Origin of the sequence: Streptomyces sp. NPDC007901, from assembly GCF_042959465.1 — a bacterium.
Taxonomy (GTDB): Bacteria; Actinomycetota; Actinomycetes; order Streptomycetales; family Streptomycetaceae; genus Streptomyces.
Map to the genome: position 1 here is coordinate 56734 of NZ_JBIBKW010000027.1, position 42692 is coordinate 99425.

The following is a 42692-nucleotide window of genomic DNA, read 5'->3' on the forward strand; positions in this document are numbered from 1 at the left end:
CTACCTCTTCAACTACGTGGGCGAGCCGAGCCTGACGCAGAAGTGGGTGCGGGCCATCTACACCGGCCCGACCTGGAACCGCTACATCGCGACCGGCTCCACGAACGAAGCCCCCAGCTCCGGCGGCGAGTTCACCCCGCCGGTCCGCACCCGGGTCTACCGGCTCTCCCCGCACGGCTTCCTGCCGACCATGGACAACGACGCCGGCACCATGTCGACCATGTTCGTCGCCGCCGCCCTGGGGCTGTTCCCGGTCACCGCCGGCTCCAGCCAGTTCCAGATCGGCAGCCCGTTCTTCGACTCCACGACGATCACCTACGCCAACGGCAGCACGTTCACGGTGAAGGCCGACGGGGTGTCGCCGAGCGACTACTACGTGCAGAGCGCGACCCTCAACGGCTCGCGTTTCACGAACACTTGGCTGGACTACTCGCAGATCGTCGCCGGCGGGACCCTGGACTTCACGATGGGCTCCAAGCCCTCCGCCTGGGGCGCCCACACCGAGCCCGCGTACTCGCTGAACACCGACTCGGGCGACACGGGCACCGGCGGCCCGGGCAGCGGCACGACCGTTGTCTCCGCCCGTCCGGGCACCGTCGCCACCGCCACGGACGGCACCGTCGACGGGAGCGTGCGGCTCACCCTGTCGTCCGGACCGGCGGCGTTCGCCGCGAAGAAGGGGACCAGCCTGACCGCGACCGGGGCGGCGACCGTGACCGGCCTGCCGGACGGTGTCACGGCGGACCTCCGCGTCACCGGCGCGCGCACGGCGGCACTGTGGCTCACCGGTACCACGGACGTCGACGCGCGCTTCGGCATCACGTTCCGCGACGCGGCCTTCGCCCGTGGAGTACCGGCCGCGACGGTGCACGGCACCGGGATCTCCCCGACCGACCCGCTCCGCGTCTCCGCCGCCGCGGTGCAGCGCAAGGCCCTCGCCGCCCTCGTCGACCAGGCGTCCCTGGTACGCGACGGCCACTACTCCGACGGCTCCCTCAGCGTGTTCCGGTCGGCACTCGAACGCGCGCGGACCGTCCTCGCGGACCCCGCCTCCGCGACGGCCACGCTGATGGCCGCGCGGGACGCGCTCCGGTCCGCCGCCGACGCGCTCACCATCGACGAGGGCGGCTACGCCGTCCTGCAGGCCGAGGACCCCGACCAGAAGGAGGGCCCCAGCCTCAAGAGCGAGGCGTACTACTCGGACGGCGACCTCGGCGGTGTGACCGAGCGTTCGTGGGAGCGGTTCGCCAAGCTCGACTTCGGCGGGGTCGCCCCGCGCAGCATCTCGGTGCGCTACGCCAACGCGCAGGCGACGACGGCGGCACCGAGCAGCGTCGACATCCACGCGGGCGCCGCCGACGGCCCCGTCGTCGCCACCGTCCCGCTCCCCGGAACCGGCGGCTGGCAGTACTACACCACCGTGCAGGCGGCCGTCACCGACCCGGACGCCCTGCTGGCGGCCGCCGGCGCGACCTTCGTGTTCCACGCCCCGTCCGGGCAGCAGTGGGTGTCGAACTTCGACTGGTACCGGTTCTCGCCGTACGAGGTCCCCTCGTCCTCCTCGACCACGCTCGCCACCCTGACCGCCGCGAACACCACCACGACCGGCGGCGGTTCCCTCCCGCTCAACCTCGCGAACGGCATCTTCGAGAACACCACGAACGGCTCCTGGGCCGAGTGGCGGGGCACCGGCCTCGGTGCCGGCGCGGACACCGTCACGGTCAGCTACGACAAGCCGCAGTCACGCGCGGCCTCCGACTCGCACATCGAACTGCACCTCGGTTCGAAGGACGGCGCGAAGAGCGTCGACATCCCGCTCGCCTACACCGGTTCGGGCTGGGGCACCCTCGCCACCACGACCGTGCGGCTCGACCCCGGCGTCTTCACCGGCGTCCAGGACGTGTACGCCGACTTCGTCTCCGGCACCCAGTCCACCTCCCAGCCCTACGTGGCCAACGTCTACTCGCTGACCCTGACGCGGGACGCCGACGCCCCGGTGGCCTTCGACGCAACGGCGTTCACCTCGAACAGCGGCGGCGGCCTCAAGAGCGAGACGGCCGGCTGGAGCGGCGCGGGCTCCGCCACCGACCTGGGTGGCACCTACGACGGAGCCTGGCTGGACTACGGGGACATCGACTTCGGCAGCTCGCCCAAGAACACCGTCACCCTCACCTACGTCAACAACTCCGCGCGCTGCGGCACCGGTTCGGCCGTCCAGCTCTACCTGGACTCCTTCGACGCGGCGAACCCGGGCACACCGTACGCGGCCGTCCCGCTGCCGGTCACCGGATCCGCGTGGTCCTCGGGCGGGACGACCAGCCTGACCCTGCCGAAGGCGATCACCGGCACCCACGCCGTCCACCTGCGGCTGACGACGACCGCCGACTCCTCGCATCCGTACGTCGCGAACCTGGGCCGCATCACCTTCAGCCACGCCGACACGCCCGCCGGCACCGACACGACCGCCCTCCGGAAGGCGATCGACCGGTACGCGCCACTCTCCGACGACGCGGACCGGTACGACACCATCGACTTCGCGGTCTACCTGCGCGAACTCGCCGCCGCTCGCGCCCTGGTCGGCGCGGACACCGCGACCCAGCCAGAAGTCGACGCCCGGACCCGCAGCCTCACCCTCGCCGCCGGCCAGCTGACCCCGCTCCCGAGGCTGAAGCTGGAGGACCTGGTCACAACCGCCTCGTCGCTCACCAGGGCGCGCTACACCGACGCGTCGTGGCTGGCGTTCACGGACGCGCTCGCCGAGGCGAGGACCGCGCTCGCGGACGACTCGGCGACGGACGAGACCCTCACCACCCGCTACGACGCCCTCGACCACGCCCGCTCCGCGCTCGCCACGAAGCCGAAGACGGTACCGGCCGCGCCCGACGCCGTGTCGGCGACCCCGTCCGGCACCGGCGTGACGGTCGCCTGGTCCGCGCCCGAGGACGACGGCGGCTCGCCGGTCACCGGCTACGAGATCACCCTCGGCCACGGCCACCAGGTCGAGGTCCACGATCCGGAGAGCCGCAGCACGGTCTTCACCCGGCTGCCGTCCGGCAGGTCGTACTCGGCCCGCGTCCGCGCGGTGAACGCGGTCGGCACCTCGGCCCCGAGCGCCGCCACCGCCCCCGTGGTCACCGGGGGCAGCACTCCGCAGGCGCCGACCGTGACGGGGGTGACCACCGACGGCAGGCGGGTCCGGGTGACCTGGCAGGCGGCCGTCGACGGCGGATTCCCGCTCATCGGCTACACCGTGACCCTCGACGACGGCACCACCGCGCACCTCCCCGCCACCGCGGACACCGCGCTCGTCGTCACCAGGAGCAAGGCGAAGGCGCACACGGCCACGGTCACCGCGCTCACCCTGGCCGGATCCTCGGCCACCCCCACCACCACCTCGTCCGCGGCCTCTCCCACCGACCCGGCGACGTACGACCCGTCCCCCTTCCCGGACGGCACACTCGACGCGGACTACACGTCGGACAGGTGGCCGGCGACCGGCGACGGAACCGACTACTTCAATGATCTCCTCAGCGGGATCGACGACCTCGGCTCCGGCGTCCTCGGCACCAACACCCGGATCGCCGACGGCACTTCGCCGACCGCCGAGAACGACGAGATCGCCGTGTCCATCAACAACGCGGCGACGCAGAAGGAGGTCGACCGGGCCGAGGTGGACGCCACGAACAGCGCCACGCTCACGATGGCCGACGGCCTCGGTTCCCGGCTCGGCCAGATCTACCTCGACGCCCTCCACGCCAACCGACTCCCCAAGACCAGCGCGCTGTTCTCCCGTGTCACGCAGGGCCTCGACTCCCACGACGCGGCGAAGGACCACTACGGCTATCTGCGCCCGTACGTGCGGCTCGGATTCGTCGGCGACGGCGGTGACATCTACGAGTCGCAGGACGGCTCGTACACCGGCCTCGCCACCAGCGGCTCGTACCCGAGCGGCCACACCTACGGCGGCTACGAGGCCGGGACGATCCTCGCCACGCTGCTGCCGGAGCTGGCGCCGTCGATCCTCGCGCGCACCTCGGAGTACGGGAACAACCGCATCGTGCTCGGCTTCCACTACCCGCTCGACGTGATGGGCGGCCGCATCACCGGTCAGGCCACCGTGGCGCACCGGTGGGCGGACCCCGACTTCGCGGCCTTGCTGACGCAGGCCCACACCGAGATCGAGAACGTGCTGCTCGCGCAGTGCGAGAAGGAGGGGTACGGCGACACGCTCACGGCCTGCGAAGGCACCCCCTACGACGGCCTGAGCACGGCACAGGACGTCGACCTCTACACCCGGCGCCTCACCTACGGGTTCTCCCAGGTCGGCAAGGCCGGGCAGACCCTGCGGACACCGTCCGACGCGGCGGCGCTCCTGATCACGGCCTTCCCCGACCTCACCGCCGAGCAGCGCACGGAGATCCTGGAGCAGACCGCGACGGACTCCGGGTACCCGCTCGACCTCACCGCGGACGGCGCGGCGAGCTGGCAGCGGATCAACCTGGCCGCGGCGATGGCGGCGGACGTGGTCGTGGGCGCCGACGGTTCCGTCACGGTGACCAACTTCCCGGACGCCACGCAGGCCGGCGTCGCCGACGCCCGGGCGATCACCGTGGGAGGCATCGCGATCGACGGCTTCGATCCGGACGTCACCACCTACGTCGTCGACTGGCCGAAGAACGCCCGGATCCCGGCCGTCACCGCCGTACCGGCCCGCCCCGGCGCGCGGGTGAAGGTCACCGACGGCAGTTCCGTCCTCTCCTCGACCGGCTCCCGCCTCACGACCCGCACCATCAGGGTGACCTCACCCAACGGTTCGACCACCCGGACCTACACGGTGGGCTTCCAGCACGCGGGCCGCTGACGTCACCGCCGTGGCCTGTCCGGGGTGGAGTACGACGGACAGGCCACGAGAGCCCTCCGCCACCTGGGCGGCGCGCCGGCCGATTCCGGCGGCGTGGCCCCGAACGAGCCGCAACGCGGACCACAGCCCCACCGCGGTCGCCCGCCTCGACCCGCGAGGCTTCGCTCTCCTACGCCACCGTGTGCGGCACCCAGACGGCGGCGTGGAACGGGCCGTTGGCGGAGACCGGGTCGGCGGGCGGAAGTGCCGCGCTGCCTGCGACGACGCCGTGGCGGTCGACCTGCGTCGCGGCGGAGTTGAGGCCGCCCAGGGAAGCCAGGTAGGTGAAGTCGCCGTTGTCGGCGCGGGCGACGAAGGCGAAGGAGTTGGGGGCGAAGTTGTCGCCGACCATGACGTTCCCTGCGATCTGCTTGACCTCGGTGACGCCGCGCCCGGAGCCGACCACGGCACTCGTGTGCGTGACGAGGTCGTACGTCGAGGAGAGCAGGCTGTCGCCGCCGACGACCGTGTTCCCGCTGACCAACTGCGCGATCAGGAAGTGGGACCCCAGGTCCGTGCGGATGCCGGTGCGGAGGTCGTAGGCGTATCCGGTGAGGCCGTTGCCGGCGGTTCGGGACTGACCGACCACGATGGGACCGCTGATGTCGTTGGCGGTGCCGGCGCTTCCGCCGAGGGTGCCGAGGTCGGTCATCGTCCGGGTGCGCAGGTCGTAGGCGAACCCGTGCGTGGTGCCGGCCGGCGTGTCCGGCAGAGCGGAACTGCCCACGACGACCGCGCCGCTGACGGCCGCCGCGGTGCTGTCGCCCGACGGGCCGGCGAGGCTGCCGAGATCGGTCATGGTCCGGGTACGCAGGCTGTACGCGAACGCGTGCGTGACCGCGTCACCGGAGAGCGACGACGTCCCCACCACGGTGTCCCCGTCCAGGCCGGTGACGTGGGTGCTGCGGCCGCCGAGCGTGCCGATGTCGACGAGCCGCCGGGTCCGGAGGTCGTAGGCGAATCCATGGACCGGACCGTCGGCGGCGAGGTCCGACTCTCCGACAACGTACTTCCCCGCCACACCGGTCGCCCGGCTGGAGTCCCCCAACGTGCCCAGATCGGTCATCACGTGCCTGCGCAGGTCGTACGCGAAGGCGTGTTCGGCGGCGTCACCGCTCGTCTGTGAACTCCAGACGACCGTGCTGCCGTCGATGGCGGTCGCCTCGCTACGGGCACCGCCCAGAGTGCCGAGGTCCTGCACGGTGTACTCCACGGACCCCACCGCAGACCCGGCCGACGAGGCGTCAGCTCCGTACGCCGGACCGGCGCCCACGGCGAGCAGGCCCGCGCCGACCAGAATCCAGGCACGTAAATGCAGTCATCTAAGCACAATCCCCCCTGAAACCATCTATCGAAGCCATCGGCCTTCACTTGTACATCAGTTCCGATCGACCACACAGGGAGCGTTCAGCCACAAACCGAGCAGACGGCGCACGCGGTTGATCGGCTGTGTTCGGCCGGATCTCTCGCGGGGTTCCGCGAGTTCGCGGGTGACTCGGACGGTGATCGGGTTGCAGCTGTCCCGCGCCCGTTCGTACGCCTCGGTCGCCTCGGGGAAACGGCGACCCTCGCGGCAGGTGTCCGCCAACTTCACCAACGCGTGTCGTACTGCTTCTTGAAGTTCGGCGACCGCAGCATTCCGATGCCCGGCCTGACTCAGTATCACGGCGCGTTCGCGCCGGTAGTCCCAGGTGGTCGGATGGTTCGCGCCCAGATCGGCGCTCGACTCGATGACCGTCTGCTCCATCAGGGCCAGTGCCTCGACGGCTCGTCCGTTCGCCGCACCAGCCTGTGCCAGCGGAGACCGAGCCCAAGTTGTCGGCCGGCCCGGCCCCAGGACAAGGTCAGGGGGAGCACGGCCGACAGCCTGCTCACTGTCTCGGTCGCGCGGTGAATCTTGCTGGTCAGACCGCCCCGAAAGCGTTCCGGCTCGGCGGCCTTCAGCCGAACGTGACGCTGCTTGTGCGGTTGCCCTGTGGTGGCCGGCAGCCCGGACCGGGGCGCCTCGACGCCCGGGCCGATGCGGGAGAGGGCTCAGGGGCGTGGCGCGAAGTGGACCAGGATCCGGCCCGTGTTCGCCGTGTCGATTTCCACGCGGTCGTACAGCTTTCTGATGTGCTTCTGACCGAGGAACGCGAGGACGCGCCCCTTGAGCTGCCCAGTGCCCTTTCCGTGAATGATCTGCACGACGGGCTCGCCCGTGCTTTTCGCCTGGAAGACGATCTGCCGCAGCGAGAGCTCGATGTCGCGGTTGTTCCGGAAGACCGGGTGCAAATCCAATGTCAGCAAGGTGCTACCTCCCGCTGCCGCCACCTGTGACGACCCCGTCCGAGTGTGTCATGCGCCCGAGTCCCAGGCTCCGAGAACGGGATGGGGTGGACGGAGTCGGTGCCGCGCGAACACGGGATTCGCGCGGCACCGGATTCTCAGAAGCGGCCCGCGTTGAGTGCCCTCTGAAGCCCTTGCGTGGTCTTACTCCCCCAGTCCCCGTCCTGGGTGACACCGACATGCGCCTGCAGAGCCTTGATCGTCTGCGGACCGATCTGCCCGTCGACGGGCACATGGAGGTGGCTCTGGAGAGCCTTCTTGGTAATCGGCCCGAACCCGCCGTCGGGGGTCACGCCCAGCACCCACTGGAGCGCCTTGACGGTCAGCGGTCCGAACCCGCCGTCCACGGCGAGCGGGCAGTACGGGTTGTGGTTCGAGGACGGCGGGGTCGGCGTGCCGGTGCCGCCGCCGGGCAGCCGGAGATAGGTGAGGGGCTTGTCGTGCGAGTTCGCCTCGTCCTGCACCGTGGTCCGCAGCGGCCCCTTCTCCTGGCCGTGGGACACGCACAGCGCCCCCAGCCCCTTGGCCGCGCTCTCGATGAGGATCACCACGTGCTCACCCCCGCCGGGGCCGAAGACCACGAAGTCACCGGGCTGGGTCTCGGCCGCGGTGATGTGCTCGCAGTGGTCGAGCATCGTGCCGGTGTAGCCCTGCCCATCGAACCCCGAGCCGTTCGGGTCCCCGGCCCCACTCCACTTCGCCATGAGCGTGGCGAAGCCGGAGCAGTCGGTCGTGAAGGGGAGGTGGTGCACGGCTATGTCGATGGGCATGGGCCGGGTCTCCAAGTAGTGGATGTCGGCCTCGTGCTGGACCCCCCAGAGACAGTTGCTCACCATCGCCTGACGGACCTGTGCCGTGGTTGCCTGAGCGGTTGTACTCATCCTGCACTCCTGTTCGTGAACCTGTTGGACACGGTGTCAGTGCGCAGGGGGTGACGTCGTTGGCGCAGGGTCACCTGTTCATTGACGCTGCGTCCACTGCCGTGCCGAGGGACTGGCGGCGGTAGTCGCCCGGGGGCATGCCGTGCGCGGCGCGGAAGGCGCGGTTGAAGTCGGCGGCGTGGGGGAAGCCCCAGCGCGCGCCGAGGGCGTGCACCGGGTGGTGGCGCAGCCGCGGGTCGGCGAGGTCGGCCCGGGCGCGCTCGATGCGCAGATGCCGTATCCAGGCGGCGACGGTCCGTTCGCGGGGCTGGAAGAGCCGGTGCAGATAGCCGAGGGATATGTGGTGGTGGGCGGCGATCGTCGCGGGGGTCAACTCCGGGTCGGCGAGGTTGAGTTCGACGAACGTCTCGATCCGCGCGAGCAGCGCCTGCCGACGGGTCTCCGGGGTCAGCCGGTCCTCGGCCTCGATGTACGAGGCCAGGGTCGCGGCGGCCAGGTCGAGGGCCACCTCGCCCAGCCGCGCGGCCTCGCGGTCGCCGACCTCGCCGCGCCCGACGGCCCCGGCGACGCCGACGATGTAGCGGGCGAAAACAGCACTCATCCCGGCGCCGCCGGAGATCCCTTGCGCGAGCAACGGGTTCAGCCGCTCCGGGCGCAACGGCAGTGTGGACTTGGGCAGTTGCAGCATCACCATCTCGCCGCGGCCCGTCCCGGGCAGGGCGCGGGTGTCCATGGGCTGGGAGGTGTCGTGGAGCAGCAGGTTCCCCGGGCGCAGCCGGGACTCGTTGTCCCGCTGGGCGATGTACAGGTCGTTCGCCAGTAGGAGGCTGAGCCCGTACCGCTCGGGGTCCGAGCGGCGCACCAGGACCGAGGAGCGCACGGATCTCAGCTCGGGGTAGTCGATTGTCGTCAACAGGACGGGGCCCAGCTCCGCCACCGTCACCACGGACCGGAAGTCGTCGGCGTGCGGGCTGCTGACCATCGACGGCACGATGTCCTGGGCCATCTGCTCGCACCACCACGGAAACCGGTCGGCGGCCGGCAGGTCTTCACTGCGCATCGTCACGATCACGTGCTGTCCTCCCCCGGAAAGTCAACGAAATCAGGACAGCACAGCAGATTCAACGCACCGTCATGGAAGCCCCAAACGGCTCCTTCGCCCTCGCAACCACCGGGTCAACTTGCCGTCGTCTTACGTCCCGGAGGTGACCCGGATCGCACACCTGCGCGGGATGACGCGGGCGCCGGAGCAGACCCTGGGATGCCCGCAGTGATCCTCTGGGTGATCCCGAGTAACTCCACGCGGCCGGCCAGGACGGACGCGACGACTGCCATGGCGGTGATTGCTGTGCCCTCGCGCGTAGCCCTTGTCGACGTCGGCCGTATGGGGACGCCTCTGTGCGGACGCCTCGTCTCGGCGGGCCACACGGTGACCGCCTTCGATGTACGTCCCGAACGGGAAGAACCGGCGCGCTCGTTGGGCGCCGACCGGGCGCCGTCCGCCGCGACGGCCGCGGCCGGGGCGGACGTGCTGGCCACCCCCGGGGCGGTTTGGATAGACATGACGAGCAACGCCCCAGCGGTTGCGGAGGTGTTGCGGGCGCGCGCGGCCGCCCATGGCGTCGATGTCCTCGAAGCGCCGCTCGGCGGAAGCCCGGACGATGCCGAACACGGGCACCTCAGGCTGTTCGTGGGCGGTTCTCCCGAAGTCCTCGACCGGTGCAGGCCACTGCTGGAGGCCGTGACTGCCTCGGACCGGATCAGTCACATGGGCGGCCCGGGAACCGGCTACACGACGAAACTCCTCATCAACCTCCTCTGGTTCGGGCAGGCAACGGCGACCGCCGAGGCCCTTCCGCTGGGACGCCGAGCGGGCATCGACCTCGCGGCCCCGCGACACGCTGGCCGACAGCGCGGCCGGGAGCGACTTCATCCGCAGGGACCTGTCGGCCCTGTTCGCCGGGGACTACCTGCCTTCTTACGGACTCGACCGCATCCACGACCAGCTCGAGGTCATCACGGGTGAGGCCCGCGACCTCGGCACCCCGCACGAACTGGCCGACGCAGTGCTGCACCTCCACCGGCGGGCCCTGGAGCGCTTCGGACCTGTGAACGGCGAACTCCTCGCCGTGGCCCTCCTGGAGGAAATCGCCGGCACCCTGCCGCGCCCTGGAACGATCGCGAGAACAGTCGCAGCGGCCCGGTGGCGAAGGCCCCGTGCCCGAGCTCCTCACCGCCGGAGACGGACGAAACCGCCGAGGGGTGTGTCGGTTTCAGCTTCCCGCCGGGGGACGGCGGCGGTCGGTAGGAACGGCGCTGTCGTGCGCGGCCGGGGTGGGTCCGGATGTGCCGCCGGGTCCGGCCGCATCGCTCGGCCGAGGGCCGGTGCCCCGCCTGCGCGTGCGTTCGGCGGCGCGGACGATGTTGCGGGCCATGCCGCCGAAGACGACCGCGTGAAACGGCGACACACTCCACCAGTAGAGCTGGCCGAGCAGTCCGTGCGGGTGGAACAGGGCCCGCTGCCGGTAGCGGGCACCGCCGGCCCTCTCCTCGTCGACACGCATCTCCAGCCAGGCCAGGCCGGGCAGCCGCATCTCGGCGCGCAGCCGCAGCAGCCGCCCCCGTTCGATCTCCTCCACCCGCCAGAAGTCCAGCGAGTCACCGACCCGCAGCCGCCGCGCGTCACGTCGGCCCCGGTGCAGGCCCACGCCGCCGACGAGGCGGTCGAGCCAGCCGCGCACCGCCCAGGCCAGTGGGAAGGAATACCAGCCGTTCTCGCCGCCGATGCTCTCGACCACATCCCACAGCGCGTCGGGAGCCACATCGGCGTGGCGTTCGCGCACGTCGGTGTAGAGGCTGCCACCGGCCCACTCCGGGTCGGTGGGCAGCGGGCCGCTGGGAGCGCCCGGCACGGAGGCGGAGGACCAGCGGGTGTCGACCTGGGCGTCCCGCACGCGCTGCAACGCGAGGGCGACGGCGCGGTCGAAACCGACCGGGTGGCCCGGCGGGCTGGGCGCGTACCGCTCGATGTCCCGTTCCCGGCACACCACCTCGTGGCGCAGCGACTCGGTGAGCGGTCGGGCGATGGAGGCCGGTACGGGTGTCACCAGGCCGACCCACTGGCTGGACAGGCCGGGCGTGAGCACCGGCACGGGCACGATGAGCCGCCGGGGCAGCCCCGCGACGGCGGCGTACCGGTGCATCATCTCGACGTAGGTGAGCACCTCGGGGCCGCCGATGTCGAAGGTGCGGCTGACGTCGGGCGGCAGGCCGGCGCACCCCACCAGGACGCGCAGCACGTCCCGTACAGCGATCGGCTGGATGCGGGTGCGCACCCAGCGGGGCGTGACCATGACCGGGAGCCGCTCGGTGAGGTAGCGCAGCATTTCGAAGCTGGCCGAGCCGGAACCGATGATGACGGCGGCCCGCAGGACGGCCGTCGGCACGCCCGAGCCGAGGAGGATACGGCCCACTTCGGCGCGGGAGCGCAGGTGCGGCGACAGTTCCCGCTCGGGCACGCCGGCCGGGGTCAGCCCGCCCAGATAGATCAGCCGGCCGACGCCGGCCCTGCGGGCCTGCTCGCCGAAGACCTGGGCCGCCTGCCGGTCGGTCCGTTCGAAGCCGCGGCCGGCGCCGAGTGCGTGCACCAGGTAGTAGGCGACATCGACGCCCGCCATCGCCGCCGCCACCGAGCCCGCGTCGGTGACATCGCCCTGGACGACCTCCACCCGCCCGAACCACGGATGGTCACGCAGCTTCTGGGGCGTGCGTACCAGGCAGCGCACCCGGTACCCGGCATCCAGCAGCTCCGGCACCAGCCGCCCGCCGATGTAGCCGCTGGCACCGGTCACCAAGCAGGTCCTCGGACGCCCGGCAGGGGCTGCGCTCCCGTTCGCCGTCGCCCCGGCCGTCTCGTCCGCCACGCGAACCGCCTCAGTCGTCGTCCCTGGACCCCCGCACCCCCGACACCTCTACGGTGCCGCCCACCCGGCCGGGTACGCCGGGCGACTGCGGCATCCGGGTGACACAGGGCTCTCGGGGGTCGACGACCCTGTTGGAGTGGAGCTCTGAGCCTTCACCGCGGTCCAGGACCCTGGCGCCGTCCCCGGTACGCAGAGGGGAAGACAGCGGTTGCCGTCGTCCGGACCTGCGGAGATCCAGCCTCTCGACGACACCCTTGTCCGGCCGCCACCGCTCACCTAGCCTGAATTTGTGCCGCTAATAAACAAATCCCGTTCGCACACCGTCGTGCCGGGAAGCCCCCTCGCCCTCACCCGCCTCCGGATCGCGATCACCGCGTTCTTCGCCATGGACGGCTTCGTCTTCGCGGGCTGGGTGGTCCGGATCCCCGACATCAAGCACCAGACCCACGCCTCGGTCGGCGCACTGGGGCTGGCCCTGCTCGGCGTCTCGACCGGTGCGGTGATCACCATGACGCTCACGGGCCGGCTGTGCCGCCGGTACGGAAGCCACCGCGTGACGGTGGCCTGCGCGGCCCTGCTCGCCCTGAGCGTCGCCCTGCCGCCCCTCACCCACTCGGTACTGGCACTCGGCGCAGTCCTGCTCGTCTTCGGCGCCGCCTACGGCAGCCTGAACGTCGCCTTCAACAGCGCCGCCGTCGACCTGGTCGCCGCCCTTCGCCGCCCGATCATGCCGAGCTTCCACGCGGCCTTCAGCCTCGGCGGCATGATCGGCGCCGGACTGGGAGGCCTGGTCGCCGGTTCCCTCTCCCCCACCCGGCACCTGCTCGCCCTCACCGTGATCGGCCTGCTGGTCACGGCCGTCGCCGGCCGTACCCTGCTCCGGTACGACGCCCAGGTCCCGCACACCGAGGAGCGCCCCGGCACCGCGCCACGCCGGCTGGACGCGCGGACCCGCCGGCTGGTTCTCGTCTTCGGCCTGATCGCCCTGTGCACGGCGTACGGCGAGGGGGCGATGGCCGACTGGGGCGCGCTCCATCTCCGCCAGGACCTGGGCGCGTCCGCGGGTCTCGCCGCGGCCGGTTACACGTGTTTCGCCCTGGCCATGACCGTGGGCCGGGCGAGCGGCACCAGGCTGCTGGAGCGGCTCGGAAGGTCCCGCACGGTGATCTTCGGCGGCAGCACGGCGGCGGCCGGAATGCTGCTCGGCTCTCTCGCGCCCTGGGTGTGGGCGACGCTGCTCGGCTTCGCGATCACGGGGCTGGGCCTGGCCAACCTGTTTCCGGTGGCCGTGGAACGGGCGGGGGCGCTGGCCGGTCCTTCGGGTGTGGCGACCGCGTCCACCCTGGGCTACGGCGGCATGCTGCTGGGACCGCCGGCCATCGGCTTCCTGGCGGACTGGACGTCCCTGCCGACGGCGCTGACGAGCGTCGCGGTGCTGGCGGCGGTGGCCACCCTGATCGGCGTGGCCACCCGGATGGGCACGACGACCGGGTGACGAGCGGACCGGACGGGCACAACCGCCGGGTGACAGGCGGGTCAGTCCAGCAGCCCCGGCTCCCGCACCGACTCCAGCAACCCGGCCAACCGCACCGTGTCGGCCCCGCTCCACCCCGGCGGCCGCGTGATCTCCGCCCAGGCACTCGTCGGCATGGTCCCGTACCGGTGCCCGAACCCGTCCGGCACGCTGTCCGCCCCGGCGAGGTCGCACGCCACCTGCCAGGACGTCAGCAGCGGATACCAGCGCATCGCGGGTGAGACGTCCCGGGCGCGGGGCCGGTCCAGCCAGTCCGGCCGGTGCAGGGCGAGGGCGGGCGACCACCAGACCACCGGGTCGGAACCGTTCTGGAGGTAGACCGCCCTCGGCTCTCCCCAGGGCGCGTCCGGGATGCCGTAGTCCGCCGGCACCTGCGCGAACCGCACGTGCGCCCCGTCCGCGACCACCGGCCGCCACTCGGGGCTGCCCGGCCGGCGTTCCGCGGTGACCGTCCGCCACAGCGGGTTGTCGTAGGTCGGCCCGACGAACAGCGCGCCGCCGGTCTCGGAGATCAGCCTGGACGGTGAACCCCCGAGGGCGGACTCCATCGAGAAGGAGCCGAGGCTCTCGCCGTAGACGAGGAGCCGGGGGCGAGAGTCGGCGGGGAGGGTCCGCCACTTGGCGTAGACGGCGTCGAAGAGGGCGCGGCCGGTGTCGGCGGCCTCGTCCTCGGTGAGCGCGGAGACCCAGCTGGGCAGGTAGGAGTACTGCATGGCGACCTCGGCGGTGTCGCCGCCCCACATGTACTCCAGGGGTTTGCTGCCCTGGTCGTTGATCCAGCCGGTGCCGGTCGTGCCCATGACGGCGAGGATCTTGCGGGAGAAGCCGCCGGTGCGTTCGAGTTCGCGTACGGCGAGGGTGGCGCGTTCGTCGAGGGTGTCGGCGGAGCGCAGGCCGACGTAGACCCGTACCGGATCCACCGCCGGCTTGCCGGTGAAGGCGGCGATGTCGGCGCGGGTGGTGGCCGTACCGACGAAGTCGCGGCCCTTGGCGCCCAGGGTGTCCCAGTGCGCGTCGGATTCGGGGCTGCCGGAGAGGGACGGCAGGCCGGGCTGGTGGACGCCCTCGGTGGTGCCCTGGTCGGCGAGGGACGCGGCGCTCTCGATCGCGTCCAGCGCTCCGCGCAGCAGGAAGCCCTGGACGACTCCGACGATCACGAAGGCGGCCAGGGCCACCCCGGTGGCGTAGGCGACGGGGCGCGGGACGAGGGCGTCGAAGGCGTGGGCGACGACGCGGGTGCCGAGCCGTACCGTACGCGCGGCCAGGAGCAGCAGCGCCGCGACGAGGGCGGCCACGACCGGGACGAGGGCCCACTGCCACCAGACCAGGTGCGGGGGCAGGGTGACCACCTGGCGGACCTCGTCCTCCCAGCGGACGCTCCAGGCGGTGACGGTGACGACCGCGGCGGCGCCGAGCCCGCCCAGGGCGGCCCAGAGGGTCCGGCGCAGGCGCGGGCGGATCCGGAAGCCGGCCCAGCGGAGCAGCAGCCGGACCACTGTCTCCCCCACCGTGCCGACGGCGTAGCCCACGGCCGCCGAGACGCCGGCCGCGAGTCCCTGCAGCCACCAGGCACGGGGCAGGAGGGACGGGGTGAGGGACAGGCAGTAGCAGAGGACGGCCACCGCGATCCCGCCCCAGCAGGGCCGCCGCCGGACCACCCGGTCGGGGCCCGCGTGCCGGCGCAGCCGGGCCGCCAGCCGGCGGGTCCGGTCCTTCGTACGCTTCAGAGCCCTGCCCGCACCACTCACTTGGCCACCTCGGGACCACGATCGGCCACCGCACCGGCCGCCGCATCCGGACGGTCCTTCAGGAGCACGCGTCCGGACGGCCCCTCAGGGGCACTCTCCCGCGTGGCAAAAGGTGCAGAGCGGTACCGGGTATCCCATCGTGGTGGGCATGGCCCAGGCCCAGACGACCGAGAGTCCGCGCTCCACGCCGCCTGCGGTCAAGCTGACGCTGCCCACGCTGACCGCGATGGTGGTCGGCTCGATGGTCGGCGCCGGCGTGTTCTCGCTGCCACGCCGGTTCGCGGAGGAGACCGGGGTCGCGGGCGCGCTGATCGCCTGGGTGATCGCGGGCGCGGGGATGCTGATGCTGGCCCTGGTCTTCCAGGCGCTGGCGCTGCGCAGGCCGGATCTGGACGCCGGTGTGTACGCCTACGCGAAGGCGGGGTTCGGCGAATACCTGGGTTTCTTCTCGGCGTTCGGTTATTGGGCAAGCGCCTGCGTCGGGAACGTCACCTACTGGGTGCTGATCATGTCCACGGTGGGCGCGGTGTGGCCGGCGCTCGGCGAGGGCGACACCGTGCCCGCGGCGGCCCTGTCGACGGTCGGGCTCTGGGCCTTCTTCCTGCTGATCCGGCGGGGCGTGAAGGAAGCCGCGACGGTCAACCGGATCGTCACGGTCGCGAAGGTCGTCCCGATCCTGGTCTTCGTGATCCTGGCCCTTTTCTACTTCAAGGCGGACGTGTTCGCCGCCAACTTCCACGGCGCCTCCTACGCGGGCTCCCTCTTCGACCAGGCCCGCGGGACCATGCTGGCCACGGTGTTCGTCTTCCTCGGCGTCGAGGGAGCCAGCGTCTGCTCCCGGCACGCCAAGCGGCGCGCGGACGTGGGCCGGGCCACCCTGCTCGGTTTCCTCAGCGTCTTCTGTGTCTTCGCGTCCGTGACGATCGTGTCGTACGGCATCATGCCGATGGCCGAGATCGCCGAGCTGCGCCAGCCCTCCATGGCCGGGGTGCTGGAGCACGCGGTCGGCACCTGGGGGCAGGTCTTCGTCAGCGTGGGGCTGATCGTCTCGGTGCTCGGGGCGTATCTGGCGTGGACGCTGATGGCCGCCGAGGTGCTGTTCGTGGCAGCCAAGGACGACGACATGCCGCGGTTCCTGCGCCGGGCGACCGCCGCGGACGTGCCCGAACCGGCGCTGCTGATGACCACACTGCTGTCCCAGGTGGTGCTGATCGTCACGCTGTTCTCGGACGACGCCTTCGACTTCGCCCTGGATCTGACCAGCGCGCTGTCGCTGATCCCGTACCTGCTGGCGGCGGCCTTCGCCGCGCGGATCGCCGGGCCCGCGCGGCGCCGGGGAGAGCTGGTGGTGGGCCTGCTCGCCACGGTGTACACGGCGTTCCTGGTCTACGCGGCGGGCCCGAAGTACCTCCTGGTCTCGTTCATCGTCTACGCCCCGGCGACCGTGCTGTTCGTGATGGCCCGCCGGGAGCAGGGCAGGCGGCTGTTCTCGCCGCGTGAACTCGTCGTCCTGGCCGTGTCGGTCGCCGGGGCGGTGGTCGGGATCCTCGCCCTGGCGCTCGGCTGGATCAGCCTGTGAGTCCCCCGGAGGGTGCACCGTGAGCAGTGAAGTCCCCACAAGTCAGATGGCGTTCGGCGTCCACTCCGAGGTGGGCAGACTGCGCAGGGTGCTGGTCTGCGCGCCGGGGCTCGCGCACAGCAGGCTCACCCCGACCAACTCCGACGATCTGCTCTTCGACGACGTGATGTGGGTGGAGAACGCCCAGCGCGACCACGCCGACTTCGTGAACAAGCTGCGCGAACGGGACGTGGACGTGGTCGAGTTGCACGATCTGCTGGCACAGACCATGACGATCCCGGCGGCCCGGGACTGGCTGCTCGACCGGAAGATCGTCGCCAACCAGGTGGGGCTCGGGCTGATCGACTCCACACGTGCCTTTCTGGAGACCCTCGAACCGGCCCAGCTGGCCCGGTACCTGATCGGCGGCCTGTCCACCGTCGACCTGCCCGACGAGTACCGCACCGATTACCTCGCCCTCGCCCGGGAGTCCACCGGCGTCCGCGAGTACCTGATGCCGCCGCTGCCCAACACCCTCTACACCCGGGACACCACGTGCTGGCTCTACGGCGGGCTCACCCTCAACCCGCTGTACTGGCCGGCCCGGCACGACGAGACCCTCCTGATGAAGGCGGTGTACACCTTCCATCCCGGCTACAAGGACGCCACGGTGTGGTGGGGCGACCCCGAACTCGACTGGGGGCAGGCGACGTTCGAGGGCGGCGACATCATGCCCGTCGGGGCCGGCGTGGTCCTGATGGGCATGAGCGAGCGCACCTCGCGGCAGGCGATCACCCAGGTGGCCAAGGCCCTGTTCGACCAGGGTGCGGCCGAGCATGTCGTCGTTGCCGGGATGCCGAAGCTGCGGTCCGCGATGCATCTCGACACGGTGTTCACCTTCGCCGACCGCGACCTGGTCACCCTCTATCCGGCCATCATGGACGGGGTGCACACCTTCTCGCTGCGGCCGGGCGACAGGGCGCCCGGTGTCGAGCTGACCGACGAGGGCTCGACCCCGTTCGTGGACGTGGTCGCCAAGGCGCTGGGGCTGCCGAGGCTGCGGGTCGTGGAGACCGGCGGTGACGTCTACGCCTCCGAGCGGCAGCAGTGGGACAGCGGCAACAACGCGGTGGCGCTGGAGCCGGGCGTGGTCTTCACCTACGACCGCAACACCCAGACCAACACCCTGCTGCGCAAGGCGGGCGTGGAGGTCATCACCATCGTCGGCGCCGAACTGGGCCGGGGGCGCGGCGGCGGGCACTGCATGACCTGCCCGCTGCTGCGCGACCCGGTCGAGTTCTGACCCCCGGGGCCCGGAGATGCCGGTCCCCCGGCTGCCGACCCGCACGGCCCTGGCGGCGGTGGTCGTCGTGCTGGTGCTGGCCAACCTGCTCAACAACCGCTGGGCCGGGTCCTGGATCCTGCTCACCGCGGTCGTCGCCTCGGCGGTCCTGGTGGCGCTGCTGTTCTGGGCCGGGGGCAGCTGGGCCGAGCTGGGGCTGGGCCGGAACTCCCTCGCGGAAGGGGTGCGTTGGGCCGGTGCCCTGATCGGGATCGTCGCGGCCGTCTATCTCTGCGGGGCCCTGCTGCCGGTCACCCGCGAGTTGTTCAGCGACCGGCGGACGGACGCGCTGAGCGGCTCGGAGATCGCGTTCAAGGCGCTGGTCGCGGTGCCCGTGGGGACCGTACTGCTGGAGGAGATCGCCTTCCGCGGCGTCCTGTTCGCCCTGCTGTGCCGGCTGCGTACGGCGACGACGGCCGCCGTCCTGTCGTCCCTGCTGTTCGGGCTCTGGCACATCCTGCCCTCACTGAACCTCGGCAAGGAGAAGCCGACGCTGGGTTCGCTCTTCGGGCACTCGGTCGCCGGGGCGGTCCTGGTGGATGTCGGCGCCGTGCTGTTCACGGCCGTGGCGGGCTGTCTGCTGTGCTGGCTGCGCGATCGCAGCGGCTCGCTGCTGGCGCCGATGGCCCTGCACTGGGCGGTGAACGGGCTGGGCTACGCGGTGGGCTTCCTGCTCCGCTAGGCCGTGCGTCCGGCAGACTCGCGGCATGGAGACTGCCGATTTTCTTGAGATCCTGGACCGGGAGGGCCGGTCGCTGGGCGCCGCCGCCCTGGAGGCGGGGCTCGACGCCGAGGTGCCGACCTGCCCGGGCTGGCGGGTGCGCGACCTGCTGCGGCACACGGGCACCGTCCACCGGTGGGCCGCCGGGATCGTCGCCGACGCCACGACCGCACCCCACCCCTTCCCGGACCCGCCCGCCCTCGACGGCACCGAACTGACCAGCTGGTACCGGGACGGCCATCGCCGGCTCGTCGACACCCTGGGCAGCGCACCGCGGAACCTGACCTGCTGGACCTTCCACCCCGCCCCCGTCCCCTCGCCCCTGGCCTTCTGGCTCCGCCGGCAGGCCCATGAGACGACCGTCCACCGGTACGACGCCGAGGCCGCACGAGGCGGTCCGGCGTCCCCGATCACCACGGACTTCGCGGTGGACGGCATCGACGAACTGCTGCGCGGCTTCCACGCCCGCTCCCGCAGCCGGCTGCGCACCGAGGACCCGAAGGTGGTGCGGGTGCGCGCCCTGGACGCGGACGCGGTGTGGACCGTACGGCTGTCACCGCAGCCGCCCGTGACCGAGCCCGGCACCTCCTCCGAGGCGACCGCCGAACTGGCGGGACCCGCCGACGAGTTGTACCTGGCGCTGTGGAACCGGGTGCCGGTGCCGAAGGCGACCGGCGATCTGGAGCTCATCCACCTGTGGCGGACGAGCTCCGGGATCTGACCAACTCCGGTGTCAAGCCACTCGGTTCAGTCCGCCCAGCCGTCAACAGGCAGGCGACCGGGGTCAGTTCGCCTCGGCGGCCAGCATCCGGGTCAGTACCGCGCGCTGCACCGGCAGCACCTCGCCGTGCAGCGCGCGCCCCTTCCCGGTGAGCGCCACCCGCACGCCCCGCCGGTCCTCCGGGCACATGGCCCGCTCGACCAGGCCGTCCTTCTCCAGCCGGGCGATCAGCCGGGACAGCGCGCTCTGGCTGAGGTGCACCCGCTCGGCGATCTCCTGGACGCGGTAGCTGCAGCCGCCGTCCGTCGGCGCGGCGGCGGAGAGCAGATCGAGGACCTCGAAGTCACTGCCGCACAGGCCGTGGCCGTGCAGGGCGCGGTCGAGCTCACACTGGGTGCGGGCGTGCAGAGCCAGAATGTCCCGCCACTGCTCCACGAGCGCCTGCCCGGGCTTCTTCGCCGCCATCCCCGCACCGTAGCAGAGAATCGAGATTGTTGCATCGTAATTAAATGCGTTTGCATTCGATGCATGTGCATGTAGTGTCGCTCCATGACCTCTCCGCTCACCGCCCCCGCTCCAGAGGGGCGCTGGACTCCCCGCCTCTGGGGCACCCTGCTGGTGCTCTGCGCCGCGATGTTCCTGGACGCCCTCGATGTGTCGATGGTCGGCGTCGCCCTGCCGTCGATCGGCTCCGACCTGCACCTTTCCACGTCGACCCTGCAGTGGATCGTCAGCGGCTACATCCTCGGATACGGCGGCCTGCTGCTGCTCGGCGGCCGCACCGCCGACCTGCTCGGCCGGCGCCAGGTGTTCCTCGTGGCCCTCGGCGTCTTCGCGCTCGCCTCGCTGCTCGGCGGCCTGGTCGACTCCGGCCCGCTGCTGATCGCCAGCCGCTTCATCAAGGGCCTGAGCGCGGCCTTCACCGCCCCCGCCGGCCTGTCGATCATCACCACCACGTTCCCGGAGGGCCCGCTGCGCAACCGCGCCCTCTCCATCTACACCACCTGCGCGGCCACCGGCTTCTCCATGGGCCTGGTGCTGTCCGGTCTGCTCACCGAGGCCAGCTGGCGCTTCACCATGCTGCTGCCCGCCCCCATCGCGCTGATCGCACTCGTCGCCGGCCTCCGGCTGCTGCCCCGCAGCTCCCGCGAACGCGACCACAACGGCTACGACATTCCCGGCGCGGTCCTCGGCACCGCCTCCATGCTGCTCCTGGTGTTCACGGTCGTGGAGGCCCCGCAGGTCGGCTGGGCCTCGGCCCGCACCCTGCTGTCCTTCCTCGCGGTCGCCGTCCTGCTGACCGTCTTCGTCCAGGTCGAACGCCGCTCCCCCGGCCCGCTCATCCGGCTCGGCGTGCTGCGTTCGGGCAGCCAGATCCGCGCCCAGCTCGGCGCGGTCGCCTTCTTCGGCTCGTACGTCGGCTTCCAGTTCCTGACCACCCTGTACATGCAGTCCGTGCTCGGCTGGTCGGCACTGCACACCGCGCTGGCCTTCCTGCCGGCGGGCGCGCTGGTGGCGGTGTCGTCGACCAAGGTCGGCGCGATCGTGGACCGCTTCGGCACACCGCGGCTGATCGCCGCCGGCTTCGCCTTCATGGCGCTGGGCTACGCCCTGTTCCTGCGCGTCGACCTGGACCCGGTCTACGCGGCCGTGATCCTGCCGTCGATGCTGCTGATCGGCGCCGCCTGCGCCCTGGTCTTCCCCTCCCTCAACATCCAGGCCACCAACGGCGTCGACGACCACGAGCAGGGCATGGTCTCCGGACTGCTCAACACCTCGGTGCAGGTGGGCGGCGCGATCTTCCTGGCGATCGTGACCGCCGTGGTCACCGCCGGCGCCTCCGACCGGGCGACCCCGCAGGCGGTGCTCGACAGCTACCGTCCCGGCTTCGTGGTCGTCACGATCGTGGCCCTCGCCGGTCTGCTGATCACCCTTACCGGGCTGCGCACCCGGACCCCGCGGCAGAGCGTCGTGATCGCCAAGTCCACCTCCCTGGAGGCGGAGCGCGTGTCCGTGCGCGACTGAACGGGGACGCCTCCGGCAGGCGCCCGGCGGGGCCCGTTGCCCCGCCGGGCGCACTGCTGTGACACTGCCGGGATGACGAGTCACGGGGGACGGCGCGGTCAGGCCGAGCGGGACGCGATCACCGTCGAGATCGGATACGCGCTGTGCAGCGCGGTGTTCGCGGCGGCGGTCGCCTTCGGTACGGTGGCCGGTCCGGCGCTGCTGTTCGATCTGCCCGCCACGCTCGAACGCGCCCTGCCGCCGGTGGGCGCGGTGCTCGCCACCCTGCTGTTCTGCGCCCGGGTGGTCAGTGTGCTCGTCCGCTTCCGGCGGTCCCCTCAGCCCAGCCAGCCCGGCCGGACCAGCCCCGACTCATAGGCCAGCACGACCAGTTGGGCCCGGTCGCGGGCGCCCAGCTTGACCATCGTGCGGCTCACATGGGTCTTGGCGGTGAGGGGGCTGACGACCAGACGGCGGGCGATCTCCTCGTTGGACAGGCCGATCCCCACCAGGGCCATCACCTCCCTCTCCCGCTCGGTGAGGCGGCCGAGGGCGTCCGCGGCGGCCGGTTCCTTGGAGCGGGCCGCGAACTCCGCGATCAGCCGGCGCGTCACCCCGGGCGACAGGAGCGCGTCCCCGCCCACCACCGCCCGGACCGCGCGCACGAGTTCCTCCGGCTCGGTGTCCTTGACCAGAAAGCCGGACGCACCGGACCGGATCGCCTCGAAGACGTATTCGTCGAGCTCGAACGTCGTCAGCATGACCACCTTGACGTCCTCCAGCCCCTCCTCCCCGGTGATACGGCGGGTCGCGGCCAGGCCGTCGAGACCCGGCATACGGATGTCCATCAGGACGACGTCGGGGCGCAGTTCACGCACCGCGCGCACCGCCTCCTCACCGTCCGCCGCCTCCCCGGCCACCTCGATGTCCGGCTGCGCGTCGAGCAGCGCCCGGAACCCGGCCCGCACCAGCGACTGGTCGTCGGCGAGCAGCACCCGGATCATCGGTCCTCCCTGTCGTCCCTGTGGGCTCTTACCGACCTGTCGTCCAAGGGCAGTACGGCGAGCACCCGGAAGCCGCCGTCGGCGCGCGGTCCCGCCTCGATCGTGCCGCCCAGCGCGGCCGCCCGCTCCCGCATCCCGGCCAGCCCGTTGCCGCTGCCGCCCGCGTCCGCACCGGTCGCCGGACCGTAATCGTCGATCCGCAACCGCAGCTCCCCGCCACCGTGTTCGAGCCGCACGCGCGCGTGCCGCGAACCGGAGTGCCGTACGACATTGGTGAGCGCCTCCTGCACGATACGGAAGGCGGCCAGGTCAGCGCCGGGCGGAAGGCGTGGCGGCTCCCCCTCGACCGCCACGGTGAGACCGGCGCTCGCCGCCTGTTCGACGAGTTCCGGCAGCCGCCCGAGGCCGGGGGCCGGCGCGCGCGGCGCGTCTCCCGGGGCGCGCAGGGTGTCGAGCACCTGGCGGACCTCGCCGAGCGCCTCCTTGCTGGCGGCCTTGATGGTGGTGAGTGCGGACCGGGCCTGCTCGGGGTCGGAGTCGAGCAGCGCCAGGCCCATGCCCGCCTGGACGTTGATGACCGAGATGCTGTGGGCGAGGACGTCGTGCAACTCGCGGGCGATCCGCAGCCGTTCCTCGTCCGCCCGCCGCCGGGCGGCCTGGGCCCGGTCGGCCCGCTCCCGCGCCCACTGCTCGCGCCGCAGCCGGACCAGTTCGGCCACCGAGACGATGATCAGCACCCAGGTGGCGACGATCATCTCCTTGCCGAGATTCGCGCCGGTGTCGCCCGGCGGCGGCAGCCACCGGTACAGCCAGAGCGAGATCAGCAGGTGGCCGGCCCACAACATCCCGAGGGCCGCCCACGCGGCCCGTCGGTGCCCGGCGACGACGGCGCTGAAGCAGGCCACCGCCACGGCCGCGAAGATCGGCCCGTACGGGTAGCCGGCCCCGACGTACACCAGGGCGAGCCCGGCCGTGCCGAACACCACGGGCGCCGGATGCCGCAGGCGCCAGAGCAGCAGGGCACAGGTGGCGAGGATCAGCAGCCGCGCGTAGCCGTCGAGGGGCACGCGGTGCGGCTGCTCGTGGGCGGCGAAGTTGGAGGCCGCCAGCACCAGGACGGTGAGCGGCACGGTGGTGCGCCACGGCAGACGGCTGTGCGGCGACCCGCCCTCACCGCCGTCGTCGCGCTGCCACCACGGGGGCCCGTAGTGCCACGGCTGCGCGGGGCCGCGCTCCCGTACGCCCTGCTCGTCCATGACCGCCACGCTAGACGGCGCCGGCCCGCGCGGGCGTCAGCCCGGCGAGGTGATCACGTGTACTCCCGGGGAAGTAGGCCGCCGGGTGCGGTCAGAGCCCGGCGGCCAGCTCCGCCACCTCGGCGTCGAAGAGCCGGTCGGCGGCGAAACCCATACCCGTGAAGTGCCCGGCGAGTTCGAGGGAGAGCACGCCGTGCATCCGGGTCCAGAACCCCAGCGCCCGGCGCAGCACCCCCGGCCTGGCGGGATGACCGCCGGCCCACTCGCGGTGCTGGGCGAGGTACGCGGTGAAACCGGCGGAGACCGGCGCCGGCGCCTGGGGCTCGGCCGCCGCACAGACGTCGAGCAGGGCCGCCATGATCTCCTGGGCGATGCCGGTGACGTCGTCGGGCGCGTGATAGCCGGGCACCGGCGTGCCGTAGACGAGGAAGTACCGCTGGGGATCGTCGAGCGCCCAGCGGCGCAGGGCGTGGGCAAGGCCCTGGAGGTCGGCCCCGGAGTCGGCGGCGGCCCGGAAGGTGTCGGCCAGGCTGCGGTAGGCGTCCCGGATCAGCTCGGTGATCAGCTCGTCGCGGCTGCCGAAGTAGCGGTAGAGGGCGGGTCCGCTCATCCCGAGTTCCTTGGCGATCGCGTTCAGGGACAGGCCCGACGCACCGGCCTTGGCGATCTGCTCCCAGGCGCGTGCCTTGATGTCCGCCCGGACCTGGGCCCGGTACCGCTCGCGGGGGCTCGTCGCGTCCGCGTCCGCGCCTGCCGCCATGGCCATCACGCTCCACTTCCCGGGCTCCGGTGCCATTTCGCACCGTTTCCATCACTTCAGGCATTTCAACCTATCACTTTCGAGAGTACCTCTAACTCTCGCGACGGAAACCTCCGCCGCGAGAGCTTGACACCTCCGCGAGCACCAGTCATGTTTGTTATAGCTTCTAACGCAAGCAAGAACCTCTCCCGCTTGCGAACGGCTCTACTCACGGAGGTCGTCATGGGAACTGCGGAAACCGTCCACAGCACCCGGCTCGTCGAGGTCGTCCTGCCGGGCGTCGTGGAGCCGGAAGGGCTCCGGATCCAGCGCCGGGAGATCCCGGCCCCGGGCCCCGGCCAGATCGTCGTCCGCATGGAGGCCACCGGCGTCTCCTTCGCGGAGCAGCAGATGCGTCGCGGCCGCTACTACGACCAGCCGCCCTTCCCCTTCGTCCCCGGCTACGACCTGGTCGGGACGGTGCTCACAGCCGGCGAGGGGGTCACGCCCGGGCTGGTCGGCAGGCGGGTGGCGGCGCTGGTCAAGGTCGGCGGCTGGGCCAGTCACGTCGTGCTCGACGCGGCCGACGCGGTGGAGGTGCCCGCGGGTGTCGGCGCGGCGGAGGCGGAGACGCTGGTGGTCAACGGGATCACGGCCTGGCAGATGCTGCACCGCAAGGCCAGGGTGCGCAGTGGCGGGACGATCCTGGTGCACGGCGCCAACGGCGGGGTCGGCACGGTCCTCGTCCAGCTCGCGCGCGCTGCGGGTCTGAAGGTGATCGGCACGGCCTCCGCCCGGCACCACGAGGCGCTGCGCGAGCTGGGCGTGACCCCGGTCGACTACCGCGCCGAGGACGTCCCGGCCCGGGTCCGCGAACTGGCCCCCGGTGGTGTCGACGCCGTCTTCGACCATCTCGGCGGCCGCAGCGTCGTCGACTCCTGGAGGCTGCTCGCCCCGGGCGGGACCCTCGTCTCGTACGGCAGTGCCACCACCCGGGACGACTCGGGCTCCAAGCAGCTGCCGGTACTGCGGATCCTCGGCCGGGTGTGGCTGTGGAACGCGCTGCCCAACGGCCGGCACGCGTACTTCTTCAACGTCTGGGAGGGCCGGGCCCTGCGCAAGGACCGCTTCCGGGCCCGGCTCGGCGCCGACCTCACCCAGGTGTTCCAGGCCCTCCAGCGCGGCGAGGTCGCCGCCCGGGTCGCCGCCCGGCTGCCGCTGACCCGGGCCGCGGAGGCCCTACGGCTCGCCGAGTCGGGGACGGTCGCGGGGAAGGTCGTCCTGGTCCCGGACAACGGCGGCGGGGAGTCGGCCTCCCCCGCGCTGTGAGGAGCGTCGGCTCAGGGGGCGTTGCCCGCGAACGCGCCGTCCCCCGTGAAGGCCAGCGTGGCGAAGCGTTCGCCGATGCGGCGGTGGGTGGCCGCGTCCGGGTGGAGCCGGTCGGGCAACGGCAGTTCGGCGGCGTCGGCCTCGCCGTAGAGGGCACGGCCGTCGAGGTAGTGGAGGTGCGGGTCGTCGGCCGCGCGCTCGGCCACGATCCGGGCCAGTTCGTCCCGGATGACGGACAGAGTGAGCTTGCCGCTCGCCCGCTCGGCCGGGTCGCCCGTGGCGCTGAAGACGAGCCGGCCTTCGCCGAGGGCACTGAGGTCCATGGCGGTGGGCCCGGGGGTGTCCTCGTGGATGGGGCACAGGATCGGCGACACGACCAGCAGCGGGGCGGTGGGGTGTCCCTCGCGGACGGTGTCGAGGAAGCCGTGGACGGCGGGGCCGAAGGCCCGCAGCCGCATCAGGTCGGCGTTCACCACGTTGATGCCCAGTTTCAGGCTGATCAGGTCCGCGGGGGTGTCCCGGACGGCGCGGGCGGTGAACGGGTCGAGCAGCGCGCTGCCGCCCAGCCCCAGGTTGACCAGTTCGACCCCGGCGAGCGCGGCGGCGAGCGCGGGCCAGATGGCGGTCGGGCTCGCCGCGTCGGAACCGTGGCTGATGGAACTCCCGTGGTGCAGCCAGACCTTGCGGCCCCGGTCGGACACGGCGGTGAGCGGGGCGTCGGTGCGCAGCGCGACCAGTTCGGTGGTCTCGTTGTGCGGCAGCCAGATCTCGACGTCCTTCTCGTGCCCGGGCAGGCCGGTGAAGCGGAGGGTGCCGACGGGACCGGGGCGCAGTTCCGTCGTCCCCGCGCCCATGTCGACGACCTGGACCTTGCCGCCGCTCACCACTGCCTGATCGGCCAGGACGCCGTCGACGAGGAGGTCGTAGACACCGTCGGGCCGGGGCGGCGCGCCGGCGTAGAGCCGCTTGGTGGGCAGGGTGTCCAGTTCCACGGCGGTGGCGCGGGTGCGGAACACCAGGCGTACGCCGGAGGGCTGGGCCTCGACCATGGCGAGCTGCGGGTCGGCGCACTGGGCGCGGGCCCGGGCCGGGAGCCGGTGCGGCAGGATGCCGTGCGCCGTCCGTTCCAGGTCGAGGGCGCCGCGCAGGAGGTCGGCGGTGATCGGGGTGGTGGTCCAGCGGTGGCCGTCGTCGGTGGTGTGCATCGTCTCTGCCTGCCGTAGGGATGCCGTAGGGATGCCGTAGGGAGCGGATGGGTCAGGCCGGTGTGGGCCAGTTGCGGAGCAGGGCGTCGAGGGCGTCGAGGATGCGGGACCAGGACTGGGCGCTGTCGGGGGCGCTGTGGCTGAAGCCGCCGCTGAGCTCCAGGTCGACGAAGCCGTGGAAGACGCTGCCGAGCATCCGGACGGCATGGGTCTCGTCGGGTTCGGTCAGGTCGTAGCCGCGCAGGATGGCCCGGGTCATCTGGGAGTGCCGGACGCCTGCGCCGGCCGCCGCCGTCTCCGGGTCGAGGCGCAGCCGGGCCGCCGCGTAGCGGCCGGGGTGGGCGCGGGCGTAGTCACGGTAGACGTCGGCGAACGCGACGAGGGCGTCCTTGCCGGCCCGGCCGGCGAGCGCGTCGGCGGCCCGGTCGGCGAGTTCCTCCAGCGCCAGCAGCGCGATCCTCGTCCGCAGGTCCTGGGAGCTCTTGACGTGCGAGTACAGGCTCGCGACCTTCACGTCGAACCGTCGGGCCAGCGCCGAGACGGTGACCTGGTCGAAGCCCACCTCGTCGGCCAGCTCGGCTCCGGCCCGGACCAGTCGTTCCGTGGTCAGTCCCGCTCGCGCCACACCGCTCCTCCACTTCGCCCTCTGCCTGAATCGATTATGCATTTGCCTAAAGCTTTTAGGCAAATTAGCGTGCACCGCATGAGGCAGCTGAGTGAGCAAGAGATCCGTGCCGCGTTCGTGAACTGCACCAAGGGCGCGGCGAAGCGGCTGAACATCCCGCACGACCTGGACGAACGGCCGTGGGCCGACCTGGACTACTTCGGGTGGCGGGACCCCCAGGCACCCGACCGCGCCTATCTGGTGACCGAGCTGGACGGCGGCGCACGGGCCGTGGTGCTGCGCTGCCCGAGCCCTTCCTCCTGGCAGACCCGGCGCAGCATGTGCTCCATCTGCCTGACCACGCACACCGGGGGCGTCTCGCTGATGGTCGCCGCGAAGGCGGGCAAGGCCGGGCAGCAGGGCAACTCGGTGGGCGCCTATCTCTGCAGCGACCTCGCCTGTTCGCTGTACGTGCGGGGCAAGCGGGACGCGGGCGTGGGCGGGCGCATGCCGGAGTCGCTCACACTGGAGGAGAAGATAGAGCGGACGGTGACGAACCTCGCCGCGTTCCTGGACAAGGTCTCCGGATGAGCGGAGCCGCTCAGGGGAAGACCAGCCCGACCCCGTGGGCGAGCTGGGCGGCGGCATGCCGGAAGAACTGCTCGCGGTCCTCCACGACCCCCTTGAACTGGCCGAACAGCTCGAACCCCACCAGTCCGAACAGCTGCGCCCACGCCGCCGCCATCGCCACGGCGACCTCCGGCGGCAGACCGGGCATCAGCTCGTCGGCCATCCGACGGGCCTCGGGGGCGAGCCCGGCGGGTACGGGGGTACGGGCCAGACCGCGCCGCTCGAACGCCTCGCGCAGGATGCCGATGAGGACGAGGGCGACCCGGGCGGCCGGCGGAATGGTCGTGTCCGGCGCCGAGTAGCCGGGCACCGGCGAGCCGTAGATCAGCGCGTACTCGTGCGGACGCGCCAGCGCCCAGCCGCGCACCGCCTCGCACACGGCGACCCAGCGCCCCGCCGAGGGGAGGTCGGCGGCAGCGGCGTGCGCGGTCTCGGCGGCCTCGCCCAGGGAGTCGTAGGCGTCGATGATCAGCGCGGTGAGCAGGTCGTCGCGGCTGGGGAAGTAGCGGTAGAGCGCCGAGGAGACCATCCCGAGCTCGCGCGCGACGGCCCGCAGCGACAGCTTGGCCGCACCCTCGGCCGCGAGCTGTCTGCGGGCCTCGTCCTTGATGGCCGTGGTGACTTCCATCCTGGCTCGCGCGCGGGCGCCCTGCGGGGTGGTCATGGGGAGCAGTTTGCCAGGTTTGCAGAGCGGTGCACACGGTTTGGAGCGGTGCACTTGATTCAGAGCGGTGCACTCGTCATGGAGCGGCGCTCGCTCTCACGAGCACCGCTCAAAAACGAGAGCACTGCTCTTGCTTGGATCACCGATCTCCCCCACACTGTTCTCAAGCGAGAGCACCGCTCTCCCGAACTGTGGGGGTCACCGTGTCGACACACGTCCAGAAGCCCGGTTGGTTCACCGTCAACATCTTCAACCGTGCGGTGGCCTGGCTCACCCGGCGTGGTCTCAGCATCTGGGGCTCCCGCGTCCTCGCCGTCCGGGGACGCAAAAGCGGGGAATGGCGCACCACGCCCGTGAACCTGCTGACAGTCGACGGACAGCAGTATCTGGTCGCGCCGCGCGGCCACGTCCAGTGGACCCACAACATGCGCGCCGCCGGCGGCGGCGAACTGCGGCTCGGCAAGAACGTGGACGTCTTCACCGCCACCGAGGTCGCCGACGACGACAAGGTCGAGCTGCTGCGCGCCTACTTGAAGCGCTGGAAGGCCGAGGTCGGCGTCTTCTTCAACGGGGTCGGCCCCGACTCCCCCGACGCCGACCTGCGCCGCATCGCCCCCGACCACCCGGTCTTCCGGATCGCCGTCACGAGGTGACCGAGTCCTCGCTGTCCGTGTCGTCCGCGTCCGCCTCGGCGGTCCTCCCCGTGGCGACCGGCACCGGGGCGAAGGTGGTGAGGGCGCGCTGGGCCAGCGGATGGGAGCGGATGAGTTCGCCGAGGGAGGTCCGGCCCTGGGTGATCTCCTTGAACGCCCGCCAGGCGGGCCGGAAGCCGGTCAGGGCCGCGTGGAACAGGCCGGGCCGGCGCTCGAACACCGCGAGCATCCGCTTGCCGACGCTCATCTCGACGCCGAGGCCGGCCTTGATGGCGAAGGCGTAGTTCAGCGCCTGGCGGCGGGTGTCCACCGCGTCGTGGGCCTCGGCGATCCGCACCGCCCACTCCCCCGCGAGCCGCCCCGAGCGCAGCGCGAAGGAGATGCCCTCGCGGGTCCACGGCTCAAGGAGGCCGGCCGCGTCGCCGCACACCAGCACCCGGCCCCGGGACAGCGGCGAGTCGTCGGCGCGGCAGCGGGTCAGATGGCCGGAGGAGATGCTCGGCTCGAAGCCGGCCAGGCCGAGCCGGGCGATGAAGTCCTCCAAGTACCGCTTGGTGGCGGCGCCTTCGCCGCGCGCCGAGATCACCCCGACGGTGAGGGTGTCGCCCTTGGGGAAGACCCAGCCGTAACTGCCGGGCATCGGGCCCCAGTCGATGAGGACCCGGCCCTTCCAGTCCTCGGCGACCGTCTCCGGCACCGGGATCTCCGCCTCCAGGCCGAGGTCGACCTGGTCGACCTTCACCCCGACGTGCGCGCCTATCCGGCTGGCGCTGCCGTCGGCGCCGACCACCGCGCGGGCCAGCAGGGTCTCGCCGCCCTGCAGGACGACGGCGACCGTGCGGCGGTCCGGGACCGCCGAGCCGTGCTGCTCGACGCGCTGCACCGCGACGCCCGTGCGCAGCTCGGCGCCCGCCTTCTGGGCGTGCTCGACCAGCTGCTGGTCGAACTCGGGCCGGTTGATCAGCCCGAACATCATCTGCTTGGAGCGGCGGGTGCGGGTGAACCGTCCGTTGTGGGAGAAGGTGACCGCGTGCACCCGGTCCTTGAAAGGCAGCTCGAAGCCGGGCGGCAGCGCGTCACGCGAAGGGCCGATGATGCCGCCGCCGCAGGTCTTGTAGCGGGGCAGCTCGGCCTTCTCCAGCAGCAGCACGCGCCGTCCCGCGACCGCGGCCGCGTAGGCGGCCGAGGCGCCCGCGGGGCCCGCGCCCACCACGACGACGTCCCACACCCGCTGCCCGCCGTCCGCCTGCACGTCGTCCGCCGAAGAATTCTCGCCGCTCACGATGGTCCGCTGCTCCGATCAAGCCGTAGAAGCCGTATCAAGCCGTATCAAGCCGTATCAAGATCAAGCCATATCAAGCCGTAGGTCGTCAGGCCCTGTCCGTCCGTAGGCCGACACCTGTCACCTGTTCCCCCGCATCCTACGGCGGAGATCGCCGCAGGCCGCTGTGGGAGGATCGGTGTACTCACCAGTTGAACGTCGCACCCACGAGGAGCGTGCCCATGTCGTCCAATCCAGTCGCCGAGACCGTCGCCTCCCTGTTGCCCAGGGCCAAGGCGGAGCTCGCCGAGCTGGTGGCCTTCAAGTCGGTGGCGGACTTCGCCCAGTTCCCGAAGAGCGAGAGCGAGGGCGCCGCGACGTGGGTGGCCGACGCACTGCGCGCCGAGGACTTCGTGGACGTCGCCGTACTGGACACCCCGGACGGCACACAGTCGGTGTACGGCTATCTGCCGGGCCCCGAGGGTGCCAAAACGGTCCTGCTGTACGCGCACTACGATGTGCAGCCGCCGCTGGACGAGGCCGCCTGGACCACCCCGCCGTTCGAGCTGACCGAGCGGGACGGCCGCTGGTACGGGCGCGGTTCCGCCGACTGCAAGGGCGGCGTGATCATGCACCTGCTGGCGCTGCGCGCGCTCAAGGCGAACGGCGGCGTTCCGGTCCACGTCAAGTTCATCGCCGAGGGCTCGGAGGAGATGGGCACCGGCGGTCTGGAGCGGTACGCCGAGCAGCACCCGGACCTGCTTGCCGCGGACACGATCGTCATCGGGGACGCGGGCAACTTCCGGGTCGGGCTGCCGACCGTGACCACCACGCTGCGCGGGATGACCATGGTCCGCGTCCAGATCGACACACTCCAGGGCAATCTGCACTCGGGGCAGTTCGGCGGTGCCGCGCCGGACGCGCTGGCCGCGCTGATCCGGGTGCTGGACTCGCTGCGGGCGGAAGACGGTTCGACGACGGTCGACGGGCTGACGTCGCAGAGCCGCTGGGACGGCCTTGAGTACGACGAGGAGCAGTTCCGCAAGGACGCGAGGGTGCTGGACGGCGTCGGGCTGATCGGTGAGGGCTCGGTCGCGGACCGCATCTGGGCGCGTCCGGCGGTCACGGTGCTCGGGATCGACTGCCCGCCGGTGGTCGGCGCCACCCCGTCGGTGCAGGCCACTGCCCGCGCGCTGGTCAGCCTACGGGTGCCGCCGGGTGTGGACGCGGCCGAGGCGACCAAGCTGCTCCAGGCCCATCTGGAGGCGCACACGCCGTGGGGGGCCCGGGTGCGGTCGGAGATGGTGGGCCAGGGCCAGCCGTTCCGGGCCGACACCACCAGCCCGGCGTACCAGGCGATGGCCGACGCGATGGCGGTCGCCTACCCGGGCGAGACCATGCAGTACGCCGGCCAGGGCGGCTCCATCCCGCTGTGCAACACCCTCGCGAGCCTGTACCCGCAGGCGGAGCTGCTGCTGATCGGCCTGAGCGAGCCGGAGGCGCAGATCCACGCGGTCAACGAGAGCGTGTCCCCGCAGGAGCTGGAGCGCCTGTCGGTGACGGAGGCGCTCTTCCTGCGCAACTACGCGGCCGGCTGAACCGCTCTGCCGACAGCAGAGGGCCCTCGTCCGCGGACGGGAGCCCTCTCTACGTTCGTGGCATGGACGTCATCGCGCTGCTCCCCCGGCTGCACCTGCTGCGTTTCCCGGTCGGCCAGGCCTACCTCTGGCACGACCCGGGCTCCGGTGCCTCGACGCTGATCGACGCGGGCTCGCTCGGTTCGGGCCGCCCGATCGCCGACGCGCTCACCGCGCTCGGCCGGTCGCCTTCGTCGGTACGACGGATCGTCCTCACCCATTTCCACGAGGACCACGTCGGCGGGGCGGCCGAGTTCGCCGCCCTGAGCGGCGCCGAGGTGCTGGCCCACCGGCTCGACGCACCGGTGATCCGGGGTGAACTCCCGGGACCGCCGCCGGTGTTCGAGGCGTGGGAGCGGCCGATCCACGCCGAGGTGGCGCGGCGGCTCCCCACCGGGGAGCCTGTCCGGCCCGACAGGGTCACGGAGGTGGGCGACGGTGATGTGCTGGATTTCGGGGGCGGCGCCCGGGTCGTCCATGTGCCGGGCCACACCCATGGCAGCGTCGCGCTCCATCTGCCCGCGTACGGCGTGCTGTTCACCGGGGACGCGGTGGCGGCCTCGCCGGTCGACGGTTCGGTGCTGCTCGGGGTGTTCAACCTCGACCGGTCGCAGGCGGTCGCGTCCTTCCGGCGGTTGGCCGCGCTGGACGCCGAGGTGGCGTGCTTCGGCCACGGTGACCCGGTGACCGCGAACGCGTCCCGCGTCCTCGGGGAATCCGCGGGCACCTACGGGCCGCCGCGGCCAGCATGAGGGGATGACCGACACCGCGCGCCGCATCGCCGCCCACGCCGACATCGCGACCTCGCTGGCCCTGCTCAGCGACGTCGAGCTGGCCGAGCTTCTCGCGGCGGGCGAGTCGCTGGGCACGGGGGTCGGCGGCAGAGCCGTGCGGATCACGGTGGACGGCAACGCGGTGTTCGTGAAGCGGATCCCCCTGACCGACCGGGAGCGGGGCCCGCTGCACGTCCGCTCCACCGCGAACCTCTACGACCTGCCGCCGTACTGCCACTACGGCATGGGTGCCGTCTGCGGCCCGGGATTCAACGCCTGGCGGGAGCTGGCCGCGCACACGGAGACGACGAACTGGGTGCTGGCCGCCCGCTTTCCCGGCTTCCCGCTGCTCCACCACTGGCGGGTACTGCCGGACACCGCCCACCCGCTGCCCGAGGAACTCGCGGACGTCGAGAAGGTGGTGGCCTATTGGGGCGGCTCGACGGGCTTGCGCGAACGGATCGAGGGCCTTCGGGACGCCTCCGCGAGCATGATCCTGTTCCTGGAGCACTTCCCGTCCACCTTGCACGACTGGCTGGACGCCGAACTGCGCACGGACCAGGCGGACGCGGCCTGCGGCCAAGTGGCGCGGCAACTGGAGGAACTGACGTCCTTCCTCCACGGACGGCAGCTCCTGCATCTGGACGCCCACTTCCGCAACATCCTCACCGACGGCCGACAGCTCTACCTCACCGACTTCGGGCTCTCGCTCAGCTCCCGTTTCCGGCTCACGCCCGACGAGCGGGATTTCTTCGACCGGCATCGGCACTACGACCGCGCCTACACCTCCTACCACTTGGCGATCTGGCTCGTCACCGCCCTGTACGGGTACCGGGGTGAGGAGCGGGCGGAGTTCGTGCGCGCCTGCGCCGACGGGAAGCGGCCCGAGGGGATCCCCCGGGGCGCCGCCGAGCTGGTGGTCCGGCACGCCCCGCTCGCCGTGGGCATGGAGGATTTCTTCCGGCGGCTGGGCCGGGAGAGCCGGCTGACGCCGTTCCCGTACCCGGAGGGCTACAGCAACTGCACGTTCTCCGCGTAGTGGCAGGCGACCGGGTTGCCGCCGCCCCGGTCGACCAGGTCCGGCACCTGCTCTACGCAGGCGGTGCGTTCGGAATCGGTGAGCCGGTTCGCGAAGGTGGGGCAGCGGGTGCGGAAGCGGCAGCCGCTCGGCGGGCGGACCGGGCTCGGGACGTCGCCCTGGACGGTGATGCGGGTGCGGGCGCGCTCCTTGCGCGGGTCGGGCAGCGGGATGGCGGAGACCAGGGCCTGGGTGTAGGGGTGCGCGGGCCGGGCGAAGAGCTGGCGGGCGGGGGCGATCTCGACCAGGCGGCCCAGGTACATCACCGCCACCCGGCCGGCGACATGCCGCATCACGGAGAGGTCGTGGGCCACGAACAGGAAGGACAGGCCCAGTTCGCTCTGCAGGTCCATGAGCAGGTTGAGGACGCCTGCCTGGATCGACACGTCCAGCGCGGAGACCGGCTCGTCCAGGACGATCACCTTGGGCCGCAACGCCAACGCCCGTGCGATGCCGATGCGTTGGCGCTGGCCGCCCGAGAACTCGTGCGCGAAGCGGTTGCCGTGCTCGGGGTTGAGGCCGACCAGACGCAGCAGTTCGCGTACCTCGTCGCCCGCGCCGGGGCCGTAACGGCCGTGGATGCGCAGGGGTTCGGCGACGATCTCGTGGACGGAGATCCGGGGGTCGAGGGAGGCGTACGGGTCCTGGAAGACGATCTGCAACTCGCGTCGCAGAGGTCGCATCTGACGTCGGCTCAGGTCGGTCAGCGAGCGGCCCCGGTAGTGCACGGTGCCCGAGGTGGCGGTCTCCAGGTTGAGCAGGGTGCGGGAGACGGTCGTCTTGCCGGAGCCGGACTCGCCGACCAGGCCGAGCGTCTCGTTCTCGTACAGGTCGAAGGAGACCCCGCAGACGGCGTGCACATCGCCGACCCGGCGGCGGACGACGCCCGGGGACATCACCGGGAAGTGCTTGACGAGGTCGCGGACCTGGAGGACGGGGGTGCCGGTGCCGCCGTGGCCCGGCAGTGGGGGCAGCAGGGGCAGGGGGGCGGTCATCGGGCATCGTCCTCCAGGTCGGCGAACCGGGCCAGGGCCTCGGTGTCGGCGCCGACGGCGTCGAAGACCTCGCCGGCCGCCGTGCCCGCGAGTTCGTCGGCGAAGTGGCAGGCGCTGCGGTGGTCGGCGGAGCCGACGGGGCGCAGGGCGGGTTCGGTGGTGTCGCAGGGCTCCCGGCGCATCGGGCAGCGGGGGGCGAAGGGGCAGCCCGGGGGCAGGTTGAGCAGCGAGGGCGGGGAGCCGGTGATGGGGGTCAGGCGGTCCTCCTCGCGGTCGAGGCGGGGCAGCGAGCCGAGCAGGCCGAGGGTGTAGGGCATGCGCGGGGTGTAGAAGATGTCCTCGACCGAGCCGGTCTCCACGATCCGTCCCGCGTACATGACGGCGACCCGGTCGGTGTGGCCGGCGACCACGCCGAGGTCGTGGGTGATCAGGACCAGCGCGGCGCCGGTCTCGGCGCGGGCGGTCTCCAGGGCCTCCAGGATCTGGGCCTGGACGGTGACGTCGAGGGCGGTGGTGGGCTCGTCGGCGATAATCACGTCCGGGTCGTTGGCGATCGCGATGGCGATGACGACGCGCTGGCGCATGCCGCCGGAGAGTTCGTGCGGGTAGCTGTCGACACGCCGTTCGGGGCTCGGGATGCCGACCGTGCCGAGGAGTTCCACGGCGCGTTCGCGGGCGGGGCGCTTCCCGAGCCGGGGGTTGTGTCTGAGCAGGGTCTCGGCGATCTGGTAGCCGACGGTGTAGACGGGGTTGAGGGAGGTCATCGGGTCCTGGAAGACCATGGCGATGCCGCTGCCCCGGACGTCCGAGAGGCGGGCGTCGGACATCCCGAGCAGCTCCGTCCCCTCGAACCGTACCGAGCCGCGTACCCGTGCCGAGCCCGGCAGCAGCCCCATGACGGCCAGCGCGGTGACGGACTTCCCCGAGCCCGACTCGCCGACGATGCCCAGGGACTCGCCGCGCTCCAGCCGGTAGCCGACGCCGCGTACCGCCCGTACGACACCGTCCTCGGTCGGGAACTCCACGCTCAGGTCCTCGACCTCGAGTACGGCGCCGGACTCCTCGCCCTTGGCGACGACCCGGCCCGCCCCGCTGATCGCGCTGTTTCCGTTGCCGTTGTCGGTGGCCGTCACTGTCGCACCCTTTGCTGCCGGGGGTCGAAGGCGTCGCGCAGCCCGTCGCCGATGAAGTTGATGGTGAGGGCGATGGCGATGATGAAGGCGCCGGGGATGTAGAAGAGCCAGGGCCGGGTGTCCACCGCGGTCTGCGCCTGGGCGACCAGCAGTCCGAGGGAGGTGTCGGGCGGCTGGACGCCGAATCCGAGGAAGGACAGGGCGGTCTCGGTGAGGATGCCGGTGGCGACCAGGATCGTGGCGTTGACGATGATCGGGCCGAGCGCGTTGGGCAGCAGGTGCCGGAAGATGATCCGGGTGTCGGAGGCGCCGAGCGCCCGCGCGGCCTCCACGAACTCCTTCTCGCGCAGCGACAGTACGGTCGAGCGCACTACCCGGGACACGTAGGCCCAGGTCAGTCCGGCGATCACCACGGCGATCCAGTACCAGGAGCCGCCGCTGCGGGAGGAGATGACCAGGGCGATCGCGAACAGCGGGAGCGTCAGCACCAGATCGGCGATGCGCATCATCAACGCGTCGACGAAGCCCCGGTAGAAGCCGGCCACGGCTCCCCACACGGCACCGACCAGGGTGGAGCCGAGGGCGATCAGGATGGCGATCTTCAGGGAGGTCTGGGTGCCGCGCATCACCTGGGCGTAGGCGTCGTACCCGGACGAGTCGGTGCCGAACGGGTGCTTCCAGGAAGGGGGTTGGGAGTTGTCCGGGGTGAACTTGGTGTACGAGTAGTGCCAGAAGTGCGGGCCGATGAACGCCCAGAGCACGATCAGCACGAACACGACCAGGCTGATCATCGCGGCCCGGTGGCGCAGGAAGCGGCGCAGGACGAGTTGGGTCTGGGTGCGTTGACGGACCGTGAACTCGTGGTCGGTGTCCGCCGGTTGGGTGCCGGTCGGCCCGAGTGCCCCGATGTCAGTCATAGCGGATCCTCGGGTCGAGTACGGCGTAGAGGAGGTCGGCGAAGAGGTTGAAGACGATGACGACGACGGCAGAGAGCAGCAGCCAGGCCATGGTCCGGTAGACGTCGAGGGTGGTGGCGGCCTGGACGAGCATCTCGCCCATGCCGTGCCACTGGAAGATCGTCTCCGTGATGACGGCGCCGCCGAGGATGATCGCGATGTCGAGGGCGGTGACGGTGGCGAGCGGGATCAGCGCGGTGCGCAGGGCGTGCCGGGTGAGCACCTTGCCGCGCCGCAGCCCTTTGGCGCGGGCGAGCCGTACGTAGTCGCTGTCCAGGACCTCCAGCATGGCGGCGCGGGTGTAGCGGGTCCAGGAGGCGAAGGAGACCAGGGCGAGGGTGATGGTGGGCAGGATGAGATGGCCGACGCGGTCGGTGAACTCGTTCCAGGTGGTGTCCACTTCGAGGTACGGGGACTTCTCGCCGATGGTGCCGAGGAACTGGCTGCCGGTCTGCTGGTTGAACCAGATGCCGGCCTGTTTGAGCAGCACCGCGAACCAGAACACGGGCATGGCCAGGAAGAGGAAGCCGAGGAAGGTGATGGTGTAGTCGGCGACGCTGTACTGGCGGATCGCGCTGAACACCCCGAACACGATGGACATCACCAGGGCGAGCAGCATGGCGGCGGCGACCAGGGTGACGGTGACCCGGAAGCGGGTGAACAGGTCGTGCCCGATGTCCAGGTTGGACTGGACGGACGGGCCCCAGTCGCCGTGCAGGACCCCGGTGATCCAGTTCCAGTAGCGTTCCACGGCGGGCTGGTCGGCGTGGATGTGCCGGGCGAACGCGGTCACCGCGGCCTTGCTGGGGGGCGGTTGCCGGGAGGTGGCGAAGTTGGCCACCGGGTCGCCGGAGTTGATGACGACCAGGAAGACGATGAACGTGGAGACGATCAGGACGGGTATGGAGACGAGGATGCGGCGCACGGTGTAGGCGAGCATGCGGTCTTCTCTCGCGGGAGGCCCGGCCCCGGGGTCTCCGGGGCCGGGAATCGGTCCGGCTGGTCGCTGGGGCTACTTCTTGAGGCCCCACTCGCCGACGTTGTACGGCGGTCCGACGTTGGTGGAGTTGTTGCGCATGTTGACGAACCGGGTCTGCACCGCGAGGAAGGTGGGCTTCTGGTAGAGGGGCAGCACGTAGGCGTCGTTGACCATGATCTGGTCGGCCTGGTTGAGCAGGGCGGCGGCCTTGGTCTGGTCGGTCTCGCCGATGGCCGTGCTGATCAGGGAGTCGACCTGCTTGTTGCTGTAGCCGCCGTAGTTGCCGCCGGCTCCGGTCGTCCACAGCTGCTGGGCGCCGCTGATCGCGAACGGCGAGGCGACCCAGGCGAAGACGACGATGTCGTACTGGTGGCCGGCCAGGACCGTGCCGAGGTCGGCGGCGCCGATCGGCTTGATCGTGACCTTGATCCCCAGGTTGGCGAGGTCGCTCTGCAGGATCTGGCACTCGCTCTGCCGGATCTGGTTGCCGGTGGTGTAGCGGCAGTTGAAGGGGCCGACGGCCTTGCCGTCCGGGGTCTTGAGGGCGGTGCCGACTCCGGTGAACTTGGCGTCGGTGAGGTACTTCTCGGCCTTGGTGAGGTCACCCGAGCCCTGGCCGCTGGCGCTGACCACGTCCTTGTAACCGGCGGTCCCCGGGACGAAGTTGTGGTTGTAGAGCTGCTTCACGCCGGGATCGAACTGGGCGACCGTCTTGGCCATGATGTCCTTGACGCTGATGGCAGTGAACATCGCCTGCCGCAGGGCCAGGTACTTGCCGATCACCGGGTTGTGCAGGTTGAGGTCGAAGTGCTCCCAGGTGAGCCCGCTGCCGATGGTGTAGGTGACGTTGGGGATGGCCTTGACCTGGTTGACGAGGTCGACCTCGGGCTGCGGGTAGATGCCCTGGACCTCGTTGTTGCGCAGCGCGATCGGCTCCTGGGTGGCGTCCGAGATGACCTTGAAGATCAGCCGTTGCAGGGTGGCCTTCGTGCCCGTCCACTTCGGGTCGGGCTCGTAGGTGGCGTGATCGTTGTCCACCCACTCGGTCATCTTGTACGGGCCCGCTGTCGCGTACTTGGTGGGTGGGTTCTTCTGGAAGTACTGCCAGCCCTGGGTCATCTGGGCGGCCGTCATGTGGGCCGCGTCGCCCGCCTTGGCGCCGGAGACCTTCTCGGCGACGTGCGCCGGGTAGAACGGGTAGCCCGCACCGAACAGGGACTTCCAGTCGGCGTAGGGCTTGGCCATCACGACGGTGACGGTCTTGCCGTTGTCGGAACCGGTGACCGACTTGATGCGGTCGTAGCCGGCGGTGCTCTCCGGCAGGCAGCCCTTGGTCTGGGTGGAGTCGCTGGCGGGCGGCGGCGGGCAGTCCTTGCCGTCGTTGGTGCGCCAGTAGTAGACGAAGTCGTCGGCGGTGATCGCCGTACCGTCGTTCCAGGACGCCTTGGGGTTGATCTTGTAGACGAGGGTCTGGGGGCTGGCGCTGGTCTGGGTCGCCGAGGTCACCAGGTCGGTGTTGAGCTTGACGCTGAAGTCCGGCTGGGGAACGTAGACCTGGGGCAGCACGGGGCTCAGCGCCTCGGCGTTCTCGAAGGTGTTGCCGTTGGTGTCCTGCACGTTCCACTGCTGGACGTTCTTCTCGATGACGTAGGTGAAGGTGCCGCCAGGCTTGGTGGTGCCGGAGTTGCAGGTGTCGGCCTTGCCCTCGGTGGAGCAGTTGGTGAGACCGGCCGAAGTGGCCTTGCCGCCACTCCCCCCGCCGCCTCCCCCGCTGCTGCAGGCGGCGAGCGCCAGGACGAGCCCGGCGGTCAGTGCGAGTCCCCTTGTGAGGGCCGAAGTGTGCGCGCGCATGTCCCTCCTTCAGCCGGTGGATGTCCGGCCTGTGCACGGCGGCCAGCGGCCGCGAGGAAGTTGAGCTGCGCACCGACGGTAGAACGTTTGTGTACCTCCTTCACGTTCTTGTTCATACCGGGACGGCTTCAATTCACCCTCGTTTTCCCCTAGGAACCTTCCACCCCGGGCAAAGTGCTCTCCGTACCCCCGGGAAATGCCAAAGTCCCCGTCAACCAGACCAAGGAAGCGGAGACTTGACAGTGCGTCAGGTCATGTCAACCGACCGGGACGCCGGCCTCCAGATAGAGCGCGGCGCCGCGCTCGCGGGCCCGCAGCGCCCAGCGCAGCCGTTCGTAGCGCACCGGCGGCAGCATCTCGGCGGCCTGCTGTTCGGTGACGAAGCGCCAGCCCCGCAGTTCGGGCCCCGGCAACACCAGCCGTCCGGCCTCGGCGGAGTCCAGCCGGCCGCCGTCGAAGAGCAGCCGCAGTCCGCCGTAGCGGGGCGGTGCGGGCTGCTCCCAGTCGATGACCAGCAGCCGCGGCACCTCCTCCAGCCGTATCCCGGTCTCCTCCTCGACCTCGCGGATCCCCGCCCGGGCGGGGGCCTCGCCGGGCTCGACGACACCGCCGGGGAACTCCCAGCCGGCCTTGTAGGTGGGGTCGACGAGGAGGAAGCGGTTGTGTTCGTCGAAGAGGAGGACGCCTGCGGCGATGGTTTCGGCGGTGGGTTCGGGAGTTTGTACTATGTCACATACCATAGCTTCGCCACTCCCCACCGCCTCCGCGATCCGCACCGCCGCCTCGTACGGCCCGAGTTCGCTGGTGTCGACGAGATGGGCGTCGGCGGCGATCCAGGAGGCGAGGGCGGCGCGGTAGGGCTCGATCTGGTCGTACGACCACTGCCGGACGCGTATCTCGCCGTCGGGCAGGTCGGGCGGGATCTCACGGCCCGCTATTCGCTCGCGCAGGATCGTTTCGGCCGGGGTGAGACACAGATGCCGGACGGCGATCCGGCGGGCGGCGAGGCCACCGAAGATCTCGTCGCGGTACTCCTGGCGCAGCAGCGTCATGGGGACCACCAGGGTCCCGCCCAGCTCGGCGAGCATCGCGGCCGCCGTGTCGATCACCAGGCGTCGCCAGATCGGCAGATCCTGGAAGTCGCCGACCTCGGCGAGGTGCTTGGCCGGCAGCAGGTGTGTCAGTGCCCCGCCGATGACCTCGGGGTCGAAGAGCGTGCTGTTCGGGATCAGTTCGATCAGTTCACGTGCGGTGGTGGTCTTACCCGCACCGAACGCGCCGTTGACCCAGACGATCACGGACTCCCCCTCTTCTGTTGGCCCCCTGTGGCTTGCCCGCTCCACACTGCCACGGAAACCAGTTCCCGTTGAGGGCGCACAAAGCGGAGTGCCGGTGCCCCGCCCACGGGACCCCGGCACCACCGATCACTCTCGCCCGGCCGGGCTACTCCTGGCCCAGCAGGTTCTGGTCGGCCTGGAAGCTGTCCTGGCTCACGAAGTGGTCGACGTGCTCCAGAGTGCCCGAGACGTTCAGGTCGCCGAGGGGACCTTCCTCGGCGGCATGGGACGGGGTGATGGCGGCCACGACGAACCCGGTGGCCAGGCTGGCGATGGCGAGCATGCTGCGCTTCTTCATGCCCGTTTCAACTACGCGGACGGCCGGGGGTCACGGCCGTACCCGCGAGGGGAGCAACGCGCCTGGTCGGAGCGGAAACCCGGTGGCCGCACGAGCCCCGGCGCCGATATCGTCGGGCTCCCGCCCCGCAGCTCACACAGGAAGTCGTACGCCATGACCAGCCCCCGCCCGACCACGACCCTCTGGCGCCCCACCGGCCCCGTGGAACTCGACCTGGTCCGGGAGCTGGAGTGGCGCGCCTGGCCGCCGCGGCTGCCCGAGCAGCCGATCTTCTACCCGGTGCTGAACGAGGACTACGCGATCAGGATCGCCCGGGACTGGAACGTCAAGCACGACGGCGCCGGCTATGTGACCCGCTTCGAGGTCGACACGGAGTTCGTCCGGCGCTACCCGGTCCAGCAGGCGGGCGGCAGCACGATCCTGGAGCTCTGGGTGCCGGCCGAGGAGTTGGACGAGTTCAACGCGCACATCGTCGGCGCGATCGCGGTGGTCCACGAGTTCCGGTGAGGACCCTGTGAGGTCGGGGGGGGGGCCCCGCGGGTGGAGGGGCCCCCCGGCCCCCAAAACCGCCGGACGCGGTTGGGAACCCCCCGCGGCGGGGCGCTAAAAAAAAACAACACCCCCCGGGCGGCCCCCCCCCCCCCCACCCC

Annotated in this window: 38 protein-coding genes (1 of these 38 running past the window's edge); 16 read left to right on the plus strand and 22 right to left on the minus strand. The window is 71.4% G+C overall.

The window, feature by feature from the left end:
• A protein-coding gene (locus ACFZDK_RS48345; protein ID WP_390983751.1) for a glycoside hydrolase domain-containing protein crosses the window boundary here: on the plus strand, nt 1-4861 show its 3' portion. Its footprint begins 1874 nt before the window's first position; only the last 4861 of its 6735 coding nucleotides appear in the window; its start codon lies off the left edge, out of view; its stop codon occupies nt 4859-4861.
• A gap of 169 nt (nt 4862-5030) precedes the next feature.
• Here the strand turns inward: ACFZDK_RS48345 and ACFZDK_RS48350 are convergent, their stop codons facing one another.
• The 5 genes from ACFZDK_RS48350 to ACFZDK_RS48370 form a co-directional block, all read right to left on the minus strand.
• Nucleotides 5031-6113 (minus strand): hypothetical protein, encoded by a 1083-nt coding sequence (locus ACFZDK_RS48350; protein ID WP_390983637.1) that lies wholly within the window; start codon nt 6111-6113, stop codon nt 5031-5033.
• A 165-nt stretch (nt 6114-6278) separates the two neighbouring features.
• Nucleotides 6279-6647: a hypothetical protein gene (locus tag ACFZDK_RS48355; protein WP_390983640.1), complete on the minus strand. Its 369-nt coding sequence runs from the start codon at nt 6645-6647 to the stop codon at nt 6279-6281.
• A 287-nt stretch (nt 6648-6934) separates the two neighbouring features.
• Nucleotides 6935-7189: a Smr/MutS family protein gene (locus ACFZDK_RS48360; RefSeq protein ID WP_390983643.1), complete on the minus strand. Its 255-nt coding sequence runs from the start codon at nt 7187-7189 to the stop codon at nt 6935-6937.
• A gap of 137 nt (nt 7190-7326) precedes the next feature.
• Nucleotides 7327-8109, minus strand: a complete 783-nt coding sequence (locus ACFZDK_RS48365) for a peptidoglycan-binding protein (RefSeq protein WP_390983645.1) — start codon at nt 8107-8109, stop codon at nt 7327-7329.
• A 70-nt stretch (nt 8110-8179) separates the two neighbouring features.
• Nucleotides 8180-9169: a helix-turn-helix domain-containing protein gene (locus tag ACFZDK_RS48370; RefSeq protein WP_390983753.1), complete on the minus strand. Its 990-nt coding sequence runs from the start codon at nt 9167-9169 to the stop codon at nt 8180-8182.
• 324 nt (nt 9170-9493) lie between these two features.
• Between ACFZDK_RS48370 and ACFZDK_RS48375 the strand changes: the two genes are divergently transcribed.
• Nucleotides 9494-10135: an NAD(P)-binding domain-containing protein gene (locus tag ACFZDK_RS48375; RefSeq protein WP_390983756.1), complete on the plus strand. Its 642-nt coding sequence runs from the start codon at nt 9494-9496 to the stop codon at nt 10133-10135.
• Nucleotides 10136-10382: 247 nt separating this feature from the next.
• Here ACFZDK_RS48375 and ACFZDK_RS48380 read toward each other — a convergent pair whose 3' ends face one another.
• On the minus strand, nt 10383-11963 hold the full coding sequence (locus ACFZDK_RS48380) for a DUF2867 domain-containing protein (protein WP_390983648.1): 1581 nt from the start codon (nt 11961-11963) through the stop codon (nt 10383-10385).
• Between the two features lie 394 nt (nt 11964-12357).
• Between ACFZDK_RS48380 and ACFZDK_RS48385 the strand changes: the two genes are divergently transcribed.
• Nucleotides 12358-13527 carry an MFS transporter gene (locus ACFZDK_RS48385; protein ID WP_390983651.1) on the plus strand — a complete coding sequence of 390 codons (1170 nt, stop codon included), beginning with the start codon at nt 12358-12360 and terminating at the stop codon, nt 13525-13527.
• 41 nt (nt 13528-13568) lie between these two features.
• Here ACFZDK_RS48385 and ACFZDK_RS48390 read toward each other — a convergent pair whose 3' ends face one another.
• Nucleotides 13569-15314 carry an alpha/beta-hydrolase family protein gene (locus ACFZDK_RS48390; RefSeq protein WP_390983654.1) on the minus strand — a complete coding sequence of 582 codons (1746 nt, stop codon included), beginning with the start codon at nt 15312-15314 and terminating at the stop codon, nt 13569-13571.
• Between the two features lie 148 nt (nt 15315-15462).
• Between ACFZDK_RS48390 and ACFZDK_RS48395 the strand changes: the two genes are divergently transcribed.
• From ACFZDK_RS48395 to ACFZDK_RS48410, 4 genes are read left to right on the plus strand one after another with little or no spacing between them, the layout of a single operon-like run.
• Entirely contained in the window at nt 15463-16893 is a 1431-nt protein-coding gene (locus tag ACFZDK_RS48395; RefSeq protein ID WP_390983657.1) for a basic amino acid/polyamine antiporter, read from the plus strand.
• 46 nt (nt 16894-16939) lie between these two features.
• Nucleotides 16940-18175: an arginine deiminase gene (locus ACFZDK_RS48400; protein WP_390983759.1), complete on the plus strand. Its 1236-nt coding sequence runs from the start codon at nt 16940-16942 to the stop codon at nt 18173-18175.
• A 16-nt stretch (nt 18176-18191) separates the two neighbouring features.
• Nucleotides 18192-18896, plus strand: a complete 705-nt coding sequence (locus ACFZDK_RS48405) for a type II CAAX prenyl endopeptidase Rce1 family protein (RefSeq protein WP_390983660.1) — start codon at nt 18192-18194, stop codon at nt 18894-18896.
• Between the two features lie 25 nt (nt 18897-18921).
• On the plus strand, nt 18922-19656 hold the full coding sequence (locus ACFZDK_RS48410; protein ID WP_390983663.1) for a maleylpyruvate isomerase family mycothiol-dependent enzyme: 735 nt from the start codon (nt 18922-18924) through the stop codon (nt 19654-19656).
• Between the two features lie 63 nt (nt 19657-19719).
• Here ACFZDK_RS48410 and ACFZDK_RS48415 read toward each other — a convergent pair whose 3' ends face one another.
• Nucleotides 19720-20121, minus strand: a complete 402-nt coding sequence (locus ACFZDK_RS48415) for a MarR family transcriptional regulator (RefSeq protein WP_390983666.1) — start codon at nt 20119-20121, stop codon at nt 19720-19722.
• A gap of 84 nt (nt 20122-20205) precedes the next feature.
• On the opposite strand from ACFZDK_RS48415, the gene ACFZDK_RS48420 reads away from it, so the two are divergent.
• Both ACFZDK_RS48420 and ACFZDK_RS48425 read left to right on the plus strand, forming a co-directional pair.
• A complete protein-coding gene (locus ACFZDK_RS48420) occupies nt 20206-21681 on the plus strand; it encodes an MFS transporter (protein WP_390983669.1) in 1476 nt (491 codons plus the stop codon).
• A 72-nt stretch (nt 21682-21753) separates the two neighbouring features.
• Nucleotides 21754-22038, plus strand: coding sequence for a DUF6332 family protein (locus tag ACFZDK_RS48425; protein WP_390983671.1), 285 nt, complete (start codon nt 21754-21756; stop codon nt 22036-22038).
• On the opposite strand, the gene ACFZDK_RS48430 is transcribed toward ACFZDK_RS48425, so the two are convergent.
• From ACFZDK_RS48430 to ACFZDK_RS48440, 3 genes are all read right to left on the minus strand, one after another.
• Nucleotides 21999-22664 (minus strand): response regulator, encoded by a 666-nt coding sequence (locus ACFZDK_RS48430; protein WP_390983674.1) that lies wholly within the window; start codon nt 22662-22664, stop codon nt 21999-22001. The genes ACFZDK_RS48425 and ACFZDK_RS48430 overlap by 40 nt on opposite strands.
• Nucleotides 22661-23929: a histidine kinase gene (locus ACFZDK_RS48435; RefSeq protein WP_390983676.1), complete on the minus strand. Its 1269-nt coding sequence runs from the start codon at nt 23927-23929 to the stop codon at nt 22661-22663. The genes ACFZDK_RS48430 and ACFZDK_RS48435 overlap by 4 nt, the downstream gene beginning before the upstream one ends.
• An 82-nt stretch (nt 23930-24011) precedes the next feature.
• Entirely contained in the window at nt 24012-24680 is a 669-nt protein-coding gene (locus ACFZDK_RS48440; RefSeq protein ID WP_390983761.1) for a WHG domain-containing protein, read from the minus strand.
• Between the two features lie 222 nt (nt 24681-24902).
• On the opposite strand from ACFZDK_RS48440, the gene ACFZDK_RS48445 reads away from it, so the two are divergent.
• Entirely contained in the window at nt 24903-25988 is a 1086-nt protein-coding gene (locus tag ACFZDK_RS48445; RefSeq protein ID WP_390983680.1) for a zinc-binding dehydrogenase, read from the plus strand.
• 11 nt (nt 25989-25999) lie between these two features.
• Here the strand turns inward: ACFZDK_RS48445 and ACFZDK_RS48450 are convergent, their stop codons facing one another.
• Together ACFZDK_RS48450 and ACFZDK_RS48455 are read right to left on the minus strand one after the other, a co-directional pair.
• Nucleotides 26000-27193 (minus strand): GDSL-type esterase/lipase family protein, encoded by a 1194-nt coding sequence (locus tag ACFZDK_RS48450; RefSeq protein WP_390983683.1) that lies wholly within the window; start codon nt 27191-27193, stop codon nt 26000-26002.
• 52 nt (nt 27194-27245) lie between these two features.
• Nucleotides 27246-27818 carry a WHG domain-containing protein gene (locus ACFZDK_RS48455; protein WP_390983687.1) on the minus strand — a complete coding sequence of 191 codons (573 nt, stop codon included), beginning with the start codon at nt 27816-27818 and terminating at the stop codon, nt 27246-27248.
• 78 nt (nt 27819-27896) lie between these two features.
• On the opposite strand from ACFZDK_RS48455, the gene ACFZDK_RS48460 reads away from it, so the two are divergent.
• Nucleotides 27897-28388 (plus strand): FBP domain-containing protein, encoded by a 492-nt coding sequence (locus ACFZDK_RS48460; RefSeq protein WP_390983690.1) that lies wholly within the window; start codon nt 27897-27899, stop codon nt 28386-28388.
• 10 nt (nt 28389-28398) lie between these two features.
• On the opposite strand, the gene ACFZDK_RS48465 is transcribed toward ACFZDK_RS48460, so the two are convergent.
• Nucleotides 28399-29091 (minus strand): WHG domain-containing protein, encoded by a 693-nt coding sequence (locus ACFZDK_RS48465; protein ID WP_390983692.1) that lies wholly within the window; start codon nt 29089-29091, stop codon nt 28399-28401.
• Between the two features lie 203 nt (nt 29092-29294).
• On the opposite strand from ACFZDK_RS48465, the gene ACFZDK_RS48470 reads away from it, so the two are divergent.
• Nucleotides 29295-29744, plus strand: coding sequence for a nitroreductase family deazaflavin-dependent oxidoreductase (locus ACFZDK_RS48470; RefSeq protein WP_362328300.1), 450 nt, complete (start codon nt 29295-29297; stop codon nt 29742-29744).
• On the opposite strand, the gene ACFZDK_RS48475 is transcribed toward ACFZDK_RS48470, so the two are convergent.
• Nucleotides 29734-31026 carry a geranylgeranyl reductase family protein gene (locus tag ACFZDK_RS48475; protein WP_390983696.1) on the minus strand — a complete coding sequence of 431 codons (1293 nt, stop codon included), beginning with the start codon at nt 31024-31026 and terminating at the stop codon, nt 29734-29736. The two genes, ACFZDK_RS48470 and ACFZDK_RS48475, sit on opposite strands and share 11 nt — an antisense overlap.
• A gap of 221 nt (nt 31027-31247) precedes the next feature.
• Between ACFZDK_RS48475 and ACFZDK_RS48480 the strand changes: the two genes are divergently transcribed.
• From ACFZDK_RS48480 to ACFZDK_RS48490, 3 genes are all read left to right on the plus strand, one after another.
• On the plus strand, nt 31248-32603 hold the full coding sequence (locus ACFZDK_RS48480) for a M20/M25/M40 family metallo-hydrolase (RefSeq protein WP_390983699.1): 1356 nt from the start codon (nt 31248-31250) through the stop codon (nt 32601-32603).
• A gap of 62 nt (nt 32604-32665) precedes the next feature.
• Nucleotides 32666-33394 (plus strand): MBL fold metallo-hydrolase, encoded by a 729-nt coding sequence (locus tag ACFZDK_RS48485; RefSeq protein WP_390983702.1) that lies wholly within the window; start codon nt 32666-32668, stop codon nt 33392-33394.
• 4 nt (nt 33395-33398) lie between these two features.
• Complete coding sequence (locus tag ACFZDK_RS48490) at nt 33399-34454, plus strand: protein kinase family protein (protein ID WP_390983704.1); 1056 nt, start codon at nt 33399-33401, stop codon at nt 34452-34454.
• On the opposite strand, the gene ACFZDK_RS48495 is transcribed toward ACFZDK_RS48490, so the two are convergent.
• The 7 genes from ACFZDK_RS48495 to ACFZDK_RS48525 all read right to left on the minus strand — a co-directional run bounded on the left by ACFZDK_RS48495 (nt 34427) and on the right by ACFZDK_RS48525 (nt 42042).
• Nucleotides 34427-35488: an oligopeptide/dipeptide ABC transporter ATP-binding protein gene (locus ACFZDK_RS48495; RefSeq protein ID WP_390983707.1), complete on the minus strand. Its 1062-nt coding sequence runs from the start codon at nt 35486-35488 to the stop codon at nt 34427-34429. The two genes, ACFZDK_RS48490 and ACFZDK_RS48495, sit on opposite strands and share 28 nt — an antisense overlap.
• Complete coding sequence (locus tag ACFZDK_RS48500; RefSeq protein WP_390983764.1) at nt 35485-36585, minus strand: oligopeptide/dipeptide ABC transporter ATP-binding protein; 1101 nt, start codon at nt 36583-36585, stop codon at nt 35485-35487. The genes ACFZDK_RS48495 and ACFZDK_RS48500 overlap by 4 nt, the downstream gene beginning before the upstream one ends.
• 32 nt (nt 36586-36617) lie before the next feature.
• Nucleotides 36618-37538 (minus strand): ABC transporter permease subunit, encoded by a 921-nt coding sequence (locus ACFZDK_RS48505; protein ID WP_390983710.1) that lies wholly within the window; start codon nt 37536-37538, stop codon nt 36618-36620.
• The gene (locus tag ACFZDK_RS48510; RefSeq protein ID WP_390983713.1) at nt 37531-38517 is read right to left on the minus strand and encodes an ABC transporter permease subunit; all 987 of its coding nucleotides are present in this window, start codon (nt 38515-38517) and stop codon (nt 37531-37533) included. The genes ACFZDK_RS48505 and ACFZDK_RS48510 overlap by 8 nt, the downstream gene beginning before the upstream one ends.
• A 72-nt stretch (nt 38518-38589) precedes the next feature.
• On the minus strand, nt 38590-40407 hold the full coding sequence (locus ACFZDK_RS48515) for an ABC transporter substrate-binding protein (RefSeq protein WP_390983716.1): 1818 nt from the start codon (nt 40405-40407) through the stop codon (nt 38590-38592).
• A gap of 257 nt (nt 40408-40664) precedes the next feature.
• On the minus strand, nt 40665-41705 hold the full coding sequence (locus ACFZDK_RS48520; RefSeq protein WP_390983719.1) for an NUDIX domain-containing protein: 1041 nt from the start codon (nt 41703-41705) through the stop codon (nt 40665-40667).
• A 145-nt stretch (nt 41706-41850) separates the two neighbouring features.
• Nucleotides 41851-42042, minus strand: a complete 192-nt coding sequence (locus ACFZDK_RS48525; protein WP_390983722.1) for a hypothetical protein — start codon at nt 42040-42042, stop codon at nt 41851-41853.
• Nucleotides 42043-42195: 153 nt separating this feature from the next.
• On the opposite strand from ACFZDK_RS48525, the gene ACFZDK_RS48530 reads away from it, so the two are divergent.
• Nucleotides 42196-42549 (plus strand): hypothetical protein, encoded by a 354-nt coding sequence (locus ACFZDK_RS48530; RefSeq protein ID WP_390983724.1) that lies wholly within the window; start codon nt 42196-42198, stop codon nt 42547-42549.
• Nucleotides 42550-42692 lie beyond the last annotated feature (143 nt).

What these genes read in the sequence shown, in the direction of transcription:
- ACFZDK_RS48355 (WP_390983640.1), bottom strand. Translation starts at nt 6,647, where the DNA reads ATGGAGCAGACGGTCATCGAGTCGAGCGCCGATCTGGGCGCGAACCAT.
- ACFZDK_RS48365 (WP_390983645.1), bottom strand. Translation starts at nt 8,109, where the DNA reads ATGAGTACAACCGCTCAGGCAACCACGGCACAGGTCCGTCAGGCGATG.
- ACFZDK_RS48370 (WP_390983753.1), bottom strand. Translation starts at nt 9,169, where the DNA reads ATGCGCAGTGAAGACCTGCCGGCCGCCGACCGGTTTCCGTGGTGGTGC.
- ACFZDK_RS48375 (WP_390983756.1), top strand. Translation starts at nt 9,494, where the DNA reads ATGGGGACGCCTCTGTGCGGACGCCTCGTCTCGGCGGGCCACACGGTG.
- ACFZDK_RS48395 (WP_390983657.1), top strand. Translation starts at nt 15,463, where the DNA reads ATGGCCCAGGCCCAGACGACCGAGAGTCCGCGCTCCACGCCGCCTGCG.
- ACFZDK_RS48400 (WP_390983759.1), top strand. Translation starts at nt 16,940, where the DNA reads ATGGCGTTCGGCGTCCACTCCGAGGTGGGCAGACTGCGCAGGGTGCTG.
- ACFZDK_RS48405 (WP_390983660.1), top strand. Translation starts at nt 18,192, where the DNA reads ATGCCGGTCCCCCGGCTGCCGACCCGCACGGCCCTGGCGGCGGTGGTC.
- ACFZDK_RS48410 (WP_390983663.1), top strand. Translation starts at nt 18,922, where the DNA reads ATGGAGACTGCCGATTTTCTTGAGATCCTGGACCGGGAGGGCCGGTCG.
- ACFZDK_RS48415 (WP_390983666.1), bottom strand. Translation starts at nt 20,121, where the DNA reads ATGGCGGCGAAGAAGCCCGGGCAGGCGCTCGTGGAGCAGTGGCGGGAC.
- ACFZDK_RS48420 (WP_390983669.1), top strand. Translation starts at nt 20,206, where the DNA reads ATGACCTCTCCGCTCACCGCCCCCGCTCCAGAGGGGCGCTGGACTCCC.
- ACFZDK_RS48425 (WP_390983671.1), top strand. Translation starts at nt 21,754, where the DNA reads ATGACGAGTCACGGGGGACGGCGCGGTCAGGCCGAGCGGGACGCGATC.
- ACFZDK_RS48430 (WP_390983674.1), bottom strand. Translation starts at nt 22,664, where the DNA reads ATGATCCGGGTGCTGCTCGCCGACGACCAGTCGCTGGTGCGGGCCGGG.
- ACFZDK_RS48440 (WP_390983761.1), bottom strand. Translation starts at nt 24,680, where the DNA reads ATGGCGGCAGGCGCGGACGCGGACGCGACGAGCCCCCGCGAGCGGTAC.
- ACFZDK_RS48445 (WP_390983680.1), top strand. Translation starts at nt 24,903, where the DNA reads ATGGGAACTGCGGAAACCGTCCACAGCACCCGGCTCGTCGAGGTCGTC.
- ACFZDK_RS48450 (WP_390983683.1), bottom strand. Translation starts at nt 27,193, where the DNA reads ATGCACACCACCGACGACGGCCACCGCTGGACCACCACCCCGATCACC.
- ACFZDK_RS48460 (WP_390983690.1), top strand. Translation starts at nt 27,897, where the DNA reads ATGAGGCAGCTGAGTGAGCAAGAGATCCGTGCCGCGTTCGTGAACTGC.
- ACFZDK_RS48465 (WP_390983692.1), bottom strand. Translation starts at nt 29,091, where the DNA reads ATGACCACCCCGCAGGGCGCCCGCGCGCGAGCCAGGATGGAAGTCACC.
- ACFZDK_RS48480 (WP_390983699.1), top strand. Translation starts at nt 31,248, where the DNA reads ATGTCGTCCAATCCAGTCGCCGAGACCGTCGCCTCCCTGTTGCCCAGG.
- ACFZDK_RS48485 (WP_390983702.1), top strand. Translation starts at nt 32,666, where the DNA reads ATGGACGTCATCGCGCTGCTCCCCCGGCTGCACCTGCTGCGTTTCCCG.
- ACFZDK_RS48490 (WP_390983704.1), top strand. Translation starts at nt 33,399, where the DNA reads ATGACCGACACCGCGCGCCGCATCGCCGCCCACGCCGACATCGCGACC.
- ACFZDK_RS48495 (WP_390983707.1), bottom strand. Translation starts at nt 35,488, where the DNA reads ATGACCGCCCCCCTGCCCCTGCTGCCCCCACTGCCGGGCCACGGCGGC.
- ACFZDK_RS48505 (WP_390983710.1), bottom strand. Translation starts at nt 37,538, where the DNA reads ATGACTGACATCGGGGCACTCGGGCCGACCGGCACCCAACCGGCGGAC.
- ACFZDK_RS48510 (WP_390983713.1), bottom strand. Translation starts at nt 38,517, where the DNA reads ATGCTCGCCTACACCGTGCGCCGCATCCTCGTCTCCATACCCGTCCTG.
- ACFZDK_RS48515 (WP_390983716.1), bottom strand. Translation starts at nt 40,407, where the DNA reads ATGCGCGCGCACACTTCGGCCCTCACAAGGGGACTCGCACTGACCGCC.
- ACFZDK_RS48525 (WP_390983722.1), bottom strand. Translation starts at nt 42,042, where the DNA reads ATGAAGAAGCGCAGCATGCTCGCCATCGCCAGCCTGGCCACCGGGTTC.
- ACFZDK_RS48530 (WP_390983724.1), top strand. Translation starts at nt 42,196, where the DNA reads ATGACCAGCCCCCGCCCGACCACGACCCTCTGGCGCCCCACCGGCCCC.